The organism is Nostoc sp. FACHB-892 (assembly GCF_014698795.1).
GTDB lineage: Bacteria > Cyanobacteriota > Cyanobacteriia > Cyanobacteriales > Nostocaceae > Nostoc.
The window spans coordinates 1-57,671 of sequence record NZ_JACJTR010000027.1 but is presented as its reverse complement, the minus strand read 5'-3'; the positions used below and the strand labels follow the sequence as shown (position 1 = coordinate 57,671).

The 57,671-nt window shown below is 41.8% G+C and carries 49 protein-coding genes and 1 rRNA gene (1 of these 50 running past the window's edge); 28 read left to right on the top strand and 22 right to left on the bottom strand.

The features are described from left to right. Positions 1-1,631 carry the 5' portion of a DUF3131 domain-containing protein gene (locus H6G96_RS27185; protein ID WP_347242283.1) on the bottom strand. 1,249 nt of this gene lie to the left of the window's left edge, so 1,631 of the gene's 2,880 nt are visible here — the first part of the coding sequence; its start codon is at positions 1,629-1,631; its stop codon lies off the left edge, out of view. Between the two features lie 25 nt (positions 1,632-1,656). Further along, positions 1,657-1,809 carry a hypothetical protein gene (locus H6G96_RS27180; protein ID WP_190915321.1) on the bottom strand — a complete coding sequence of 51 codons (153 nt, stop codon included), beginning with the start codon at positions 1,807-1,809 and terminating at the stop codon, positions 1,657-1,659. A 56-nt stretch (positions 1,810-1,865) separates the two neighbouring features. On the opposite strand from H6G96_RS27180, the gene H6G96_RS27175 reads away from it, so the two are divergent. From H6G96_RS27175 to H6G96_RS27165, 3 genes are all read left to right on the top strand, one after another. Continuing rightward, positions 1,866-2,093, top strand: coding sequence for a hypothetical protein (locus H6G96_RS27175; RefSeq protein WP_190915319.1), 228 nt, complete (start codon positions 1,866-1,868; stop codon positions 2,091-2,093). Next, complete coding sequence (locus H6G96_RS27170) at positions 2,093-2,521, top strand: PIN domain-containing protein (protein WP_190915317.1); 429 nt, start codon at positions 2,093-2,095, stop codon at positions 2,519-2,521. Before H6G96_RS27175 ends, H6G96_RS27170 begins: the two co-directional genes overlap by 1 nt. 107 nt (positions 2,522-2,628) lie before the next feature. Further along, positions 2,629-3,171, top strand: a complete 543-nt coding sequence (locus tag H6G96_RS27165; RefSeq protein ID WP_190915315.1) for a Uma2 family endonuclease — start codon at positions 2,629-2,631, stop codon at positions 3,169-3,171. A 201-nt stretch (positions 3,172-3,372) separates the two neighbouring features. Here H6G96_RS27165 and H6G96_RS27160 read toward each other — a convergent pair whose 3' ends face one another. Continuing rightward, complete coding sequence (locus H6G96_RS27160; RefSeq protein WP_190915313.1) at positions 3,373-4,914, bottom strand: DUF3131 domain-containing protein; 1,542 nt, start codon at positions 4,912-4,914, stop codon at positions 3,373-3,375. A 262-nt stretch (positions 4,915-5,176) separates the two neighbouring features. Between H6G96_RS27160 and H6G96_RS27155 the strand changes: the two genes are divergently transcribed. Further along, positions 5,177-5,752, top strand: a complete 576-nt coding sequence (locus tag H6G96_RS27155) for a TIGR04376 family protein (RefSeq protein WP_190915311.1) — start codon at positions 5,177-5,179, stop codon at positions 5,750-5,752. A 506-nt stretch (positions 5,753-6,258) separates the two neighbouring features. Further along, positions 6,259-6,819 (top strand): nitrate transporter, encoded by a 561-nt coding sequence (locus H6G96_RS27150; protein ID WP_190728528.1) that lies wholly within the window; start codon positions 6,259-6,261, stop codon positions 6,817-6,819. 264 nt (positions 6,820-7,083) lie between these two features. Here H6G96_RS27150 and H6G96_RS27145 read toward each other — a convergent pair whose 3' ends face one another. Continuing rightward, positions 7,084-7,443 (bottom strand): VOC family protein, encoded by a 360-nt coding sequence (locus H6G96_RS27145; protein ID WP_190915309.1) that lies wholly within the window; start codon positions 7,441-7,443, stop codon positions 7,084-7,086. 561 nt (positions 7,444-8,004) lie between these two features. On the opposite strand from H6G96_RS27145, the gene H6G96_RS27135 reads away from it, so the two are divergent. The 3 genes from H6G96_RS27135 to H6G96_RS27125 all read left to right on the top strand — a co-directional run bounded on the left by H6G96_RS27135 (position 8,005) and on the right by H6G96_RS27125 (position 10,364). After that, positions 8,005-8,739, top strand: coding sequence for a pyridoxine 5'-phosphate synthase (locus tag H6G96_RS27135; RefSeq protein WP_190915305.1), 735 nt, complete (start codon positions 8,005-8,007; stop codon positions 8,737-8,739). 346 nt (positions 8,740-9,085) lie between these two features. Next, positions 9,086-9,631 carry a dual specificity protein phosphatase family protein gene (locus H6G96_RS27130; RefSeq protein ID WP_190915303.1) on the top strand — a complete coding sequence of 182 codons (546 nt, stop codon included), beginning with the start codon at positions 9,086-9,088 and terminating at the stop codon, positions 9,629-9,631. A gap of 46 nt (positions 9,632-9,677) precedes the next feature. Then, the gene (locus H6G96_RS27125; protein WP_190915301.1) at positions 9,678-10,364 is read left to right on the top strand and encodes an SAM-dependent methyltransferase; all 687 of its coding nucleotides are present in this window, start codon (positions 9,678-9,680) and stop codon (positions 10,362-10,364) included. A 503-nt stretch (positions 10,365-10,867) separates the two neighbouring features. Here the strand turns inward: H6G96_RS27125 and recN are convergent. Then, positions 10,868-12,616 (bottom strand): DNA repair protein RecN, encoded by a 1,749-nt coding sequence (gene recN / locus H6G96_RS27120; protein ID WP_190915389.1) that lies wholly within the window; start codon positions 12,614-12,616, stop codon positions 10,868-10,870. 266 nt (positions 12,617-12,882) lie between these two features. Between recN and H6G96_RS27115 the strand changes: the two genes are divergently transcribed. From H6G96_RS27115 to H6G96_RS27095, 5 genes are all read left to right on the top strand, one after another. After that, a complete protein-coding gene (locus H6G96_RS27115) occupies positions 12,883-14,874 on the top strand; it encodes an AarF/ABC1/UbiB kinase family protein (RefSeq protein ID WP_190915299.1) in 1,992 nt (663 codons plus the stop codon). Between the two features lie 166 nt (positions 14,875-15,040). Beyond that, complete coding sequence (locus H6G96_RS27110; RefSeq protein WP_190915297.1) at positions 15,041-16,042, top strand: ABC transporter substrate-binding protein; 1,002 nt, start codon at positions 15,041-15,043, stop codon at positions 16,040-16,042. A 204-nt stretch (positions 16,043-16,246) separates the two neighbouring features. Continuing rightward, positions 16,247-17,791 carry a sugar ABC transporter ATP-binding protein gene (locus H6G96_RS27105; RefSeq protein ID WP_190915295.1) on the top strand — a complete coding sequence of 515 codons (1,545 nt, stop codon included), beginning with the start codon at positions 16,247-16,249 and terminating at the stop codon, positions 17,789-17,791. 22 nt (positions 17,792-17,813) lie between these two features. Continuing rightward, on the top strand, positions 17,814-18,761 hold the full coding sequence (locus H6G96_RS27100; protein WP_190915293.1) for an ABC transporter permease: 948 nt from the start codon (positions 17,814-17,816) through the stop codon (positions 18,759-18,761). Between the two features lie 6 nt (positions 18,762-18,767). Continuing rightward, positions 18,768-19,736, top strand: a complete 969-nt coding sequence (locus tag H6G96_RS27095) for an ABC transporter permease (RefSeq protein WP_190915291.1) — start codon at positions 18,768-18,770, stop codon at positions 19,734-19,736. 211 nt (positions 19,737-19,947) lie between these two features. Here the strand turns inward: H6G96_RS27095 and H6G96_RS27090 are convergent, their stop codons facing one another. Further along, the gene (locus H6G96_RS27090) at positions 19,948-20,358 is read right to left on the bottom strand and encodes a universal stress protein (protein WP_190915386.1); all 411 of its coding nucleotides are present in this window, start codon (positions 20,356-20,358) and stop codon (positions 19,948-19,950) included. A gap of 89 nt (positions 20,359-20,447) precedes the next feature. Between H6G96_RS27090 and H6G96_RS27085 the strand changes: the two genes are divergently transcribed. The 5 genes from H6G96_RS27085 (at position 20,448) to H6G96_RS27065 (ending at position 28,129) form a co-directional block, all read left to right on the top strand. Then, entirely contained in the window at positions 20,448-21,650 is a 1,203-nt protein-coding gene (locus H6G96_RS27085) for a phosphoglycerate kinase (RefSeq protein WP_190915289.1), read from the top strand. Between the two features lie 990 nt (positions 21,651-22,640). Continuing rightward, entirely contained in the window at positions 22,641-24,134 is a 1,494-nt protein-coding gene (locus tag H6G96_RS27080; protein WP_242063406.1) for a CHASE3 domain-containing protein, read from the top strand. A gap of 21 nt (positions 24,135-24,155) precedes the next feature. After that, entirely contained in the window at positions 24,156-24,584 is a 429-nt protein-coding gene (locus H6G96_RS27075) for a response regulator (RefSeq protein ID WP_190939881.1), read from the top strand. 12 nt (positions 24,585-24,596) lie between these two features. Then, complete coding sequence (locus H6G96_RS27070; RefSeq protein WP_199339761.1) at positions 24,597-25,634, top strand: histidine kinase dimerization/phosphoacceptor domain -containing protein; 1,038 nt, start codon at positions 24,597-24,599, stop codon at positions 25,632-25,634. Positions 25,635-25,654: 20 nt separating this feature from the next. Then, positions 25,655-28,129, top strand: a complete 2,475-nt coding sequence (locus tag H6G96_RS27065; protein ID WP_190915284.1) for an EAL domain-containing protein — start codon at positions 25,655-25,657, stop codon at positions 28,127-28,129. Positions 28,130-28,246: 117 nt separating this feature from the next. Here the strand turns inward: H6G96_RS27065 and H6G96_RS27060 are convergent, their stop codons facing one another. Beyond that, positions 28,247-28,711, bottom strand: coding sequence for a hypothetical protein (locus H6G96_RS27060; RefSeq protein ID WP_190915283.1), 465 nt, complete (start codon positions 28,709-28,711; stop codon positions 28,247-28,249). Between the two features lie 165 nt (positions 28,712-28,876). On the opposite strand from H6G96_RS27060, the gene H6G96_RS27055 reads away from it, so the two are divergent. From H6G96_RS27055 to H6G96_RS27040, 4 genes are all read left to right on the top strand, one after another. Then, positions 28,877-29,782, top strand: a complete 906-nt coding sequence (locus H6G96_RS27055) for a YihY/virulence factor BrkB family protein (RefSeq protein ID WP_190915281.1) — start codon at positions 28,877-28,879, stop codon at positions 29,780-29,782. Positions 29,783-29,874: 92 nt separating this feature from the next. Continuing rightward, positions 29,875-30,381 (top strand): DUF4112 domain-containing protein, encoded by a 507-nt coding sequence (locus tag H6G96_RS27050; protein ID WP_190915279.1) that lies wholly within the window; start codon positions 29,875-29,877, stop codon positions 30,379-30,381. A 235-nt stretch (positions 30,382-30,616) separates the two neighbouring features. Beyond that, positions 30,617-31,552 carry an alpha/beta hydrolase gene (locus H6G96_RS27045; RefSeq protein WP_190915277.1) on the top strand — a complete coding sequence of 312 codons (936 nt, stop codon included), beginning with the start codon at positions 30,617-30,619 and terminating at the stop codon, positions 31,550-31,552. A gap of 610 nt (positions 31,553-32,162) precedes the next feature. Beyond that, entirely contained in the window at positions 32,163-32,828 is a 666-nt protein-coding gene (locus H6G96_RS27040) for a class I SAM-dependent methyltransferase (protein WP_190915275.1), read from the top strand. A 203-nt stretch (positions 32,829-33,031) separates the two neighbouring features. Here the strand turns inward: H6G96_RS27040 and purU are convergent, their stop codons facing one another. The 5 genes from purU to H6G96_RS27015 form a co-directional block, all read right to left on the bottom strand. Further along, complete coding sequence (gene purU / locus H6G96_RS27035) at positions 33,032-33,886, bottom strand: formyltetrahydrofolate deformylase (protein WP_190915273.1); 855 nt, start codon at positions 33,884-33,886, stop codon at positions 33,032-33,034. A gap of 26 nt (positions 33,887-33,912) precedes the next feature. Then, positions 33,913-34,536, bottom strand: a complete 624-nt coding sequence (locus H6G96_RS27030; protein WP_190915271.1) for a DUF4340 domain-containing protein — start codon at positions 34,534-34,536, stop codon at positions 33,913-33,915. Positions 34,537-34,613: 77 nt separating this feature from the next. Beyond that, positions 34,614-36,224 carry a Gldg family protein gene (locus H6G96_RS27025; protein ID WP_190915269.1) on the bottom strand — a complete coding sequence of 537 codons (1,611 nt, stop codon included), beginning with the start codon at positions 36,222-36,224 and terminating at the stop codon, positions 34,614-34,616. Positions 36,225-36,438: 214 nt separating this feature from the next. Next, positions 36,439-37,251 carry an ABC transporter permease gene (locus H6G96_RS27020; RefSeq protein WP_190915267.1) on the bottom strand — a complete coding sequence of 271 codons (813 nt, stop codon included), beginning with the start codon at positions 37,249-37,251 and terminating at the stop codon, positions 36,439-36,441. Beyond that, positions 37,252-38,256 carry an ABC transporter ATP-binding protein gene (locus H6G96_RS27015; protein WP_190915265.1) on the bottom strand — a complete coding sequence of 335 codons (1,005 nt, stop codon included), beginning with the start codon at positions 38,254-38,256 and terminating at the stop codon, positions 37,252-37,254. It abuts the gene before it with no gap. A gap of 156 nt (positions 38,257-38,412) precedes the next feature. Between H6G96_RS27015 and H6G96_RS27010 the strand changes: the two genes are divergently transcribed. Continuing rightward, positions 38,413-39,324, top strand: coding sequence for a pentapeptide repeat-containing protein (locus H6G96_RS27010; protein WP_190915263.1), 912 nt, complete (start codon positions 38,413-38,415; stop codon positions 39,322-39,324). Positions 39,325-39,739: 415 nt separating this feature from the next. Here the strand turns inward: H6G96_RS27010 and H6G96_RS27005 are convergent, their stop codons facing one another. The 3 genes from H6G96_RS27005 to H6G96_RS26995 all read right to left on the bottom strand — a co-directional run bounded on the left by H6G96_RS27005 (position 39,740) and on the right by H6G96_RS26995 (position 43,940). Then, positions 39,740-41,476, bottom strand: a complete 1,737-nt coding sequence (locus H6G96_RS27005) for a diflavin flavoprotein (protein WP_190915261.1) — start codon at positions 41,474-41,476, stop codon at positions 39,740-39,742. A gap of 85 nt (positions 41,477-41,561) precedes the next feature. Next, positions 41,562-42,074, bottom strand: a complete 513-nt coding sequence (locus tag H6G96_RS27000) for a phosphate-starvation-inducible PsiE family protein (RefSeq protein ID WP_190915259.1) — start codon at positions 42,072-42,074, stop codon at positions 41,562-41,564. Positions 42,075-42,209: 135 nt separating this feature from the next. After that, positions 42,210-43,940 carry a diflavin flavoprotein gene (locus H6G96_RS26995; RefSeq protein WP_190915256.1) on the bottom strand — a complete coding sequence of 577 codons (1,731 nt, stop codon included), beginning with the start codon at positions 43,938-43,940 and terminating at the stop codon, positions 42,210-42,212. Between the two features lie 216 nt (positions 43,941-44,156). On the opposite strand from H6G96_RS26995, the gene H6G96_RS26990 reads away from it, so the two are divergent. Continuing rightward, positions 44,157-45,119, top strand: a complete 963-nt coding sequence (locus H6G96_RS26990) for a pyridoxal-phosphate dependent enzyme (protein ID WP_190915254.1) — start codon at positions 44,157-44,159, stop codon at positions 45,117-45,119. A 108-nt stretch (positions 45,120-45,227) separates the two neighbouring features. Next, positions 45,228-47,015 carry a DUF262 domain-containing protein gene (locus tag H6G96_RS26985; protein WP_190915252.1) on the top strand — a complete coding sequence of 596 codons (1,788 nt, stop codon included), beginning with the start codon at positions 45,228-45,230 and terminating at the stop codon, positions 47,013-47,015. 99 nt (positions 47,016-47,114) lie between these two features. Here H6G96_RS26985 and H6G96_RS26980 read toward each other — a convergent pair whose 3' ends face one another. Continuing rightward, on the bottom strand, positions 47,115-47,375 hold the full coding sequence (locus tag H6G96_RS26980; RefSeq protein WP_190915251.1) for a hypothetical protein: 261 nt from the start codon (positions 47,373-47,375) through the stop codon (positions 47,115-47,117). A gap of 456 nt (positions 47,376-47,831) precedes the next feature. On the opposite strand from H6G96_RS26980, the gene H6G96_RS26975 reads away from it, so the two are divergent. Beyond that, positions 47,832-49,943 carry a tetratricopeptide repeat protein gene (locus H6G96_RS26975; protein ID WP_190915249.1) on the top strand — a complete coding sequence of 704 codons (2,112 nt, stop codon included), beginning with the start codon at positions 47,832-47,834 and terminating at the stop codon, positions 49,941-49,943. Positions 49,944-49,964: 21 nt separating this feature from the next. Here the strand turns inward: H6G96_RS26975 and H6G96_RS26970 are convergent, their stop codons facing one another. From H6G96_RS26970 to H6G96_RS26955, 4 genes are all read right to left on the bottom strand, one after another. Then, a complete protein-coding gene (locus H6G96_RS26970) occupies positions 49,965-50,771 on the bottom strand; it encodes a hypothetical protein (protein WP_190915247.1) in 807 nt (268 codons plus the stop codon). Positions 50,772-50,900: 129 nt separating this feature from the next. Further along, entirely contained in the window at positions 50,901-52,433 is a 1,533-nt protein-coding gene (locus H6G96_RS26965) for a DUF1565 domain-containing protein (RefSeq protein WP_190915245.1), read from the bottom strand. Positions 52,434-53,027: 594 nt separating this feature from the next. Continuing rightward, on the bottom strand, positions 53,028-53,558 hold the full coding sequence (locus tag H6G96_RS26960) for a pentapeptide repeat-containing protein (RefSeq protein WP_190915243.1): 531 nt from the start codon (positions 53,556-53,558) through the stop codon (positions 53,028-53,030). A 378-nt stretch (positions 53,559-53,936) separates the two neighbouring features. Next, positions 53,937-55,331, bottom strand: a complete 1,395-nt coding sequence (locus H6G96_RS26955) for a TldD/PmbA family protein (protein WP_190915241.1) — start codon at positions 55,329-55,331, stop codon at positions 53,937-53,939. Positions 55,332-55,628: 297 nt separating this feature from the next. Between H6G96_RS26955 and H6G96_RS26950 the strand changes: the two genes are divergently transcribed. Beyond that, positions 55,629-55,943 (top strand): RNA-binding protein, encoded by a 315-nt coding sequence (locus H6G96_RS26950; RefSeq protein WP_190730472.1) that lies wholly within the window; start codon positions 55,629-55,631, stop codon positions 55,941-55,943. Between the two features lie 120 nt (positions 55,944-56,063). Next, complete coding sequence (gene rpsU, locus H6G96_RS26945) at positions 56,064-56,255, top strand: 30S ribosomal protein S21 (protein ID WP_190730471.1); 192 nt, start codon at positions 56,064-56,066, stop codon at positions 56,253-56,255. A 677-nt stretch (positions 56,256-56,932) separates the two neighbouring features. Here rpsU and H6G96_RS26940 read toward each other — a convergent pair. Together H6G96_RS26940 and rrf are read right to left on the bottom strand one after the other, a co-directional pair. Beyond that, a complete protein-coding gene (locus H6G96_RS26940; RefSeq protein WP_190915239.1) occupies positions 56,933-57,097 on the bottom strand; it encodes a CopG family transcriptional regulator in 165 nt (54 codons plus the stop codon). A 447-nt stretch (positions 57,098-57,544) separates the two neighbouring features. Then, positions 57,545-57,662: ribosomal RNA gene (gene rrf / locus H6G96_RS26935) — 5S ribosomal RNA — on the bottom strand. Positions 57,663-57,671 lie beyond the last annotated feature (9 nt).

Genomic DNA, 57,671 nt, shown 5'->3' with positions numbered 1-57,671 from the left:
CCCCAGAAAGTTGCGCCTTTGAAATCACTGCGATCGTTTATCAGCCCATTTTTGGAGTGATAATTCGCTTGGAAGTATCGCCAAGCCGCCTCTGCATAGCGCCGTTCAATTACTGAGAGCGATCGATTTAGTTTGAGGTTAGATGATTTGGGACTATCTACTGGTGGAATAGGTGCAACGGCCACTTCTGTAGGTTTAGAAGTATCCGCAGGGGTTGCGGTAGGAGTCGTAACAGTAGAATCCGGTTGATTTGCAGTAGGAGTCGTAACACTAGAACTTAGTTGATTTGAGGGGGTTGCAGGAGAAGCGTCTTTACTGGGCTTGCCAGTAGACACACTCACAGAACCAGAAGTAATCAAAGGGAGGTTTCCCTTAGCTTTGTAGTATAAAATCTCCAAAATCAGCCCATTAGTATTACCTGTCAAAGCCTTATTGGGTTGTTTTGATTCTTCATAAATACCAGCATAGTAACCACTATCATCAGGACTGCGGAGATCCTTGACAGCATCAAAAACTTTTTGGGCATAGGCATTCTCTGGAAAGAGATAGCGCCAACCAAAAGCAGCTTTTGTGCTGATGCTGCGAAACTGTGGATAAGGTTGATTGGCATCCGTGATTGTTGCCCAGTTTACACCGTTTGCATAAACGGTGTTGTAGAGAAAATAAGGTGCTTGGTCAATATTATCTTCTGTGACCGCAGTTAACTGACCTGTGGTATCATAGCGCCGTTTTTGCACTTCTAAAACTCTGGCGGCAAAATCAGCTAACTCACCTTGCAAACCAAATTCAATCCCATCAAGGATATAAGATTCACTAACAATGTAATTATTAGCGTTAGTATTTTGAAAGTCACGCGTGTCAACGGGAATTTGTACGCCATTAATTTCGACTAGCTTAAATGGCTCAAAAGCAATAGCTTTTGGTGCAGAAAAACCCCAAAGTTCATAGCCTCTTGCGCCATATTCTTCGTAGCCGAGTCGTCCTTCTTGCACCAGTAACGTTTTGTTGTCTGGGAGAACAGTAGCACCAAAAAGTTGTCCATCTTTGAGCGATCGCGCTACTTGCCACTTCGCTACAATTCCTTTAAGCCAATCATTATATTGCGGATGACAGGTGCGGATAACATCAAACGCCGCCAGGATTCGCCCGACATCCAAAGCAGACCAACCAATACCCCGCTCCAGTGGATTATTACCATAATCAACCATCTGTCCAGTAGCGGCGTTATAGACTTTATTGGGCAAGGTATCTTCAAATAACTTCAAGCTGCTGAGAGTTGTCAAAAACTTGTTGAGACGAGCATCAAAGTCTGCTTGGTCAGTGAGATTCAACCAGCGTGCAGCATTCAACGCCATTAGGTAATTACCCATATCCCAGAGTGTACCCGAAGGATAACCCCCAGTAGAATTGGTAAATCCTGTTGCTGGCTGATAATTTTTGACAAAATACTGCCAAGCAGAACGAGCATAAGTTTGCTCTTCAGGTGTGAGTGGGGCTGTAATATTGCTACAGCTATTGGAATTTTGGGATAAGACTGGTGTTGGGATGTAAAACAACAATTGCAGAAATGTCCCAACGAGGAACAATGCAATCCATCTCAACAGCTTTGGTTGACGGAGTTTGTATATCATCATAATGCAAAGAAGGAGTTAGCAGTTAACAGCGTGATAGCGCATCTTTACAGTTATATTCATAAATCGAGAGACATTGCTCCCGCGATCGCTGATGATTTTTGAGATGGGGTGCGATCGCAAAATAAAGATAAGACAAGCACTTTGGAACTGTAGCAGGGTCAAGAAATCTGGTCATAGAAGGCGCGATCGCCCATACTAGATGGTAGACACCTTCGGCTATAGGAGCCGTCTATGTTGCTACAAGAATTGAAGGAGCAAGTCTTAAAGCTACCACCAAGCGATCGCCTTGCACTGGTGAGCGCCATCATTGAGTCCTTGCAAGACACGCCAATTTCTGAGCCTGAGCGCTCTAGCGCGATTAGACGGATGCGAGGCTTGCTAAAAACAGACCAGCCAGCACCGACTGATGAAGAAGTGGCTGCAATGTTAGAAGAGTGGCGAGTGAACAAGTATCTTTAATGAAAGTTTTAATTGATACCAATATTGTTTTAGATTTTCTGTTGCAGCGATTGCCATTTTTCCAAGATGCAGAACTGTTGTTTCAGGAGATTGATTCTGCTCGTGTCGTTGGATATGTCACAGCAACAACACTTACAGATATTTTTTATATTTCCCGAAAACACACGCGCAGCATTGAGCAAGCACGGCAAGCAGTTTCAGAAACGCTGACTGTTATGGAAATTTGTCCCGTTAATCGAGCCGTCTTGAAATCAGCGTTCGGATCTGGTTTGGCTGATTTTGAAGATGCTGTTCAAATCGCTTGTGCTATTGCTCAAGGTTTAGATGCTATTGTGACACGCGATACGCAAGGTTTTTTGAGTTCAACCGTACCCGTTTTGTCAATTCATCAGTTGTTACAGCAGTTAGGGGCGCAAGATAGCGAGTAGTTGGTTGTCAGCCAAAGATGGTGATCGTATTTTCAGATTGTCACAAACGCAATTCAACAACTATAAAATTGAACTAGGTCTATCACAAGAATGTGAGCAGTTCTGCTATGAAGACGTTGGCTAAATGGTCTGTAGACGACTATCATCGCATGGTTGAGGCGGGCATTCTGCGTGGTCGTCATGTGGAATTGCTAGCAGGCGAGATTGTTGAAATGAGTCCAGAAACCCCAATTCACTACACCACAACAAAACGGGGTGCAAAATATTTAGAAGAGTTGCTCTCAGGTAAAGCTGATGTTCGTTTCAATGGGCCCATTACACTATCCGACTCGGAACCCGAACCTGATATTGCAATTGTTCGACTTCCAGAATCATCCTACAGCGATCGCCATCCTGCTCCTAAAGATATTTTCTGGATTGTAGAAGTTGCCAACACAAGCTTAAACAAGGACTTGGAGATTAAGGCTGCGATTTATGCGACGGCTGAAATTCAAGAATATTGGGTTTTAAGTTTATCTGCTAAACAGATGATTGTGTTTAGAAACCCTCAAAATGGTAAGTATGTTGAAAAATATACTATTAACCAAGGAACGGTTACACCGTTAGCATTTGCAGATGTTTCAGTATCCGTTCAAAGACTTTTGCCATAGGGTGGCGTCGCTGAATCGAGTGATGAATAGATTTATACAAGTACATTTCTTCTGATATGCAACGCCAGTTTTGTACTACCTGAGAATCTTAGCTGCAACTTACGGTGTTTTAATAGCTCTCTGGGTTAACTTTTGACTTTTAACAAACTTTAGGGGTTTAAGTCCCCTGCTTCTATCAAGCAGCGCGTTTTGTGCCGGGGTCTAAATCCCCGTCACAAAACGTAATTGCGAATTGCGAATTGCGAATTGCGAATTGCGAATTGGTTTAACTCCTGCCCAAATAGTAAGTGGTTGTCCAACCTTTTTATACAGCAAGCTTTCTAAAATCACGCCATTATTATTGGCGGTGAGAGTTTTATTTGGCTGACGCAGGGATTCATAGAAACCGTTGTACCAGCCATGTTTTGACTTGAGGTTGTCTTGGACAAAATCAAATAACTGGCTAGTGTAAGTAGTATTGTAAAGCACATACCACCCGATCGCAGCTTTGGCACTAAGAAAACGCAAATCGTTGTGTTTTTGTCCGGTATCTGCAATGGTTGCCCAAGGTTCACCGTTGACAAACAAGCTGCTGTAAACAAAGTATGGAGGGCGATCTAAGTTGTCTTCGGTAACAGCAGTTAATTGTTTTGTCGCTTTATAACGCGCTTCTTGAGCAGCTAAAATCCGATCGGCATAGGCTTTAGGCAAAGCTTGAAACCCAGTTTCGATGCCATCTAAAATATAGGGTTCGCTAAGAACGTAGTTATTAGCTCCAGAATTTTTAAAGTCGCGGCGATCATAAGGAATTCCCTGTCCGTAAAGATCAACAAAGGCAGCATGAGATTGATAGTCCAAGGCTTTCTTAACATCCAAGCCCCAAAGCTTTAAACCATAGGCAGCATAATTCTCATAGCCCAAGCGACCTTCTTGGTTGTACTGTTCTTTGCCTTTGATTACGGCAGTACCGTACATTTGTCCATTGTTGGTTAGACGCTTGACTTGCCAATGTTTCCAAATTGCTTCTGTTTCTAGCCGCATTTCTGGATACTTTGTCCCGACAATTTTCAGCCAGATTGCCATCCGACCTAAATCAATTGCTGACCAACCAATTTCTTCGCGTTTCTCTAGTTGACCATAATTAACGGGTACGAGGGTTTTTGCATTGTAGACCTTGTTGGGTAGTTCACCTTTGTATAAAGGCATAGATGCCAGTGTTTTCAACATTTTGCTCATTTTGGCTTCAAATTCAGCCGTAGGCACGATATTGAGTTCTTTAGCACTGACTAAGGCTGCGATCGCTGCTGTCTGATCCCACATACTGACCGAGGCAAAGCCATCAACGGAATTGACTAAGCCAGTTTCATCGTTCCAGTTGCGCTGGAAGTATGACCAAGCTTGACGGGCAGTTGTCGTTTCCTCTGGGGTTAGTTTTCCAACTCCAGGAGCAACATAGGGAATTATCGCTACTGTTAGTTGATTCTTAGGAATGGCTTGACCTGGTAAAACTACAGATTTTGCATCAAGGCTGGCAACTCTTTCAGCTTCTTTAGCCAAAGAGAGGGAGCTTTCGGGTTTCTTTGGTTGTACCGACTGCCGTGAAGGAGTTTCGGATGTTGATATTTTAGGTTTTGCTATAGAAGTTTGTGAAAGTTGCTTAGACCAAACATTAAAAATTGCGATCGCTATGACAGCAGTAACTACTCCTCCGACAGAAGCTAGTATGGACAAACTCTTAGGTGGTGGTTGAAAATCAGAACTCATACTGATTAAAGCCTCATGTTGTAAGTCAGTGTTGCTTGCGTAGTTTCACCAAATCCATTCTTCCCAACTATGCAATCTAACTAACACCTAGAAGTTCACTTAAATTTTCACAGGTTGCAAAAGTGCTACTTCCGAAGGATTGTCAACAAAATTTAATTCTGAATTCTGCCTCCTGAATTCTGTTTTTTAAAATTTAAATTCCGCCCACGATAATAATTACTACAATAAAATAGTCACGCACCCGATCTCTGGAGTTCTAGCAGTGGGCTTATTTGATGATTTGAGTCGGTTTTTAGAAAACCGTTTAGAAGAATTCTTGCGTAATAATCCACATTTGGAGTTAGAGGCGCTGCTAGAACAGCTGCGTGAGCAAGAGGAAGGCACATTAAAGCTGATCGCAGATTTACAAGTACAAGAGAAGCGATCGCAAGAAGAAATTCTATCCACCGCTCAAGAAATTCAGCGTTGGCATATTCGTGTTCAAAAAGCCAAAAATGCTGGTAGGGAAGATTTAGCGGCTGCTGCGGGTGAGCGAGAAGCAGCCCTGTTGCGCGAAGGAAATCAGCGCTGGGGACATATGCAAGGGCTGAAAGAACGCATTAACCAATCTCAGGAACTACTGCGAAAAATTCAGCAACGGCGACAGGAGGTACAAGCTAAAGCTGTCGAAGCACAGACAGCCCGTGCTAAAGCCCAAACTCAGCAGCGTTTTGAAACCAGTGGATGGTCGAATAAAACTACCAGTTATTCTAGTGGGTTTGATGATTTAGAAGAGAAGTTCCGTAACTGGGAAACTCAGGATGAGTTAGAACAAATGAAGCGCAATTTGGGGAAATAATCGCCAAGCTTGAACTTTAAACACGTTGACGGTTGACTGTTGACTGTTAACCGTCAACGGTCTAAAAACGCGTCTCTCATCCCATCTTTAAAAAGAGTGGGTTTTCCCCAGGCATTTTTATAAATTTCATTTTTTACTTCTTGTTTTATTTTTTATCTGTATCGCTAATAACAAATTTCGCTATTTATTAAAATTTTTAAATATTCATACTTAATAAAATCATCAAGTAAGTAAAATCTGGAAATTGTATTTAATTTACTAATCAGGATTTATTTTTCTGATAAAGTTTACTAAAGTCAAGTTTTACCTCTTCTTTGTTTTACTACTAACACATTGTAATAATCCTAAATTTTTTTGATTAATCATCAACAAGGAGAAAATATCAAAAATTTTGTAGTTCTCAAATATTATAATGTGTAATTTAACACATTTTATCTCAGTTATTCAGTATTGTTGCCACAGTATGTTCTAAATTTCTTCAATGATAACTGAGGCAGAAAGAGTATATGTTTTTAGACATTTTAGCTAGCCTGCAACGGTTATTTGTGGGATACATTCCAGCCGCCGTGTTAGGTAGTTTTATTGGATACCTAATAGGCATGAATAGCATGGTTTATCAGCTATTTAGGCTGATATTTCAGATACCACATAGTATCCCTCCTATAGCTTTGCTACCTATTGCCCTAATAGCCTTTCAAGAGAGCGAATCGGCTGCTATTACAGTAGTTTTTGTGGGAACTCTCTGGACGATGATTATTAATACAGCAATAGGTATGCAGCATTTTCAAAGACAGAACAAGAACTTTCGAGTAGCTATATTTCATATATTTCATGCCTTGAAAGTTAGCATTTGGGTAGCATGGTTTATAGTTATTGCTACAGAAATGTTAACAGGCCCAAAAGGACTCGGCTTTACCCTTTGGGAAGCTTATAAAGCTGGCAATGTCGATTACATAATTCAGGTGATCCTCTACATCGGTATCATTGGCTTTTTGCTGGATCAGCTACTAGATTTCGCAGCCTATATTCTCTCGCAAATGGTTTCAGATGGGAAAAAATCTTCCTAAATTTTATCTAGGCTTACAGATTGCGCCCTACTAGCTACTCCAGATCCCCGACTTCTTTGATTGAGAAGTCGGGGATCTTATCTTATTGTTCACGACTGATTAAGCCTCAAGCATTCCTGCCTGAGCCACAACTAAATTCAATTTTTAGATTAGTTGAATTTCCCGCACAACTAGCGCATAAGTTGCCAGCATTTTAAGGCATAACTTTAGTTCGCTAATTTGATTGCAGTCTTCACAGCAGATCCTTTTTAGGCTAAAAATTAATTATCCAAACTCAACATACTCAATAATGGTTCCATCAGGATGCATCGCTCGCATATTGGCTCCAGTAGGAACTTTGTTAGGTTCTGCCAAAATTACTGCACCTTGCTGAATAAGTACTTCTCGAAAATCATTAAGTGAGTCAACGAGAAATGTTGCATGTGTACTCTTGAATGAAGAGAGTGCTTCTGCCGAACCAGCAATTAAAAGAATAGAACCCACACCTGCGAGTTCCAACTCAGCCTCAGAATATTGAAACCACAACCAACATTTTTCTGTAAAAAGATTTTCATAGAAAGCGATCGCCTCATCCAAGTCTATCGGACTAAGATAAACTCTGGTTAGTACTTTAAGAATTTGCATTGCAAACTGTCTATTAGGCCGCTAGTGGATTTTATTTTACTTACTCCGCAACTATAGTTAACTAAGATTAATCAAGAATAGCCTATCTTAAATTTGAAAAAGGTTGTCAACTCTCTGTTCATCTAGCTCTAGATAACGTGGTTCGCTGTCAATCAAAATACATTTCATTTTTACTCCTTTAGCCCCACATTAGTCATCTGTATAGTTATTACCAATATATATACATGAACACGCATCAGTACCTAACTTAAGGAGTGTGTCATAAGAAATAGTCGGATGAGGTTTCCTCATACCATTTTGAATCGATGTCTCCACTATAAAAAATAAATCTGATACTCCCATATAATTTAGGCGATACTCATATCATGTTCGTTTGCTTACTTATTAAACTCGAAGAACTCCACCCCGCCAAAGCTACGCTTTGTCTCTTTTCCCCGCTTGCAACTGCGCTGTAAACACAAGTCTTCCAACATTTCCCCCAAAATCTCAAATTGTGTAAAGATATGGTGTCATCAGATGCATTATTTGGCGGTAAATAACGAACTTTAACATATTTGCAGTATGACCAATCTCAGCGTTAACCTTAACAAAGTCGCTTTACTCAGGAATGCTCGAAATTTTGGTAGATCAAGTGTGATTGAAGCAGCTTCAACCTGTATTAAAGCTGGCGCACAGGGAATTACAGTTCACCCACGCCCAGACCAGCGACATATTAAGCCCGAAGATGTCGATGCACTAGCGCAGATATTGACTGTTGAATTTAATATAGAAGGTAATCCGTCACCTCAATTTTTAGAGATAGTCCGAAAAATAAAGCCCACGCAGTGTACCTTAGTTCCCGATGCACCAGATGCTTTCACATCAGACCACGGATGGGATCTGGCTACAGATGGCTCTTGGCTCAGACCAATTATTCTAGAACTAAAAGACCTCGGAGTTCGAGTCAGCTTGTTTATGGAGACTGACTTAACTCAAATTAAACGTGCTAAAGAGATTGGAGCCGATCGCATTGAGCTATATACAGAACCTTATGCTACAGCTTTTCGTAATGGTAATGTAGAGTCTGTATTTCAAGACTACCAAAAAGCAACACAAAAGGCTCAAGAAATTGGTTTAGGAGTGAACGCCGGGCATGATTTAAATCTACAAAACTTAGAAAAGTTTTGTTCAATTTCTGGCATACTTGAAGTGTCTATCGGTCATGCTCTGATTGCCGATGCTTTAGAGGTGGGGCTATTTACTGCTGTACAAGAGTATTTAAAAATCCTATCTTTGAACTATAGGAATCCGCTTTGATTTCTGTTCGCCCAGCATCGCGTAGCAATACTTATTTGCCTGAGGTGCGTGCGTTTGCGTTGGCAAAGCCTCTCTGCAAAGAGAAGCCTCTCGCAGAGAAGCGCAAGGGCCATAGGCAGTGAATAGGAAATAAGAAATTAACCTTTTCGAGTTGTACAGAGTTTTTTCAAAAATAAAATATGAGTTTTATATATTTAAAAATTTTCACTATAAGGGAGTTTATAAATAATGATATTTAATCCCTAAAAACATTTTATATCAACGCCTCATCGGCAATTAATCAAAAAATAACTATTTTATGGCTGCAAACAGCAACTTGCAATATTCAGAAGTCAGACAGTTAAAGATGTATAAATTTGCCCCAGCTTGGGAAAAAGAGCAAATAGTTTTTGGGTCTGCGCGACCTGGATACACTAACAATAAGGTTCAGGATTGGATAGATTTTATGAAGTACCAAGATATCAAGCGAGTTTGTTGTCTTCTCACTGCTGAACAACTAGCTTATTATTCTAAACTTCTAGATACTTATAAACATGAATTTGGTAATCAACAAGTTTATTGGGCACCAATTGCAGATTTCCATTTATGTGATTTAGAAACCCTCACACAGAAAATACTTCCTTTCTTAATAGAAGCAGATAAACAAAATGAAAAAGTCGTTGTACATTGCTCTGGTGGAATTGGACGTACTGGACATGTGTTAGCTGCATGGCTAGTGAGTGTGCGAGGATTATCAAATCAAGCTGCAATAGCTGCTGTCAAAAGAACAGGTAGAAATCCTTACGAGGCTGCAATAGCTGCTCTGTTAAAAGGCAGAAATCCTTTGAAAGTTGTAAAAGAGCTTGATATGCTTCTAAATGATTGCCGTCTAGCAATGCATAAAGTTGTTTGATTTTGCTATTATCCTGTTTAATCAATCTATTGACGAGGTAAATTCTATGGCAATGGTTCTAGATAAAGTAGTTCCTTTTGGGAGATCAATGGACGAATATATAAAAATATTCAATTTAACAAATGCAGATTTAAATAAAAGAATTATTGGAATTGGGGATGGTCCAGCAAGCTTTAACGCAGAAATGACACATCAGGGTAAAAGTGTAGTTTCTGTTGACCCACTATACCAATTTTCCGGTGATGAAATATTGCAAAGATTTAATGAAGTGGTAGATAACATCATTAACCAAGTCAGAGCTACATCGAATGATTGGGTATGGAGCTATCATAAATCTCCAGATGATTTACGACAGAATCGAGTGAAAGTTATTCAAGAATTTCTGTCTGATTATGAAACTGGCAAAAAGAGCAACAGATACACAGTCGGTGAATTACCTAAATTAACATTTAAAAATCAAGAATTTGATATAGCTCTTTGTTCGCATTTATTATTTTTATATTCAGATCATCTCGATTACCATTTCCACTTAAATTCTATAGGTGAGATGCTGCGGATTGCTAAAGAAGTCCGAATATTTCCTCTCATAACTTTAATGTGGAAACATTCACAACATTTAGATAAACTAGTTAAATATTACACTTCAAATGGTTACAAGATAGATATTGAAAAGGTTGAATACGAATTTCAACCTGGTGGAAATAAAATGTTGAAGATAACTCAATACGCTTGAGTTAAGGCTAAAACTCCGTTACCAAAGCCAATTTTTAACGTAGACGCAAAGCGGTGAAGTTATAGTGGTTCTCGTTTACGTGAGGTACACCCGTAAGGGCACGGCAGTGCCGTGCCCCTACACCTTGCAATATAACACCGCATCTGAATGGGAACCGCTATAGCGCAGCGTAAAGCCCACGCCATAGCTTCTAGAGCGACGTTAGGAGCGTCATCCGAAGGGCTTGCCGCAGGCTACCGCAATCTTTACGAGAGGCTTCCGCTAACGTGCAGCGTCTGTCTACGACACGTTGTTTGCGTTCTTCTCTGACGAGACGCTGCGCGAATGCGTACTTTGCGTCTACGTTCAAAAACTTGACTTTGACCAAGAGTTTTAGCCTTAACTGAACCGTATTGTTTTATAACCTTCTTCTTAGAAACAGAAATGTTTTTTTACATCCATAGGGAATGCGATCGCTTTCCTCGGATGCTTTTGATAAACGCTTATGGAGTTACCTAAACTTGTTAAGTTTGCTCCCTACGACGGTGGTCAGCAGCTTGTAGTAACAGAGATTCTGCAAAAGCGATCGCATCACTTGCAGATTTACCACCAGCTAACTGTGCTAGTTCTTCGCGGCGAGTATTTAAATTATCTAATGTAGTAACTCGCACAACAGTACGCTGTTCAGTGTTACCATTGTTGGCTTTTTTCCCTTTACCTTGGTTGACAGTTTGCTTATCGACGCGGAAATGGCGATCGGCCATTGCTGCAACTAAAGGCTGGTGAGTAACACATAATACTTGGTTACGTTGACTTAGCTGGTGTAATTTTTCCGCGATCGCTTGAGCTACCCTTCCCGAAACCCCGACATCAATTTCATCAAATACCATTGTCCCAGCCGCATCAACCTGAGAAAAACAAGCTTTCAGCGCCAATAAAAAGCGGCTCATTTCCCCGCCAGAGGCAATTTCCGTTAAAGGTTGCAGTGGTTCTCCAGGGTTGGGACTAAACATAAAGGTAATTTTATCTGCTCCCATAGCAGTTGGGAAAGCAGGCACTATCTCAACCTGAAACTTCACTTTTTCCATCGCTAGGGGCTTGAGTTCACCTATCAAACGTGATTCTAAATTAGCAGCCGCTTTACTTCGTAGTTGAGTTAACTGATTAGTTGCTTGGGTGAGTTTCTCAAAATACACCTTTTCTTGCTGTTCTAGGTTTTCGATAGATTGTTCGCTGTCGTTAAGTTGGGCTAATTCCCCTTGGATACGTTGGTAATAAGCGATCGCTTCTGTAAGTGTCGGCCCATATTTGCGGCAAATTTGCTTTAATTCCTGAATCCGTTCTTCCACCTCTTCCAATCGCTGTGGATCGGCTTCTAATCCATCCCCATAAGCATTAATCTGCCTTCCCACTTCCATTACCGCAGCTTGCGCGTCCCTCACTAATTCTAATAGGGGTTGCAGCTGGGTATCATATTCCACCATGTCATTTAATATGGCTTCACTGTCTCCCAATAAATCACCTGCGGCGGGAGTTTCATTATCGTTTTGATACAAAGCCTGATAAACCTTGTAACTCATTTGTTGCAAATCAACAACATGATTTAGGCGTTCCCGTTCTTGTCCCAATTGTTCCAATTCATCAGGTTCGCTAAGATTTGCTGCTCCCAATTCTTGCACTTGATAAGTGAGCAAATCGAGTTGTTGCAATCGCTCCCGTTCTGATGTCCGGCGTTTTTCAAGTGCTAAATGCGCCTGTTGGTAACCACTGAAGCTAGTGGCAACTTTATGACGCTGCTGCATCAGAGAGTCGCCGCCATATAAATCCAACCAATCGCGGACTTGAGCAGATTGTCCCACTTGTACAGTTTGACCTTGGGCGGTGATTTCCACCAAGCGATCGCGCATTCCTCCCATAATCTGCCGATTTACCAACACGCCATTCACCCGCGATCGACTACGGATATTAGTAGCAGTAGCTGTAATTTCTCGGCTAATGACTACGGAATTTTCATCAAGCAAATCTATTTCTTGTTCGGTCAACCAAGCAGCTAGGGGGGCGTTTGAGGTGAAAGTAGCTTCTACCATTGCCCGACTTGTTCCTGTGCGAATGACGCGACTAGAGACTTTACCGCCCAAAGCCGCATCAATAGCATCCAAGATAATCGATTTTCCAGCGCCGGTTTCACCTGTCAACACATTTAGTCCCGCGCCAAATTCTAATTCCAGTTGGTCAATTAGGGCAAAGTTTTCAATTCGCAGGCAAAGCAACATCAAGCCAAATTCTCCATGAGGGCAGATGCCGGATACTTCTAATTTACAGGACAATAGGTATGATATTTTGGCAACTAGCAATACCTAATACTATTGAACTAGTATGCCCGTTTAAGTGTAGCAGAACTCTAGGGACTGGGTAGTGGCGACTGGGGACTGGGAAAAATTAGTTTAACCCTAATTCCTAATCCATAAGTCCATATTCCCAATTCGTAAAGATATTGTTACAATCCTTAATGTGATCGTTCTGACTGGTAGCCTGCTTCATGATTGTTAAGACACTTCCCCCTAATTCCCGACCGATTCAGGAGGACAGTCACAACGGCACAAATAGCCGAGGTGAACTGGACGTTATTAATGTAGTGCCAGAAGATGGTACGTCTAGCTTAGTAGTGCGTTCGCCAAGACTTTTAGCAGCCCAACAGGTGAGGCCAATAGCCGAACCTGAGACGCTTTACGATCCCGTGACTATAGCGGCGCATTATCAAAATAGACCCCTGCAAGTTATCCGGCGGATTTTCGCTGTGTTGGGGCCGACTCTATCCTTTGCTTTTGGGTTGTGGTCGGATAGTAAACGGGGAATTGTCGTCAAAAATGACCGCCGCCGAGCCACTCAGCTACGAGTATTGCTGACAAAATTGGGGCCTGCTTACATCAAAATTGGACAAGCTTTGTCCACCAGACCGGATCTGGTTCCTCCCGTATATTTAGAAGAATTAACTAAGCTACAAGACCAATTACCGCCTTTTCCCAACGAACTTGCTTACCAGTTTATTAGAGAAGAACTAGGTGCGCCTCCAGAAGAAGTTTACGCCGAACTCTCAGCCCACCCAATTGCTGCGGCTTCCTTGGGGCAAGTCTATAAAGGTAAGCTAAAAACAGGTGAAGAAGTCGCCGTTAAAGTCCAACGCCCTGACTTAAGAGAGCGGATCACCATTGACTTGTATATCTTACGTAATCTCGCTGCTTGGGTACAGAAAAAGGTCAAACGGGTAAGAAGTGACTTAGTTGGGATTCTCGATGAATTAGGCGATCGCATTTTTGAAGAGATGGATTACATCCACGAGGGTGAAAATGCCGAGAGATTTTTCCAGTTATACGGTCACATAAAAGACGTATATGTACCGAAAATTTACTGGGAATATACCAATCGCCGTGTCTTAACGATGGAGTGGATTAACGGCACTAAGTTAACTCAGACAGAAGAAATTAGCGCCCAAGGCATAGATGCTCGTTATCTAATTGAAGTCGGTGTGCAGTGTTCCCTACGCCAGCTACTAGAACATGGATTTTTCCATGCAGATCCCCACCCTGGTAATTTGTTAGCAACAACCGATGGTAAATTAGCTTATCTCGACTTTGGAATGATGAGCGAAATTAAGCCACTACAGCGTTATGGTTTAATTGAAGCGATCGTCCACGTCGTCAACCGCGACTTTGAAGGATTAGCAAAAGACTACGTTAATTTAGATTTCTTATCACCAGAAACCGATTTAACGCCAATTATCCCAGCCTTTGCCAGAGTCTTTGCTGATGCCCAAGGAGCCAGCGTTGCCGAACTTAACATTAAAAGCATCACTGATGAACTATCGGCTTTAATGTATGAGTATCCTTTCCGTGTACCGCCCTACTATGCCTTAATTATTCGCTCCCTTGTGACGCTCGAAGGTATTGCAATATATATAGATCCCAACTTTAAAGTTCTCAGCGAAGCTTATCCCTACGTTTCCAAACGCCTGTTAACCGATCCAGCACCGCAATTAAGAGCATCATTGCAAGATTTGCTATTTAAAGATGGCAGATTTCGCTGGAACCGCTTAGAAAACTTATTAAAAAATGCGCGAAATAGTCAAGACTACGACTTTAATTTAGTCCTGAATCAGGGGATAGAATTTCTGGCATCTGAACGCGGTGCTTTTATTCGTGACAAACTAGTAGATGAATCTGTTAACGGACTCGATGCTTTAGGTAAAAATGTTTTGCATAACTTCACCTATTTGCTGCGGGAGCGCGTTGGATTGACAGCAGTTAATGAAACTCCGGCGGCGACAGTTGAGCAACAACAAACCTTGGAGCATATCAAACGTATATTAGGTATTCTTAGAGAAACACGAGGCTTTGACCCAGTGCAACTTGCGCCGCAAATTGCCGAGTTATTGGTAAATTCAGATGTGCAACGTTTGGGTCAACAGATTGCTAACCGCTTCACACAAAAGGCTGTAGCCAGGTTAATTCGGCAATTATTGACAGCCTATTAAGCTCATCTCACACCTAAAAGGGGATGGAATAACACGAAAGACTGTTGACCGTCAACCGTCAACGGTCTAAAAAGGCTTCTCTCATCCCATCTTTAAAATATTGGGTTTTCCCGACACCTTTTTATAAGTATGGCTTGCTACAATCGGGATCTCTTGGAGGTTTTAGATGAAGAATGAAACCTGTTTTAGATACTCAGGTGTCCAAGTCTATATTTCAAGGTTTCTGGTATTTAGCGCCTACGCTGTGATTACTGTTGCGGCTTTCTCGCTGTCTGGCTGTGTACGCGAGAAAACGAAAAAAATTGTCGGATTTTCGCAGACGGAAAACATCGGCCCGTGGCGCATCGCCGAAACGAATAGCATCAAAGAAGAGGCCGCCAAACGTAATGAAACTTACGATTTCTTGATGACGGATGCCCAGGGGCAGACATCGAAGCAATTTTCTGATATCGAAGATTTGATTGCAAGACAAGTCGATGCCATATTTCTTGCGCCACGCGAATATGAGGGTCTTACACCTGCTCTTGAAGCAGCGAGAGCGGCAAAAATACCGGTATTTCTCATCGACCGTGAAGCTGCGGGAAAACCAGGTGAGCATTTCGTCAGCTTTCTTGGATCGGATTTCATCGTCCAAGGTCGCCGCGTTGGCAAATGGCTGGCTCAGGCTACTAATGGCAAAGCATCTATCGTGGAACTCACCGGAACAGCAGGGTCATCGGTCGCAATTGATCGGGCAAAGGGCTTTCGTGATGCGATCGCCAGTTATCCTAACATGAAGATCATCGCCACGCAGACGGCGGATTTTTCGCGGGCTGCGGCTGTGCGTGTAATGGAAAACATCATTCAGGCTAAGGGTTCTGATATTACCGCAGTGTATGCTCACAATGATGAAATGGCATTGGGTGCCATCCAGGCTCTCAAGTCAGCAAGCATGAAGCCTGGTAAGGATGTGATCGTCGTTTCAATCGACGGTCAAAAAGCCGCGCTTGAGGCGATTATCCGCGGCGAACTTGGTGTGAGTGTAGAGTCGAACCCGCGTTTTGGCCCACTTGTTTTCGCTACGATGGAGAAGTATTTTGCCGGCAAAAAGATTCCTCCTAGAATCATTCTTGAGGACAGACTCTTCGATGTCACAAATGCCAAAGATTTTGTGGATGAAGCATACTAGTACCGCAAGGCAGAAGTCAGCCCCTTCCCTACGGGACGCTGCGCGAACGGGGAAGTTAAAAGTCAAAAGTCAAAAGAATAATTGTATTCCGGGGTTTTGCGCCATATAAATAATAAAGAAAAGATAGCCAGGAAATATGTTGAACCTGGACGATGAATAAAAAAGATGACTATGGGGTATCAGGATAAAAACTAGGTAAAGCCGATGACTCAGGCAACTCAAACTGTCTTGTGTATGAGGGGCATAAAGAAAAGTTTTTCTGGCGTGTCGGCGCTCCAGGGCGTCGATTTTGATCTAAAGGCAGGGGAGATCCATGCACTGGTTGGAGAGAACGGTGCTGGCAAATCGACGCTCATTAAGATTATGACGGGAGCATATCGGCGGGACTCCGGTGTTATAGATTATAACGGGAGTCCTGTCGCATTCCAAAACCCGACTGAAGCGCAGGCGGTTGGCATCGTAGCCGTCTACCAGGAGATCCAACTCGTGGGTTTCCGAACTGTTGCTGAGAATATTTTTCTTGGCAGAGAGCCGCATCGCTTTGGGATTATTGACAGACGGCGGATGAATACCGAGGCGTCTGAGATATTGGAGCGTCTGGGGTTGCATATCGACCCGTGTTTGGTAGTTGGTTCGCTGAATATTGCCCATCGGCAAATGGTGGCGATCGCGCGTGCTATATCTTTTGGTGCGCGTGTGCTTATCCTCGATGAACCCACGAGTTCGCTTACCGAAACTGAGGTTTCTGTTCTTTTTGATGTCATGCGGCGGCTAAAGTCGGAAGGGACGTCCATCATTTACGTCAGCCACCGTTTTGAAGAACTCTATACCGTGTGCGATCGCGTGACAGTTCTACGTGATGGACGCAATATTGTAACGCGATCGCTAACCACGCTCACTCGCCTAGAACTCGTCTGTCATATGCTAGGTCGTGAGCCAGAAGAGGTGAGCAAAGGAGTCACGGCATTCGCAGGAGGGTCGCAAAATGCGGTAGATCGGCCAGTGTTGCTGCAAGCGGAAGCTCTCAAATATAAGAAACGGCTCGATGGTGTATCGATTGAAATCCGACATGGCGAAATCGTCGGGCTTGCGGGTTTGCTCGGCTCTGGTCGAAGTGAAACGCTGCGTGCTCTATTCGGGGCTGAACCGCTTGAAGATGGAACCGTAAAATTTGAAGGTAGTCTTTTGTCCCTGCGTGATCCTCATGATGCGATCGACGCTGGGATAGCTTTCCTTTCAGAAGATCGGAAAGCGGACGGCATTATTCCTGAGCTTTCGGTGCGAGAAAACCTCACACTCGCTGCACTACCGAACCTTACACAATGGGGCATCGTTTCCCGAAAACGACAGAACGAGCTAGTTGACCGTTTCATGCAGCGCCTTGGAATTAAGGCGGCCAGCACCGAACAAAAGATCCACGAACTATCGGGCGGCAATCAGCAGAAGGTTCTTCTGGCACGATGGCTGTGCAAGAATACAAAACTTCTTCTCCTTGACGAGCCAACTCGTGGTATAGACGTTGGTGCAAAGGGCGAGATCCAACGGCTGATCGCCGAACTAGCAAAGCAAGGGCTGGGGGTTCTGATGATTTCGTCGGAAGTGGAGGAGCTAGTTGAAGGTTCGCAACGTGTCGTCGTTCTCCGTGACGGGCAGTCAATCGCCCAACTCAGTGGGGAACAGAAGAACATCAAGACAATTCTGCACGTAATGGCCGAAGGTGCAGATCGTCAGGAAGCCGTCGATAGATAGTGTGAAACAGAATAAGACAAAAATGAATAGCAAGAAGTCTGATCGGGGTTGGAGAACTCTGTGGAACCCAAACTTCGGTGCATCTGCGGCGCTCTTAATTCTCTATGTTGCGAACGCCGTCTTCACCCCACGTTTCGCTACAGTTAGCAACACTCTGAATATGTTGCTCCAAGTATCCACGACAATGTTTATTGCCGTTGGGATGACATTTGTGATTGCCTCGCGTGGCATTGATCTCACGGTCGGCTCTACTATGGCATTGGTTTCAGTCATTGTGGCATTGTTTATTAAGTATGGGATAACTGTTGCCATCTCGTTCGCTTTGTGTGTTGCTCTGTTGGTTGGTCTTCTCAATGGCTTTCTGATCTCACGCTTGAAACTTGACGCTCTCATCACTACCTTGGCGGCTCTGATCTTATGGCGTGGGGTCGCTCAGGTAGTCGGAGACGGTAAGCTCGTTCCCTTCGTCCATCCCACCTTTGAAGCGCTCGGAAAGGGCTATCTCGGTTTTATACCAATTCAGGTTGTAATTGCCGGAGTCGTCATTGCAGGAGCCTTCTTCTGTATCCACTCTACGCTTTTTGGGCGTCATATTGTTGCAGTCGGCGGCAACGAACAGGCTGCACGGCTTGCGGGCATCCGTGCGGAACGGGTGAAATACATCGTCTATATAATTAGTGCCCTGCTTGCGGGGCTAGCCGGACTGGTCGAGACAGCGAGGCTCGGTATGGGCGATCCTAGTAAGGTTGGTGTCAACGCCGAATTCGATGCGATCGCAGCTGTTGTTGTTGGCGGCACGCCCTTCTCAGGTGGCCGTGCGAATGTCCTTGGAACTGTTGTCGGAGCCTTGCTTATGCAGGTGATCTCCACCAGTTTCAATATGCTCCTGATTCCCTTCACCTGGTCATTAGTTTTAAAATCCGTAATCATTCTTTTCGCCATTTTTTTACAGCGCCCTAAGGAGGTTTAACGCGTCATGGCTGCTACAAGGTCACTTGCGCTTGCTGGGAAGCGTCTCTCCAAGATCCTCACTTCGCAGGGCTTGCTGCTCATACTCCTTAGTTTGGCTGTTTTCGCATCTTTTCGTTATGAAACCTTCTTAACACCTCTTAATCTCATGAACATCATGCGACAGAACAGTATGCTCGCGATCGTGGCACTGGGCATGACTGTCGTAATTCTGAGTGGAGGAATCGATCTCTCCGTGGGTTCCCTTGTTGCTCTAGGCGGCGTTGTCGTAGCAATGCTCGCCGGGCAAGGAAGTTTCGTGGCAATCGTTGGCGGCATTGCCAGCACCACGTTGCTCGGTCTGGTAAACGGTCTTCTTGTATCGCGTGCGCGTCTCCAGCCGTTCGTTGTTACATTATTTACTGCCAGTGCTGCACGCGGGCTGGCGTTAAGTATCACCGAGGAAAAGTCCATTGCTATATCATCGGCAGCATCGGGACTTGTTTGGCTTGGTAGGGGGTTCATTGCTTCTGTCCCTATCCCCGTGATTATGGTTGCGCTCTTATATTTTGCAGCTTGGTTTATGCTGCACAGGAGCCGATTAGGGTTGCATATATTCGCTGTTGGTGACAACGAGGAGGCTTCCCGGCTCATGGGCGTGAACCCAAACCGAGTTAAGCTTGCGGTCTACACCCTTAGCGGTCTGCTTTCAGGGCTTGCCGGTGTTGTTCTCGCAGGCCGTTTAGGGGCGGGTCAGCCTGTGGCTGCTTTTGGCTGGGAGACGGATGCGATCGCCGCGACCGTCATGGGAGGAACGTTTCTTGCAGGCGGGCAGGGGAGCGTGTTTCCGACGCTGGTCGGTGTCCTTCTCTTAGGAATGATGTACAACCTTCTGAATCTAGAGGGGACTATTACTCCGTGGTGGCAGCTAGTGCTTCGCGGTGGCTTTCTACTTATGGTTGTGATCTTCCAGCAGCGCATCGCGCAAAAGGGCTAATGTTACAAAGCAAACGCATCTTATTTATTGAAGAATTCAGAAGTCAGAATTAATCAATCAGGGATTCAGAACCCGCGACTGAATTGTTGCACCACCAAAGAAACTTTGCGGGGTTTATGGTGAGAAAAACAAGTTCTTTTCTCCCCTGCTCCCCCTACTCCCCCTGCTCCCCCTACCTGCCTTCATCCATCATTTTTGAGTTGGTCGACTACTAGGGCACAATCAGAACTGGGCAAGGGGAAAGATTAATCACGCGAGTGGTAACACTATCATCTGCCCCTTCTTCAGTCAAGCCTAGCCCCCGACATCCCATGATGATTAAATCGGCGCCGATTTCATCAGCGACATCGCAAATAGTAAAAGCTGGTTTACCTTGCCTTTCCAGGATTTCGGATTGAATTCCTTGTCCAGAAAATAAAGATTGGGCATTTTCTAGCAGCTTGGCAACTACCTCTGGTGACCCCATCGGATCATCTGCACTAGGCGCATCTTTTGGCGGTTCTTCCACCACAGACAGCAGCACCAAGCGACTGCTGTATTTTTTGACTACGTTGGTAACTACATCAGCAGCTTCCCGCGTTTCCCGGCTTTGATCAATAGGAAATAGTACTGTCTTAAATATCTCTGTCACTTGGGTACCCCTGACTCCGGTAAAATCTTGATGGTTCTACTTTCAAAACAATAACAAAAAGGCAATCAGGAGAGTTTGGTGTGTCCAAAAAAAGTTTAGCAAGTTTATCTTCGGCTGATATCTCTGGGAAACGTGCTTTAGTGCGGGTTGACTTTAATGTGCCTGTGGATGATCAAGGCAATATTACCGACGATACTCGCATTCGCGCCGCTTTACCAACCATTAAAGATTTGACGCAGAAGGGAGCTAAGGTCATTCTCACCAGCCATTTTGGTCGTCCCAAGGGTGTGGATGATAAATTACGCCTAACTCCCGTTGCCAAGCGTCTATCTGAGTTACTGGGGCAAGAAGTCATTAAAACTGATGACTCTATTGGCGATGAAGTTGCAGCTAAAGTTGGTGCATTGCAAAATGGCCAAGTGCTGTTACTAGAAAATGTCCGTTTTTACAAAGAAGAAGAGAAAAACGACCCAGAATTTGCGAAAAAATTGGCAGCTAATGCTGATTTTTATGTAAATGATGCTTTTGGTACCGCACACCGCGCCCACGCTTCTACTGAAGGCGTGACAAAATTCCTCAGTCCTTCTGTGGCTGGATATTTAGTTGAGAAGGAATTGCAATATCTGCAAAATGCTATTGAAAATCCCCAACGTCCTTTGGCAGCAATTATTGGCGGTTCCAAGGTTTCTAGCAAAATTGGTGTAATTGAAACACTGCTGGAGAAATGCGACAAGCTGATCATCGGTGGTGGAATGATTTTCACCTTCTACAAAGCTCGTGGTTTGAATGTCGGTAAATCGTTGGTAGAAGAAGACAAGCTAGAACTAGCGAAGTCTTTGGAAGCTAAGGCTAAAGAACGAGGCGTTGCTTTATTGCTTCCCACAGATGTGGTATTGGCAGATAACTTTGCCCCTGATGCCAATTCTCAAACCGTTAGCATTGAGAATATCCCAGACGGTTGGATGGGTTTAGATATTGGGCCAGACTCGGTGAAAGTTTTCCAAGAAGCTCTTGCAGATACCAAAACGGTAATTTGGAACGGGCCAATGGGTGTGTTTGAGTTTGATAAATTTGCGGTAGGTACCGAAGCGATCGCTCATACCCTCGCCGAAATTGGTAAAACTGGTACAACCACTATCATTGGCGGCGGCGACTCAGTAGCGGCTGTGGAAAAAGTTGGTTTAGCCGACCAAATGAGCCACATCTCTACCGGCGGCGGCGCTAGCTTGGAGTTGCTTGAAGGCAAGGTATTGCCTGGAATTGCGGCTTTAGATGATGCTTAATAGCCATCTTCAGAATTACAGCAGTTTTTTTGCATGAAGCACAAAGCTACGGGTTTGGAGGCAGAAGGCAGGAGGCAGGGGATAGAAACTCTTTATATCTGAATCTGATCCGTGAGTCCTGCATTTTGTACCTCCTTTATTTGGAATCTGCTGTATGTAGAGACGTTAAATGTATAGCGGTTCTCATTTACGTAAGGTACACCCGTAGGGGCACGGCAGTGCCGTGCCCCTACACCTCGCAATATAATCTTGTACCGCATTTGAATGGGAAGCGCTATAACGTCTCTACATTAAATAGGGAAAAATTATGGAAACTAAATGGCCGGAATGGGCGCAAAAGTAATTTTATGTCTCTATAGTCTACGTATTTGGTATGTCTCTATATAGCCTGCGTATTTAGTATGTCAATTTAATATCAAGCTAATAACTAAAAGTTTTATAGTGCAATTGCTGAGGTTGCATATCACATTGACATAATTTATGCAAGCGCAAATTTCTTGAAGATGGCTGGGGAAATATACTGAATAATTGAACAAAATTTATTATTTGCCTTTTTATGAGTCAGAAAATATACGCTCACAATAATTAACTAATTATAGATATCCTTTATTAGAGCTAATTTGCTCTTGAAGTTAAGAAACTTGGTATCAGTTCTCAAGGCTATGACAAGTAGTACGGTGAAAAACTTTTGGTATTACTGATTTCAAGTATGAATACAAATATAGAGACGCGATATCTCGCGTCTCTATATGGGTTTTGACACTAAACAAAATCATTTTCATACTTCTTATTTAAGAATACCAAAAGTTTTTCATGGGTATTGTTTGGTGGAACGAAGATATAGCCGCTTGGACTAGGGCTGCTAGTCACCCTTTTGCTTGCATACGGGGCGCTGAACAAAGACGCTAACGCTGTTAACCGTCTACAGAGCTGGCTCACCGTTTTTACCACTTTAGTCAGTGGCTACTTTTTCAATTAGGAAGGTAAAAAATGGAATGGGCTATTTACAAAAAGAATACGGGCAGTTTTGTAATAGCAGTCGCAATTATGGCTGGTGTTGGCGCAGTCTCGTATCTTAGTTTGCTTGAGTATAGACAAAACGCTCAATGGGTCACACATACACGCGAGGTGCTTGAAAAGACTAAAGAAGTAATGTCACGGGTCAAAGATGCAGAGACTGGACAACGGGGCTATCTTCTCACGGGCAAAGAAAAGTATCTGAAACCGTATCTCAGTGCAACTGGCGATATTGATCAGAAACTCAAGGCTCTGCGCCAATTGACTGCGGATAACCCCAATCAACAGCGGCGGCTCGATAACCTTGAACCCCTGATTGCCAAAAAACTGGTTTTGATGGAACAGGCGATTAAGGCCAGGAGCAAAGATTTAGAGTCCGCGCTGCAAATAGTTCAGACAGATCAGGGTGAGCAGAGCATGGAAGATATCCGAATGCTCACTACAGCTATGGAGAAGGAAGAGAATGAGTTGTTGAAAAAGCGGTCAATAGAGGCGAATGCCAGCGCTCATCAAACAACTTTGCTGACTATTTTTGGCAGCATTCTAGCTTCTGCGATCGTCGGTTTAGCAGCCATAATCACCAATCAGGAACTTGTTAAACGCAAGCGGATGGAAAATTCTTTGCAAAAGGCTCGTGATGAGTTAGAAATAGAGGTTAACAAACGGACTGCCGAACTTAGAAACGCTAACGAAGAATTACAAACTGAAATTAATGAGCGCAAAAAGGCCGAGTCAGAGATTCTGCGCCTGAACGTCCAGCTTGAGGGGCGAGTCGCAGAACGCACAGCACAACTCGAAGCTACTAACAAGGAGATGGAAGCATTTAGTTATTCTGTGTCTCACGATTTACGGGCCCCCTTACGGAGCATCGACGGCTTTAGCCAAGCGCTACTAGAAGATTATAGTGACAAGCTAGACGCGCTAGGCCAAAACTACCTCCAGAGAGTGCGTGCAGCTACCCAGCGAATGGCACAACTGATCGACGATTTACTGAATCTGTCAAGACTAACGCGCAGTGAGATGCGTTACGAAGAGGTTGATCTGAGCGCATTGGTAGAGGCGATCGCTACAGAGTTGCATAAAACACAACCAGAACGCCAAGTAGAGTTTGCTATTACACCGGGATTAGTTACCAATGGTGATACTCATCTGTTACGGATTGTGCTAGAAAACCTGCTGGGTAATGCGTGGAAGTTTACAGGAAAACATCAAAAAGCACGCATAGAATTTGGGCTTTTGCAGCAAGATAACACCCATGTGTATTTTGTCCGTGATGATGGCACAGGCTTCGATATGGCCTATGTTGAGAAACTCTTCGGTGCTTTCCAGCGCCTGCATGCTATGACTGAGTTTGAAGGCACTGGCATTGGACTAGCTACTGTGCAGCGAATTATTCACCGTCATGGTGGCCGTGTCTGGGCCGAAAGTGCAGTAGAGCAAGGCGCAACATTTTACTTCACCCTCTAACTATAGGAAATGCCATACAACATGATTTTACTTGTAGAAGACAATCCCGACGATGAAGCGCTAACCTTACGCGCACTCAAGAAAAACAATATTCTGAACGACGTGGTGGTGGCACGCGATGGGGTAGAAGCCCTAGATTATCTCTTTGGTAAAGGTATGTACGCCGATCGCGACATGAGCGTTATGCCCCATCTCATCCTCTTAGATTTGAAGTTGCCTAAAATGGATGGTCTGGAAGTTTTGCGACACCTGCGGGCCGACGACAGAACAAAAATCCTTCCAGTAGTCATTCTAACCTCGTCTAAAGAGGAGCAAGACTTAATCAATGGTTACAGCTTGGGTGCCAACAGCTATGTTCGCAAACCAGTGGATTTTTCCCAATTTAGTGAATCAGTGCGACAACTAGGGTTGTACTGGTTTGTTTTAAACGAATCACCGCCGAGAGTATAGTTTTAGATGGGTATGGGTACACCTCTGCGCGTATTACTTGTTGAGGATTCAGAAGATGATGCTTTTTTGGTGCTGCGTGAACTGCAACGTGGTGGATATGAAGTAACCTCTGAACGGATTGATACACCCACAGCTATGAAAGCTGCGATCGCAGGGCAAACATGGGATGTTGTCATCTGCGATTATTCCATGCCCACTTTTAGCGCCCCTGCTGCATTGAAGCAGGTCAAAGACAGCGAACTTGACCTGCCATTTATTATTGTCTCAGGCACTATTGGTGAAGATACCGCAGTCGCTGCGATGAAAGCTGGTGCCCATGACTACATCATTAAAGGCAATCTAGCGCGACTTATTCCTGCTGTTGCCCGCGAGTTGCGTGAGGCGCAGGTGAGACGGGAACGTAAACAAGCAGAGGAGCAGATTAAAGCGTCGCTTCAAGAAAAAGAAGTGCTATTGAAAGAAATCCATCATCGGGTAAAAAATAATTTGCAGATTATTTCTAGTCTGCTCAACCTTCAAGCAGAGTATCTCAAGGACAATCAAGCCCTTGAGGTATTCAAAGATAGCCAGAACCGGATTGAATCAATGGCTTTGATCCACGAGAAACTATATCAATCTCAAGACCTGGCAAGAATAAATTTTGCTGACTATATCCAAGATTTAGTAACTAATTTATTTTATTCATACAACGTTAATTCCAGCGCTATTACCTTGAAAATGAACGTTGAGGAGGTTTTTCTAGCCATTGATGCAGCTATTCCTTGCGGCTTAATTATCAATGAACTTATTTCAAATTCCCTAAAATATGCATTTCCTGAAAAACAACCGGGAGAAATTTATATTGATTTTTCCTCCATAGAAGCAAATTTATTTACACTTACTATCGGTGATAATGGTGTCGGTTTTACCCAAGATTTTGACTTTCAAGGTACAGAATCATTAGGTCTGCGATTAGTAAAAGGTCTAACACATCAGCTACGAGGCAATATCGATTTTAGCATCAATAACGGAGTGAAGTATAAAATTATATTTCCGAATAAAATCGCTTAAAGTTATAATTTAAAAAGCTCATGAACCCAGTAAATATATTAGTTGTTGAAGATGAAATCATCGTAGCAATGGATATACAAAATCGGCTACGAAAATTTGGATACACTGTTCTGGGGATGGCCGATTCTGGAGAAGAAGCAATTAAGAAAGCAGCAAATAATTCTCTAGATTTAGTTTTAATGGATATTCACCTCAAGGGAAAGATGGACGGTGTAGAGGCTGCTCAGATAATTCATAATATTTTTAATATTCCAGTAATATATCTTACTGCTAATGCAGATGAATCAACATTGGAGCGAGCAAAGGGAACAGAGCCGTTTGGCTACATTCTCAAACCTTTCAAAGAAAAAGAATTAAAGTTCACTATTGAAATTACTCTTTCTAAACATCGGACAGAAAAAAAATTAAAACAGAATGAACAATGGCTGACTACTGTACTTAAAAGTATTGGAGATGCTGTAATTACTAGCGACGCATCTGGAACTGTGACTTTTATGAACCCTATTGCAGAGGAACTAACGGGTTGGAATTATTCAGATGCATTTGGTAAAGAAACAGCAGAAGTATTCAATATTACTCATGAAAAAAATCGGACAATAATTGAAAGTCCGATAACACAAGTCCTTGAATCGGGTGTTAGTGTAGGTCTACCAGAAGAAACAATACTTATTACTAGAAACGGTGCAGAAATTCCAATTGATGATAGTATTGCAGCGATTAAAGATGACAACGGTAACATCACAGGTGCAGTTTGCGTTTTTCAGGATATCACTGAGCGTAAGCAGATATTGGAGGCACTAGGGCGTCGCCAGCAAGAATTCAAAGCACTAGTTGAAAACGCACCTGATATTATTTCCAGATTTGACACTAAATTGCGCTACGTTTACGTTAATCCAGCTATTGAAAAGATTACAGGAATATCAGCCGAAATATTTATCGGCAAAACAAACGCAGAGTTAAATTTGCCAGAAGAATTTTGCTGGATATGCGATCGCAAGCTTCAGCAAGTTTTTGAAACTAAGCAAGAAACTGAGTTTGAATGCAGTTTAGCGATCGCTTCCCAAACAAGATATTACCATACCCGTCTTGTGCCTGAATTAGCTAGCGATGGTTCAGTATATTTTGTTTTAAGTATTTCTCGCAATATTACTGCTCTAAAACTTGCAGAGGCGCAATTAATTTATGACGCCTTTCATGATGTACTAACCGGTCTGCCAAATCGCGCTTTATTTATGGAACGGCTAGAACGTGCGCTTATGCTGGCAAAACGACGTCCAGACTATACATTTGCTGTTCTGTTTCTAGACCTAGATCGCTTCAAGGTTATCAACGACAGTCTTGGCCACATGATTGGTGATCAACTGTTAACTGCCCTTGCACGCAGACTAGAGAACTGTCTGCGTGCTGGAGATACAGTTGCCCGTCTAGGGGGAGATGAGTTTACAATTTTGCTTGATGATCTCAACAACATCAATGACGTAACAAACGTAGTGGAGCGAATACACGAAGCTCTAACATCTGCATTCCAACTCAGTGGATATGAGGTATTTACTACCGTTAGTATTGGCATCACCCTAAGCACGGGTAGTTACAGCCTACCAGAGGAACTCCTGCGTGATGCTGACATAGCAATGTATCGTGCTAAAGCATTGGGTAAAGCACGCCATGAGATATTTGACTCAACCATGTACAGCCAACAAACAAAGCTATTAGAGTTAGAGATGGATCTACGGCGGGCAGTTGAACGCCAGGAGTTTCAGGTTTACTACCAGCCAATTGTTTTGTTAGAAACTTACAAAATTATTGGCTTCGAGGCTCTCGTTCGCTGGCAGCACCCACAACTGGGATTAGTTACTCCAGACAACTTTATTCCACTAGCAGAAGAAACTGGGTTGATTATCCCTATTGGTTATTGGGTACTAGGCGAGGCTTGTCGTCAGATGCGTGCTTGGCAAATACAATTTCCTACTGACCCACCCTTGACAATCAGTGTAAATCTTTCCACTAAACAATTTTCACAACCTAAGCTAATTGAACAAATTAACCAAATTATCCAAGAGACTGGTCTAGAAGGCAGTAATTTAAAGCTGGAGATTACCGAAAGTGTACTGATGGAAAATATTGAATCAGTAACTTTTATGCTATTGCAACTGCAAAAGATGAATATTCAATTACATTTAGATGATTTTGGTATAGGCTATTCATCCTTGAGTTACCTGCACCGCTTTCCAAGTAATGCCTTGAAAATTGATCGTTCTTTTGTTACTAAGATTGGTGTTAATGGGGAAAACTTGGAAATTGTCCAAGCGATCATCACCCTAGCACAAAGTCTAAATATAGATGTAATAGCAGAAGGCATAGAAACAGCAGAGCAACTGGCGCAACTTAGAGCAATGAAATGTAAATATGCACAGGGATATTTTTTCTCTCAACCCCTAGATAGTAAGTCGATAGAGACATTAATTGCATCTGGCATTCAGCCGATACAAGGATAGCATCACGTCGCTTTGCTTTGAATTCAAAATTTAAAATTCAAAATTAGTAATCCCCATAAATAAATTTAGTTGCTCTGTATCCTTTTTTTGTCGGTTAAGGAGTTTGCTACAAACTCTTTATTTACTCTCTTTTTCTTTTCTGGCTCGTTCCTGTGTCAAGCTATCAATAGCATCACCCAAGGCAGTAGTAAGGCTATTGCGGGTTTGAGCGTGGTTATCCTGCTCAGTTTTCAAAGCTTGCAAGAGGCGATCGCGTTCTTTGATTACAGCGATGAGTTTAGCTTGCAAGTCCTCCACAGATTTTAGTTGTTCTATTTCTTGTTTGATCGCTGTTGCTGGTGTCTCAGCAGCCAGTGTCTCAACCTCCAGTCCCCGGAGTTTATGCAAGTCTGCCTTGAGGGATGCGATCGCCTGTTGGGACAGTTGGGCATCTGTGCGACGTTGTTCTGCTTCTGTGTTGTAAAGCTGACGCCATTTTTGGGCACTTTCCCAAGCTACATCGCGATCGCTCTGAAGTCCCGCCATCTGCTCTTTGAGTGTTTGAATTTCTGTTAACCACTGTTGTGTTAAATTTTGATTCATAAGTTAATAGTCATTAGTTATTAGTCAATGGTCATTAGTCATTAGTCATTAGTCAAGAGCCATTAGACTCCCCACTTGGTGTTGTTGCGGTAAAAAGATAAATGCGATCGCTACACAAAATTTGGCACATTAGTTAATAAACTAACCAGTTTTAACTCTTGAGTTATGCCAAAGCCTCGTTTTTTCCGTTTCTTTCGCCACCTCAATTGGCGCACACTCAAAAAAACTGTTGCCAGAACAATCGAAAGGCGACTGATGGGACTTGCCTCGGAAATTGCCTACAATGCTATATTATCCCTATTTCCAGCGATTCTTGCTGTACTCACAGCCATTGGCTTATTGGCAGAGTCTTTACAAGCTACCTTTAAACAGCTAGCGGCACAACTCAGTCAAGTTTTGCCTGAAGAAGCCCTGATTCTAATTCGTGATTTTGCTACCACAGAAATTACCAATTCTAGAAACAGTGGTTTGTTTTCTCTGAGCTTTATATTAGCAATTTGGACTGCTTCTGGGGCGGTGAGTACCGCTATGACCGCCTTCGACCAAATCCATCAAATTCCTCCAGAGAAGATACGCCCTTTTTGGAAAGCCAAACTTGTCTCTTTGGGATTAACAGTCGGTACTATGTTGCTTTTAGTTTTGGCTTCTTTTTTAGTGTTTATCAGTGACCTACTTTTGGGAATGGTAGTGCGCGGAAATGGTTCTTTGATCTTCTTGTTGTATCTTTGGCAGTTGTTACGCTGGCCCTTAGCTTTAAGTATTGTTGCTGTCGCCTTTAGCTTTGTCTATCGCTATGGCCCTAGCCAGTGGAACCCAGGCACGCCAATGATGCCTGGAGCAATTTTAGCAGCTGTTTTCTGGGCAATATTATCTGCCCTATTTCGGCTTTATGTGGCGAATTTTGGCAATTATAATAAAGTCTATGGTGCAGTAGGGGCTGTGATAGTTTTAATGCTTTGGCTGTCGATGAGCGCTGCTGTTCTGTTAATTGGCGATCAGTTGAACGTGACTGTCGGCGAAGATATGCGGCAAAAGCACAGTCAAAATCTGATAAAAAATATTAAATTGTAAATATCGTTATAAATCCCTGAAGGAATTTTTGCAAAAGTTCACTAGGGGAGTAAAATGTCTAACGATTCAATACAAAGTTAGCGATCGCTTTGATGCCTGATTCTCCTTCTCGATTTTCGATGATTGAACCTGATGCCAAAGCACCCACCTTGAAGCGTCTGCGTCAGTTAAGTCGGCTGCTGGATAATGTTATCACCATTCCTGGTACGCAGATTGGTTTTGGTCTAGATCCAATTGTCGGGCTTATACCTATTGGTGGTGATTTTTTAGGAATCATGTTTTCTAGCTACATCATTTTAGAAGCAGCACGGCTGGGTGTATCTAAAGCCACTTTAGGCAAAATGGTTCTGAATGTGATTATTGATGGCTTGATAGGCGCTGTCCCAGTTTTAGGAGACTTTTTTGATTTTGCCTGGAAAGCTAACACTAATAATATCAAGCTATTAGAAGACTACTTAAAGTTTCCTAGCCAGCAAAAGAGTGCGAATAAGTGGTTTATCTTTGCCGTTTTAGTTGGATTGTTGCTGATTGCCATTGTTTTAGTAGCATTGCCAGTATTACTAATTAGAATGCTGTGGAATTTTTTAGCAGGTGGTTAAAATGATTTGTAATATCAAATCCTGTAGCATCTGAATGATTAAAAAACCGCAGAGACGCTGAGGGCGCAGAGGGAGGAGAAAGAGGAATAATTCTGATATAAACGGATTTGATATAATTTGTAATTACTAGTTAAGTTTTGCAACTCGGATTTAGACATCGGCACAAAGCTTGCTGCTTGTTAGTTGCTCTTTACTTAAACCCCTAGAATTGGTTCAATTATTTATTGATAACGGAATGAAAGATTGGTGGCAAGCTACTTTCCCTAAAGGGCGGCAAAGTCTAGTTATTACTGATGCTAAAGGATATCCTGTACAAATCGCTTATGGCGAAAAAGGTAAAGGTAAACCGCTAATTTTACTACATGGGATGGGTAGTTGGAGCTATAATTGGCGAAATAGCATAACACCATTATCTAAATATTTTCGGGTAATTTGTTTTGATGCTAAAGGTTTTGGCTTTTCCGAAAAACCATTGTCTCGTAGAGAACACAATGGTCATCAAGTTATTGAGTTTCAAAGAGTTATTGAGGCATTATGTGATGAACCCGCAGTGATTGTGGCTGAATCTCTGGGGGGATTAATTGCCCTTGCCCTTGCTCAAGAAAACCCACAATTAGTCGAGCAGCTTGTAGTAGTAAACGTACCTGTTTTTGCCGAACGCCTACCCCATTGGGCTATGTGGGTACTTGCCCAAACACCTTTGGAAATAATCCATACAATTGACTATCTACGTTTGGCATATTTGTTTGCACCTCTATTGAGAGAAATTATGGCAATAGAAAGGCGTGGGGTATTATTTGATCCGTCAATTTTGACACAGGAAGATGTTTATTGGATAACTTACCCGTTTATTGAATTTCCTGGTACGGTTACGAAAGTCGCCGAAGACTTACAAATAGCAGCGCGAGAAATTGATAATTGGCAAGAAAAGAAGCCAAATATGCTCACCAAAATTCAAAATAACCTGAGTGCAATTAAGTGTCCTACACTAGTTTTGTGGGGTGAGCAAGATAGTTGGTTTCCTGTTAGTCATGGTGAAAAATTACATCAGCATATCCCCAATTCTAGATTACAAATTTTGTCTAACTGCTACCATGATGCCTCAACTGGTGCTTTTGAAGTGTTGAATGCAGCAATTCTTAAGTTTTTACGAGATACTGCGAGATACTGATTGTTAAGCTCCATCCCACCCTTAAAAGAACGAAAGAATGTTGACATTTAACTGTCAACCGCATCGGGGCGTTTCTCATCTATCTTTAAAAAGAGTGGGTTTTTCCGATGCCTTTTTATAAAAAGAGAGTGGGAGGAAGCATATCAGTCAGCTTTCAAACTCCCACTCTGCCATTTGCTACTGAAGTGAACAGGAATGTATACAGACGTTGCCCATTATTTGGGGGCTAATGCGTATTTCAACAACGCCCATACGCATTTAATATTCCTGTCGCAGCAAATGCTAAACCTAATTATTAATATTTATTTGCCTAGAAAAATCCTCTACTAATAATTACTAAAAATAGTTATTTTTGTAAATCACTTAGTATATGGTGTTTTACAAGAGGAATTTTCTTAGATGGTAGCCCCTGATAACAAAACCCTTGAAGTCGTTTATCTTTGTACAATTTAACTTGGTTAATCAGAGTCTGGTTGCCATTTTGGCAGGTTTTTAAATTTCCTTTAAAAAACCCTAAACAGATTATTCCATAATACTTTTGACTTCCGCCTTGCGGTACTAGTATTTGGCGATAGTATAACTGTAGATTCTTCCAAGTCTGTCATCTACCATGCCAAAACAGTCTATAGGTCTTGATAACCAACTCTATAATTACCTTTTGTCCGTTTCGCTACGAGAACCGGAGATTCTTTTGAAATTGCGCCAAGAAACCGCCAGCCATCCCAGTGGCACAATGCAGATTTCACCAGAACAAGGGCAGTTTATGAGACTGCTGGTACAGCTGATTGGAGCCAAGAAAACCTTGGAAGTTGGTGTATTTACTGGTTATAGCTCACTCTCGGTTGCCTTAGCGCTTCCTGATGATGGCAAGATTATCGCTGCTGATGTGAGTGAAGAATTCACTGCGATCGCCCGGCGGTATTGGCAAGAAGCTGGGGTTGCCGATAAAATCGATCTGCGATTGGCACCAGCTTTGGAAACTTTAGATCAACTGTTGGCAACTGGGCAAACAGAGACATTTGATTTTGCTTTTATTGATGCTGATAAAGAAAATTATGATGGATATTATGAGCGATCGCTGAAATTAATTCGTCCAGGTGGATTGATTGCCATTGATAATGTTTTATGGTCAGGACAAGTTGCTGATCCGCAAAATCAAGATGAAAGCACCCAATCAATTCGGGCACTCAACGAGAAGTTACATCATGACGAACGGGTTACTCTCTCTCTTGTCCCCATCGCCGATGGACTAACTTTAGCTATCAAGCGATATTAGTATAGTTTGATTCCTAATTACTTCTAAATTACGGCTTAGGCACTTTACAAATGCATTGTGATGTGAATTAGTGAGCTTGAGGAAGTTTTCAGGCTTTTCTTAATTATCCTGCGATGCCTACGGCGGTAAACTACGTAAATAGACCATGCTGTAGGGGCACGGCAATGCCTGCCCTTACCTACGTATTTTGCGACTTTAGCAGATTACTCAAATACCACTGTCCTATTACCATAGACTAATACACGATTTTGCAAGTGCGATCGCACTGCTCTTGCTAATACAACTCTCTCCAAATCTTTGCCTTTTCTCACCAAATCATCAACTTCATCACGGTGACTAACTCGCACCACATCCTGTTCAATAATTGGGCCTGCATCTAAATCAGCAGTGGCATAATGAGCAGTTGCACCAATAATTTTCACACCACGTTCAAAAGCTCGATGATAGGGATTTGCTCCGATAAAAGCTGGTAAAAATGAATGATGTATATTAATAATTTGCGGAAATTGACTAATAAAATCTGCACTAACAATCTGCATATATTTAGCCAATACAACTAAATCTATTTTGTACTTGCGTAATAATTCTAATTGTTGGGTTTCTTGTTCTGCTTTATTATCTTTATTGATGGAAATATGCTGGAAGTCAATATTAAATTGCTCTGCAACTACCTTTAAATTAGAATGGTTACTAATAATTAAAGGAATTTCAGCAATAAATTCTTTAGCGCGTTGTCGCCAAATTAAGTCAAATAGACAATGGTCTTGCCGACTTACCCAAATAGCAATGCGCGGTACTGTATCAGAAAAACGTATTTCCCACTTAGCGCCTAAAGGTTGGGCGATCGCATTAAATGCAGGAGCAATAAACTCTCGCGGCAAATTGAACCCATCTAACTGCCATTCAATGCGCGTAAGGAATAACCCAGCAGCAAAATCTGTATGCTGATCTGCATGGATAATATTACCACCATTAGAATAGATGAAATTGGCAAATTTCGCTACCAATCCCCGTTGATCGGGGCAAGAAATCAGCAATGTTGCTGTCGGATTTGTCATAATAATATCGCCAGATTTTGAATTAATTATTTGCTGTTTGTCGGAGTCGGTTTAGGAATGGTGAGTGGAGGAAGTTTCTGGCTATTATCTACAGGTTGTTTCCACTCTGATAGTTCCCGATTCACGGCATTTGCAAAATCTGTAGATACCAACAGCACGTTTATATTTCTATCAGGTTTTGTGGCAGGGTCAGCTTGAGCATATAAGAAACGACCATTAAAGTTAGATTTACCTAAAATCAACTGATGGCTTTGTCGGTTTTTTAGGGTGATGTTAATAGTTGCTTGGGGTTGATCTAGAGCAAATTCTCCAAGCTCTTTTACTGGAGTTGATAAGGTTTGATCGCTATTACCCTTGACCAACAAATCCATCAAATAAAAAACAATAGCATCATTGGCTGGGCCTGATATCGGAGATCTGATTACCCACTTAGGGTTACTAGATTCAGGGCTACGTTCCAGATTTAGAGTAAGCTTTTTTGTTTTAACTGTTAAAGACTGCACATCATCTTCTGCAAAAGAGAATATTTGCTGCTTTTGCTCCTTTACTTCTTCTCGTACAGTCGCACCCCGAATTTCATAGAAATAAACAAAACTGCCTAAACCCAGCGTTAGCAGTATCAAAATTAAAGTTGTTCTCGGCAATTTCATTTTTTAGTCATTTGTCATTTGTCATTTGTCATCGGTGAAGAGTTAGTATTTATAACTCCTAACTCCTAACTTACTTCTTACCGTCGTTTCCACCAGATAATAACTGCGATCGCAAACCCAATTAAAGGTAAAAGCAACAGAGATGACAATATTAGAAGATTGCCTTGTGTGGTTGTCAGGGTTATCCGTCGGTTTTTTGGTTCTTTAGGGCGAATGGAAAGGGGTTGCTGATCCTGTTGACTCAGCCAAGTAACTGAGTTGAGGAATACATCTCCATTTAATTGCTGTTGAAACAAACCATCGGTGGCGAAATCGGAATTTCCTAAAACCACTAACCGGGATTCGGTGGCTGTTTGAGATGAGGGAATGGGGGAAGGAGTCGGGGCAGGGGAGGTAGGGGGAGCAGGGGGAGTGGAAGCAGATTTAGCTGCTTGTTTTCTTGTTAAGGCAACGCCCAAGGTTAGAGGCCCTTTGAGGTCTTTACCCTCATTAAACTCCAATTTTTCGCTTTGGAGGTCGCTTTCTGCCCAACTGTTGGGGTAGGGTTTAGTTAGTAGCAAAGGAGTAGCCTCAACACCAGGCACAGAGGTAATTTCCAGTGGTCGCGCAATCGGATAAAAAGAATTACCGTTACCGAAATCTTTGGTAATCGGATGTTCTCCATATTCTGTGACTAAGGGTGCAGCAGGGCCAAGTCCTACCACGCTTTCGCTAGAGATATCGACTGCTAAACGATTATCTAGACGAACACCCCAGTCTTGTAGCAAGCTGTCAACTTTGGGATCGGTATTATGATCAATCATCAGCAGTAAATTACCACCGCGATTAAGATAGTCTTGCAAAGCTTTGACTTCGCCTTCAAACAGCCCTCGCTTGGGGCCAGCCACTATCACTACAGCAGCATCTTGAGGAACTTTAGAAGTTTCTCCTAAATTTAACGGTGACGTTGTGAAATTTTTGTCGCCTAATCCCTGAACCGCTTGTGATATTGCACCTTTACCAGCAGAAAGTTGACGTTCGCCATGACCTTGAATTAAATAAGCTTTGGCTGTGGTTGAACTTGTTAGTTGTTGCAGGCGACTAGTTAATCTGATTTCTGACAAGCGCTCATTTTGATTTACTGTTTGCACTAATTGCCGTTTATCGCCAGATTCTAGGTAAACTTCTCCGTAATCTTTGACACCAAACTTTTCTGCAAGTCCTGGTCTAGCTTGCGGGTCGATGTACTCAAATTGAAATTTTGAGCTTTGTCTCTGATAATTTTCAAGCAGTTCTCGGTCTTGGGGATTTTGGTTAATATCAAACACCCACACTTTAAGTGGCTGTGGCAAAGCCCTCACCAGTTCCCGCGACTGGGGCGCAAGAGTAAACAATTGACTTTCTGTTAAGTCTGCCCGCAAGTGATAACGAGTTCCTAAAAAGTTAATCAATCCTAAAATTGCCAACACTGCGAGAGTTGCCACTAAGGCATTAGTCCCAGCTTGTGTAGAACGACGTTTCCACCAACTAGTCTGGTAGCTTTGCCATATTATCCCCAACCCACAGATCACAATTCCTGTAATCAAAAATGCTAATGTAATTAGTCCCCACTGTTCAGAGACTAACCCAATTGTTAAGCCGACAGCAATAAGGAATGGGCCCAACCAAAACAGATATTTCCACAGTTTATTTTTTGCAACTATCTTCATATTATTAGACTGAAGTGAGGAGTGAGCAGTTAGGAGTTAGGAGTTAGGAATTATAAGTTATAGACTCTCTGAAAGTATTATTCCTTTGTTCTCTTCTCTACAAGACGCTGTGCGGATGCGTCGCTTTCAGTTAGTTTTTTCATTACTTTACTTTGCTTAAGTCCTAATGACTTTTAACTCCTCACTCCTAACTTGTAACTCATAACTCATAAGACTATTGCCTTTGAAAGCGCAGTGCATCAATTGATTGAGCAGTGAGAAAAATGCCCAAAAAAATGTAACTGGCGAATAAAATTAAGGCGCTGGTATCAAAAATCCCTTGAATTAAAGTGTTGTAATGTTTCAGTAACGACAGATGACCTAATGCTTCGCCCACGGGTCCAGGGACAATTTTGGCGATTAAATCAATCAATAACAATAATAAAATTACTGCAAAGGTGAAGACGGCAGACAGAATTGTGCTGTCTGTTAAAGAAGAAATAAACATTCCTACAGATAAAATTGCTGCTGCTAGCAAGATTAATCCAAAATGACCCAACAAGGGAATTGAGAACGCCATTGGTGGATTTGATCCACTGATGGCGATCGCTTCTAACACTAGCATGGGTACAACCATCGTAGTAAAAAATGTTAGCACGCCTAATAACTTACCTACAGCTACCGCCCAATTGGTGATTGGTGAGGTGGCTAATAGTTCCAAAGTGCCCCGCTTACGTTCTTCGGCATAGAGTCCCATCGAGAGAATTGGCAGGATAAATAACAATAGCCAGCCCATGCGATCTAAAAATGCTCGGACAAATTCGTAGGGCACATCTATCGGCGGTGTTGGCACTCCTAGTTGTTGCCCTTGTGCATCTATTGCCGCGACTCCTAGCAAAATGCCATCTGGCCCTAGCAAAATCATCACGAAGAATAACCCAGCGATGAGCCAAAATATGCCTGCGATCGCATAAGCTAAAGGCGATACAAAATAACTCTGCAACTCTCGGCGATAAATGGCAATAATATTACTCAGCACTACACCCATTTATGCTGCTTCTCCTTCTTTGTCTGCTGCTAAGTCTACCTCAGTCTCGAATTTCTTTTCTTCTGTGGTTAGTTGCAAGAATACATCTTCTAAGGTAGCGTTTACTCGCCGCAGTTCATGTAAACCAAAGCCTGCACGCACTAATGTTGCAACAATATCCTTTCCTGGTTCTTTTCCCGGTTGCGATATCACCCGCAAATAAGCGCGGTTTTCCTGGGGTTGATGGCCTCCAGTTGTCGGAATTGATTCTATCAAACTCACACCCGCGACATTTTGCAATACTTGTTTCGCTAGGGCAGCTTCTCCTTCTATTTCCAACTCATACCCGGAGCCACCTGTCAACTGAGTCATCAAGTTTTCTGGTGTATTAGTTGCCACAACTTTACCGCGATTGATGATGGCGACGCGGCTACAAGTCATGCTGACTTCTGGCAAAATGTGCGTGGAAAGAATAATTGTGTGAGTACCAGCGAGGCTTTTGATTAAATTCCGCACCTCAATTATTTGTCGGGGATCGAGTCCAACGGTGGGTTCATCTAAAATGATCGCTGGTGGATCGTGGACGATCGCTTGAGCAATTCCTACCCTTTGGCGATATCCTTTAGAGAGTTTGCGAATAATCACCCGCCGCTTGTCTTCTAAGTTGCAGCGTTCGATAGCGGCTGTTACCTTGTTGGGGCGATCGCCTGCTGATACTCCCTTAATTCGCGCTACAAAATGCAAAAATCCCTCCACCGTCATGTCTGGATATAACGGCGGTGTTTCCGGTAAATAACCAATTCGTTGGCGTACAGCCAGGGAATTTTCATGGACATCATAACCAGCAATCCGGGCATTTCCATTGGTTGCCGGTAAATAACCGGCTAGAATCCGCATGGTTGTAGTTTTACCAGCGCCATTGGGGCCCAGCAACCCTAAAATCTCCCCAGGTTCGACACTAAAAGTGACATCGGTAATTGCTGGGGTAGAGCCGTATATTTTACTTAGATGCTCAACTTCGATCATCGGTATAGTGGCGATCGCAATTTATAGAATACCCAACAATCTTAGATCACGATATTGGGTATGGGGGACTGGCACTAAGATTCGCCGATAATGGGTAAAGTTCCTGAAAAATCTCTTTGTATAAAAATAATTGATAATTCATAATTGAATATCTATATGAAATTAAAAAAACTAATTGCATCAGTTCTATTAATTAGTTTTCTTTCTGGTTGTACAGATTGTGAGGCTAAAAGAAGTGCAAATCTCAATCACATAAACCAGTTGCTGACAACTAAAAAATGTCCTAAGTGTGATTTAGGCGGTGCAGATTTAAAAAATGCTGATTTAGCTGGAGCAGATTTAAGAGAAGCTGAACTGACAGATGCTAAATTAGATGGTGCAAATTTACAAGGTGCTGATCTACGCCAAGCAGAGATGCGATGGACTGTGATATCTGAAGATCATGGAGAATCGGGATTTTCAGAAATCGGTGATATTGATTTTAGTTGTAATGCAAACTATCAAGTTTCGTTAGATAATGTTAACTTACAATTTGCTAACTTATCTAATACGAATCTCTCTGGTTTATTTATTTCTGATAGTAATCTCCGTGCTGCGAATTTAAGTAGTGCTAACTTAAAAAGTATCTACCTTGCAGATGTAGACTTAGCGGAAGCAAATCTAAATAATGCTAATTTATCTTATGTCAGTTTTCATGATGTCAATCTTCAATCAGCAAACTTGCAAAATGCTAATTTAACTTATAGTGAATTAACCTTCTTAGATTTAAGAGATATAAATTTAAGTGGTGTTAGATTAAATGTCGCAAAATTAAATGGAGTAGATTTAAGAGGTGCTAATCTCCGTGATGTTGACTTGACTCAAAGTAATGTAGATAGAGCAGATTTTCGTCATGCTAAAAATCTGACGATCGAGCAGATTAAATCGGCAGAAAATTGGCAAGAAGCAGTATATGACGAAGAATTTCGTGCCAAATTAGGGCTACCTGCTTGCAAGGCTAGGTTAGGAGAATATTTTGAGAGACCTTTTATTTTTAGTAAAATTAAGAAAGGATGTTTTCAAAATTAATCAGCTAAATTTTGGATAATCCATTAAAATAGTCAAGTAATGCAATAGACTCTTAGCCCCCTTTTTTAAGAGGATGTTTGAAAAGTCCTATTGTCGGTATCAAAAGTTTTAGATACCCCTAAATCCCCCTTAAGAAGGGCAGGGCTGTTTCATTCCCTCAAAAGCTCAAAAAAGACTTGTGTTCTGAACGAAAGCCTTCGTGTTCTGAACGAAAGCCTTCGTGTTCTGAACGAAAGCCTTCGTGTTCTGAACGAAAGCCCTCGTGTTCTGAACGAAAGCCTTCGTGTTCTGAACGAAAGCCCTCATGTTCTGAACGAAAGCTCTCGTGTTCTCAACGAAAGCACTTGTGTGTACACCGTAGCCTTTTAGGAGACAGATTTAGAGAGAGGTTTTTCAAAGACCGTAAAAAGTCAGCTTAATAGTAGCTGCCAGATTTCCGATACTCCAAAGCAGTGACACCTTCATTTTCCAACACTTCACCGTGATCGATGACGGCATAAATTAACCATCGATCGCCACATTCAAGCTGATTTTGCACCGTACATTCTAAATAGGCTAATGCCTCATTCAAAATCAAACAACCATTAAGAGCAGTTTTTGTGTCAAGATTCGCAAAGGGGTTATCGCCTAAAGTGCTGTGACGAGAAAAATAGCGTCGGACATTTCTTCCTTCTTTGAGGATATTCAGCACAAATTTATCACCAGGATGATGCATTAAATCCGCATTCTGCTCGTTAGCGATCGCAATCATAATTCCTGGCGGGTTAAAAGTTGCCTGCGATACCCAAGAAGTTAAAACCCCTTTGTGAGTTTCTTCATCACAAGTTGTCACAACACACAGAGAACCAATGATCCGCCCCACAGCTTGTTCGGTACGATCTACATGGGTTTCTGTCACAATCTGGCGGGAAGAACGCAGTTTTTTAGTTTTCTTCAAGTTTTGGGCAAACAAAGCACCTGCTTCTTGACACTGCTGAAGAATCTCAGGAGTAGGACTGAAACGCACCCGAATTGTTTCAAACCCTAGTTGATAATTAGCATCTTTGAGCTTGCTTTCGATTAAATCTATTGCCTCGCCACTCCAACCGTAGGAACCAAACACCCCGGCTAACTTAGTTTTAGCCGCCACCGAGAGGACTATTCCTAAAGCAGTTTGAATTTGAGTAGGTGCATGACCGCCTAAAGTGGGTGAACCGATAATCAAACCATCGCAAGCTTCTACAATGCGGTTAATCTCGGCAGAATCGGCTAGTTCACAGTTGATTGATTCTACATTAACTCCATTTTGGATCAAACCTTGAGCGATCGCATTCGCCATAATTGCTGTATTTCCATAAGCAGAAGCATAAAGCAAGGCAACGCTCAACTCTTGAGATTTTTGTCCTTGGCACCATTGACGGTAATCATAAGTAAAACGGCTGAGGCTGTAACGAACAACAGGCCCGTGTGCTGGGGCAAAACATCTGGCTCCCAAAACTGACAATTTATCTAATGCTGCTTCAACTTGTTTAGCTTGGGGAGCATGGAGACATTCAAAATAATAACGACGTTCCGCATCTAACCCCTTCCAATCTTCATCAAACAAAGTATCTTCGCAAATATGAGCGCCAAAAAGTTTATCTGTGTAGAGAATTTTTGTTGCAGAATCATAGGTACAAAGTCCATCGGCCCAACGGGGAGTTGGTACGGTGACAAATGATAGATGATGTCCTTGTCCTACATCTAAAGTATCCCCAGATCGCACCGCTTGAATACGTGACTCCAATTCGGGAAAGGCGGTTTTGAGAGCATTGGCGGCGGGGCGAGAACAAATTATAGTGGCTTGAGGAACCTGAGAGAGCAATACTTGCAGAGTTGCGCTGCGGTTTGGGTTGACATGACCGAGAACAATGTAATCTAGCGTGGTGAAGTTTAAATGTTGTGCAAGTTGCTGAAGGTAAATTTCGGTAAAAGATTCGCCAGGAGGGTCAATTAAAGCCTTTTTATCAGCTTGAATCAGATAAGAATTCGCTGTAGTTCCCCGTTGCCGGGAATACTCCACCTCAAATTTTAATCTGTCCCAAGTCCGCGATCGTAGAATCAGAGTATTTTTACCAATTTCAGCAACTTGTACATCTCTGCTATGGTTGGGCGTTAATGTGGCAGTTGACATAATAACCTCTGTTAATAATGGGGAATTGGGCATTGGGCATTGGACATGGCAGAAGATTTTACTCCCCATTCCCTACTCCCTATTTTTAATGACCATTGGTTTGTGTTAATTCAGACTTAACTCGGTTTCTATAGCGTTTAGAAACTTCTTGTTCTGGATCGATACCTTCAAAAGTAGGGGGTAGCCAAACTCGGAGAAATAGTAGTACTCCTAGCACTAATAAAAAGGCACAAGTTGCTAATACTTGACTCCAACTTGTTTCTAGAACACCTTTAACAATGACTTCTCGCAAGGCGGAAACGATGGAAACTTCAACAGCTACCCCAATAGATACTCGATGTTCCTGTAGGTAAATAATTAACAATCGGAATAGCTCAACTAAGATAAGTAAAAAGAGAATATCGGCAGTAACAGCATGGAAATCTAGAGGTGGAAGTAAGGAGAGAAACATATCTCTCACCTGAAGCACCATGAAGCTAAATAAACCGATACACAAACAAATCACAATCACATCTTGAATAAATTCCAAGGTTCGCACAACTCGCCCCCGATTGATTTCATACATTGTAATCGGGGTATTCTCAACAGATTTATACATAGTTGTGGGGAGTGGGGGATAGGAGTGAGGAGTGGGAAGTTAGGAGTTAGGAATTGGGAAGATGAGGGAGACAAGGAGAATAACCATGCCCAATGCCCAATGCCCAATGCCCAATGACTAATGACTAATGACTAATTAATAATGATTGCCAATTTTGCGGTGATGGGCGGCGGTAAGTGCATCTAACTTGGCAACTCTTCCAGTTTGGACTGTGCTATAAATTACCCAATGATCTCCACAATCCATGCGGCTAGTAATTTCACATTCCATGTAAGCTAAAGCTTCAGCTAAAACGGGCGATTCATTTTTCGCTGGATATGTTTTCACTCCAGCAAAGCGGTCTGCACCAGGAGCAAAACGTTTCAGGAAATGTTTCATTAATCCTTGATATTTGCCTTCTTCTAAAACGTTTAAAACAAAGCGATCGCCAACGTGCATCAAGGATTCAATTGCCCGATCTTTGGATACTGCGATCGCTACTCCTAAAGGCTCAAGACTGGCTTGTGTCACCCAAGAAGCAAACATTGCACTCTGAACTTCTCCTTTTTTGGCGGTGATAATATACAGTCCTGTGCTAATCCGACCTAAAGCTTTTTCTAGCTCGCTATTGATAGATTTGATTTGTTTTATGGTGCGATCGCGGGTCAACCATTGGCCCATATCTGTCCCCGCTTCATCACAAAGCTGTTCCGTTGCTTGGGTAGGAATTTCTTTAACTAAGATAGGAGAAAAAGCTTCAGTTAATCCTAGTTCTTGAAACTTATTACGTAAAGGATAAACAGGTTCATCTTCTCCCCCTCCCGACTCTAATAAGCCAATTGCCTGTTTCTTGTGAACAGCAGCCAAAATTGTACTTAAAGCAGCTTGAGCCATCACCGAAGATTGGGGTGGCATTGCAATTACTAAACCAGAAGCTTGTGCAACTAATTCTCGAACTTCTTGAGGCTCGGTATTATTGAGGTCTACTAATTCTACTGCCACCTCTGTTTTCGCACATCCATGTGCTATGGAACGGACTAAATGCTCACTATGCCCGTAATCTTCAACATAAAATAGAGCCACTAATGTCTCTGTTTTTGCTTGTTCTAAACTCCAGTATTGATAGCGTCCAAGCCATTCGGAGATATAGTGTTGTAATAAAGGGCCATGTCCCGTGGCAACTATTTTTATATCTAACTTTTCAATCCGCTTTAAAGCTGCCAAGACAGACCGGGCATTGGGCCCCATGAGACAATCATAGTAATAGTGAAAATCTTCCTCTATTGAAGTAATATTTTCATCATAGGTGTGGTCATCACAGTAGTGCATCCCAAACACATCGCAAGTGTAGAGAGTGCAAGTTTTGTGGTCATAAGTCAAGATTGTGTCAGGCCAGTGTAAATTAGGCGCAGAGATAAATTCTAATTCGTGTCCGTTACCTAAATCTAATCGCTCTCCACTTTTCACCTGCATTGATTTAAAAGGCTGGTGAACCATATTTTCTAAAAATTGAATAGCTACCTTTGCACCAACTACAGTAATAGAGGGAGCTAATTGCAAAATATCTTTCACTAAGCCACTGTGGTCTGGTTCTGTGTGGCTGATAATTAAGTAATATATTTTAGCCGGATCAATTAATCCCGCCACTACCTCAAGATATAATTCCTCAAACTTGCGGTGAGAGGTGTCAACTAAAGCAACTTTTTCTCCCTGAATTAAGAAAGAATTATAGGTTGTACCATTCCGTAAACCAAACTCGATATCAAAACGTTCTCTATCCCAGTCGAGACAACGAATAGCTGTCGTTTGAGGAGCAATTTCAACGGTTTGAATTGTCAAACGTCCTGGATTGGGAATAACTTGAGTAAGCTGTGTGAGTGCAACCATTTCTTTTCTCCAAAAAGAATATTATCTGGAGCGAGTGTTATGTTCCTTATATTTACCTGAAATACTCAATTAGTAAAATGCCAATTTCTAAAGCTAATCATCAGAAAGATTTATTCCTCATTTTGATTGACTTACCATTGAACTACTCAATGTTTATCATTACTTTTATCTTCAATAATCAATGTGAGAAAATATAAATACTAAGTTAAAATGTTTATGCATGTCGTTAATATTTTTCCCCCTCCCATACAACAAATCACTAGCGAAATTGCCCGCCACACTGGTGTTGATATGTATGTGCTGCGCCTGGATCTCATGCATCCGTCGGTTAACGGCAACAAGTGGTTCAAGCTGAAATACAATCTTCTGGAGGCCAAGGAGAAAAATTTCACGACGCTGCTTACTTTTGGCGGTGCTTATTCCAATCACATCTATGCAACTGCGGCGGCTGGTAATCTTTTCGGTTTTCGTACCATCGGCGTAATTCGTGGCGAGGAGAGGCTACCGTTGAATCCTACGCTGAGTTTTGCTGTACAACAGGGTATGCAGCTTGTTTACCTGAACCGGGAGATGTATCGACAGCGCAACACAGCAGCGTTAGAGGAATATCTGCAACAACAATTTGGTCAAGTGTTTATCATTCCCGAAGGCGGGAGTAATTTAAATGGTGTGCGCGGCTGCACAGAGATAATTGCTGATGCGATGCCTACGGCTGGCTACGCCTACGCATTTGATCATATATGCGTAGCCTGCGGTACAGCTACCACATTAGCTGGGATTGCGCTTTCGTTGCATGAAGGACAAAGAGCGATTGCTTTTCCCGTTCTAAAAAATGGGGCATTTCTTGCACAAGATATCGAAAGTTTATTGACAAATTACCTCGCCTCTAGTTTGCCCACACCATATAGTTCTCCCGCTTCCTGGGAATTGGTATGTGATTACCACTTCGGCGGCTATGCAAAGGTGAACAACGAGTTGCTATTTTTCAGCCAGCAGTTCAAGGAGGAACATGACGTACCCCTTGATTACGTATATACGGCCAAAATGTTTTACGGAGTGATGGATTTACTAAAACAGGGATTTTTTAGTAAAGGCGATCGCTTGTTGCTATTACACACAGGCGGCTTGCAGGGCAACGTTGGCATGGAAGGAAGGTTGCAGAGATTTTCTAAAATCTGAGTTGCCACTTAATTAAATATCAGTTAGCCTTGTATGGAATTTTACTAAAATCAGTAAAATTCAGACACCAATCTTGATATTTACTAAAACTTAGATAAGGTTAATTCAATGTTTACATCTACTGAACGTATTAAGGCGGATGATCAGAGTATTGCTCTCTATTTGGAAAATCTTTTATCAAACAAGTATCAAATTCCAACTTTCCAAAGAGATGTTGTCTGGGAGAAAGAGAATGTAAAAAAACTTTGGGATAGTATTTATAAGTTTTATCCTTTAGGAAGTATTCTAATTTGGAAAACTAATACAAAGCTAGAAAGTCATAGAGAAATAGGTGGTATAAAATTTGCTGATAACTTTTACTCTAATGAATACCAATACATTTTAGATGGACAACAAAGAACAACTTCTCTATTAACATCAATACATGGGGGTAAGGGTAAAATTGCTAATAACGAAAACTTTGATCCAATACTATATATAGACTTGACTATTAAACTTACTGATGCGACTGATGACACAAGCTATGCAAAAAGGTTTTTGTTTTGGGACGAAATCGATGATAGAGATGGCAAGCTTACAGCAAATACTGGGAGAAAAAACCGTTATCAAGATAAACTAATTGTCAGTTTAATAGATATTATTAAAAATCCTGGGGAAATAGAAAGAAGTCTTCATAAAAATGGATACGGTGACTTTGAAAATCCATATATGCAACAATTTAGAAGGATTAGAGAAGTCTTATATAGTTATAAAATTTCTTTCATTGAGTTGAGAGGTATTGAAGTTGCGGAAGTATGCCAAATTTTTGAGCGGATTAATCAAGCTGGCAAACCCTTGGATATCTTTGATATTGTAGTTGCTAAGACTTTTCGTTCTGAAAATAAGACAAATAATATCTCTAGTTTCTATCTTCGTGAATTATTTGATCAATTTAAAAAAAGTATTTTCAGTAGCCAATACGCCAATATTGATAATTGGACATTGCTCCAGATGCTAGCTGTAGTAGTAAAACTTGAATTTCCCGAAGCTGGGATACAAAATATTACTGATATGTATCTTAATAAGCTAAAAACAGAACATATTGAAGCTGTATGGTCTAATTTTAAAATAGCCGTTGCTAAAACTTTTGATTTCTTTGATAATATTTTGCATATTAAGGGTGGAAGATTAATCCCTTATCGATATTTATACCTGACTATTACAGCATACTTTTATCGGAATGATAAACCAGATTATAGTTTTTTAAATAAATATTTTTGGTATTATAGTTTCCACAATGTAGATTTACTAACAAATACTACTCACCTCTGGGAACATATATACTTTGTTAATCAACAAAAGGCTAATAGTACTTACTCATTCAATAAATTTGATATTGATAAAAATTCGATAAGAAAATCTTTCTACAGTTATAGAGGTCGCTTATCCAGAGCAATACTATCACTTTATGCAAACCATAAGCCGCAAGATTGGGCAAAACCTCATAGAGATATTTTGTCTGATGTTTATTATTTGCTAACAGATAAGCCTAACTTGCATCATATATTTCCGGTTAACTTTATTAAGCAAAGTGGCATTGCTAGCCAAATAGAATGTGACAGCTTGATGAATATTGCCTATCTGTCTCAAATAACTAATCTGAAAATTAGCGATAGAAATCCATTAGATTATCTCAAAGAATATGACGAGCCTGATTTAGAAACAGTGATACGCTCTCATCTTATACCGACGATTATTCTTGAATGGTCAAGAGCCGATGCACTTCCTGAAAACGCCCTAACAATGTTTATTGAAGAAAGGATAAACCTCTTATTAGAGGCTTTGAGGCTAAAGTTAGAAGGAATTGAATTTAATGTTTTTGATATGGGCGATCGCACAGATAATATATATCCCTAAATAAAAGATAACAAAGAGCGTTCCACAATTGGTAACGCTCTTTTTTGATAATTCTGTTACGATAATATGAATTAAAATTGAAATTGCTAGTTCTTAAAATTAGGCATGGAGATTTGCTTGTTCTTGCAACCAAGGATCTACAGGTTGCCCATCTTTGCGGCGTAATTCAATTTCCACTACCATCACTTCTTTGGAACCAGGAGGCGCGGGTTTTTTATGGAAAAGAATGTCATAATCTTCTGGATTGTATTTGCGTTCTTTCAACCATTCCTGTACCTTGGTTGTGGCAAAAAATGATTGCCCTTGCTCAAACATTCGGGTAATCTGCAATTGCAGTGTATAAGGATTTATGCGACCCATTTTTACCGCCTTTGTTAAGTAAATTTTACAACAAGTAATCTGCTTACCCCAGATAATTTAATGTTAGTGCTAAGTAAGCAAACCTGCACTTTGCATACTGTCATCAGTAGGAACAAAGTCCGAACCTAATTTGGTGAATGGTTTAAGAAAGCGTCGATGCTCCTGCCTTCAATCATCTACAGATTGATAAATTTTATTTCTGCCGTTTGGTTTGGGCAGTCTTTGGCAGTAGCTACAACTTATCAATGTTATAATATTACCTCACAAAAAGAATGTTAAAAACTTGACTACACCTACCACTGAAGTTTTACGTACACTAAGAGGCGAGGGAACGCATTAGTTAAGGATTATTAAGCATTTTTCACTGCCTCTACAACATTTAACTACTTAATTCTGTTATAGATTGGAAAGAGGCACGCCGCTTCAAAAACTGACCAACAGACTTAGATGGTTGTTATGAAGAGCAAAAATCAAGCTATTTTCGCTTTAATTGTAAAAAGCACTATTGTCTTTTTCCCTTTAGTGCTACCTGCTACTATTGCCACCGGACAATCTGCACCATTAGCCCCCCCAGCAATAACTCCTACTCCAGTCTTATCGAATCAGGAACGGGAAGAATTGACGCGATTACGAGCCGAAAAGCAAGTTCAATCTGATTTAAGGAGGGCTTTTAACCGTACAACTATTCTAATCAATATCTGGCTAGTTATATTAAGTCTATTTCCAGTCGCAATCATTGCTTTATTTTGGCTTCTGCGACGGGCGGTAATCCGTGAAATTGTTGATAGAGCAATGCAACAAATACTCGGAATGGAAAATTTACAAAATCAGTTAATTACTGTTAAGCAAGAGGCCGAAAATGTTATTCAAGAAGCTAAAAAAATTAATCATGAATTAGAGCAGGAAAAGACTGCTTTACAAGAAAAAATTAAAAATAAACAAGAAGAAAATGTATCCATACTTACTTCTGAGCTAGCTATAGCTAAAGCACAGGTATTAAGTAGATTAGAAACTGAACTCAAAAAATCTCAAGAAAATATAGAAAATTTAGAGTCAAAATTTGCTTCTGGGCTATCTAAGTTAGAGTTTGATGCTCAACAACAGAAAGATATAGCACTAGAAAATTTAGGAAAATTAGCATTTGTGATGGCGGAGGAACTTTCTAAGTTAAGCTTAGGTGTGCAACAACAGCAAGAACTAGCTGTTACTGATTTAGAAGTATCAAAGTCTGAGTTCACATCTCAAATTTCTGAATGGCAGTCTGATGCTCAAAGCCAGAAGGATATAGTTATTGAAAATCTAACAAAATTGCAGTTAGAATTTGCTGAAAAAGTATCTGAATTCCAGAGAGATACTCAAAAAGAAAAAGAGATTGCATTTGAGAACTTTGGAATATTAGATAAAGAATTTAAATCTCAATTATCTAAATTACAGGTAGATGCTCAAGAGCAAAAAAACAAAACTGTTGAAAGTTTAGCCGCATTACAGTCAGATTTTGCTGAACAACTATCGGAATTACAAGTAGATGCTCAAAAACGTAAAGAGTTAATCATTGAGAATTTAGAAAAATCTGGTTCTGAGTTTACTTCGCAATTCTCAGATTTACAATGGAATGTTCAGCACCAAAAGATCCTTATTTTGGAGAAGTTAGAAAGATTAGAAACTGAGTTTGTTTCTCAACTCTCTGAGTTACAATTAGATGCCCAAGAAAGAAAGGACCTCATCCTTCAAGAACTAACTGAAATTACACCTGAATCTATTCTAGAGGCGGTAAATTCTGAAGTTGAACTTGAAATGACAGCTGCATCCATTCCAGAGGTTGTGAAGTCTGAAGTTGAGGAAGAAATACAGCAACAGCCACAACAACCACAATTTACAGCTGATGAGTATGTGAAACAGGGAGATGAGCTATTTTCCCAAAAGCGCTATGAAGATGCGATCGCAGTTTACAACCAAGCGCTTAAAATTAAACCTGATGAACCTGTGGCTTGGTTAAAACGAGGTCTAACTCTCGGAAGGTTAAAACGTTACAAAGATGCGATTGCTTCCTATGATAGAGCTATTGAGATTCAACCAGATTATCATCAAGCTTGGTGCGATCGCGGCGTTGCTTTTGGGAACTTACAACAGCATCAGCAAGCCTTTGCCTCATTTGACAAAGCTACACAAATCAAACCTGATGATGCAATTGCTTGGTTGAATCGCGGTCTTTCTTTAGTAACATTGGAACAGTACGAAGAGGCAATAGCTTCTTTTGATAAAGCCTTGGAATTCCAACCCAACTCTCCCAAAATCTGGGATAAACGCGGTTATACTTTGGTGAGATTGGGACGCGATGATGAAGCGATCGCTAGTTTTAACCAAGCGTTAGAAATTAAGTCAGATTATGCTAGTGCCTATTACAACAAAGCAGCTTGTTACGCACTGCAAAGACAAGTTGAACTATCTCTGCTAACTCTACAACAAGCAATTGAACTTAATCCCAGGTATAAAGAAGACGCAGCAACTGACCTAGATTTTGATGATATTGCCGATGATGAGCGTTTTAAGCAGTTAGTTGCAGAGTAAAAATCTAAAAGGCATTGGGCATTAGTTATTCCACTCTTGCTCCCCCTGCTGCTCTTCTCCCCTTCCCCTCTTCCCCCCACTCCCCCCAACTGGCGTATTCCTTTCGCCAGACATCGCTTTGAGTTTAGATGTAAAAGACTCAGAGCTACCGCTTTTTTCTGGAGTAAACTGCCCGATTGGGGCATGAATAGCAGCAGGTGGGAGCAGTTTTGGCTTTCGTTGATGAGGAATTGGTAATGGTGAAGGCGGTATTTCTTGTGAAGCTTGCCTTTGGCTGACAGCAGACGATAACTGAAGCGTTGCTGAAGAAGAAAATTTTCCAGAAAGGGGAGACTTCAGGACAGTTTTATTGTCCCTAGCTTCCTCCTTACCTTCTTCACCTAAAGATGTTTTTTGTTCGTAACTTTTCAGTTGTAGAGTTGCAGTGTTGTTTTTTTGATAGCCGTTACGAATCTTAGCAGGTGGTAATTCAGGACTCGTAACTTTCTCTACAATAGGGTTTTTCTTGGCTAGCGGTAAGGCTGGAGCAGGTGATGAGGTTAAACTTTGGGGAAACTTGCTACAAATCATCCGTTCAAATTCCATGTTGAAATGATATGTAGCCTGATCCCGGCGCTGCCAAAATACTAAAATTTGCTGCACGGAAACAGCTTTATAGCGACCTTGATATAGTGCCTCAATCACTGCCAGGTGTAGCCAATTAAGCGGGTATTGCGTTTGCCAACGCTCAACTAGCTCATTGGCACTATAGCCACTGAGATCGAAACTATAGTTAATTAATAAGGCGATCGCTAAGTTGGCAGAGGTGTCTGGAAGTGTTGTTAACATGGAACTATTAGCTTTAGGCAATAGGTCTAAGATTTGTCACCCATCGCATATTAGCCTAGCGTGCTTTTAACTACATGGTTTTTTTCCATGAGTTAGTAAGCCAATAGGCAGTGTTTCCTATTTTACTTATCAACTCCTGGAATGCAACCCCACATAGGCTGATTTAATCGCAGATGTTCGCCCAATGGCGACTAATGCCTGATAAACCATTGCTGCAACTTCGGCGCGTGTTGCCGGACGTGAAGGTGCAAGTAGTTGGGGATCTGGATAGTTGGCAACTATTCCTCCTTGTGTGGCAGTGGCAACAGCTTTTCGGGCATAATCGGGAATGGTATGGCGATCGCTATATACTTCTAAAATATCGCTCTCAACAGCTGGTAGTCCCAGCCCGTTTACTAGGGAGACAATCACCTGTAGTCGTTGCACATTTTGGTCAGGGCGAAAAGTACGATCGCTAAATCCGCCAACAAAGCCACCACTAGCCGCGATTTGGATAGCGCTATAAGCCCAAAAATCTTTAGGTACATCGGTAAAATCAGGTGCTGGGATTTTAGGAAATGGGTTAAAAGCGATCGTTACCAGAGTTGCATACTGGGCGCGAGTCATAGGTTTATCTGGCTGGTAGCTACCATCGGCAAAAGTATGAGTTAAATCCATCCTCACTAATGCCTGAATAAATGGTTCTGCCCAATGTCCATCTAGTTGAAGAGACGTAGGGAGTTTTTGCGGTGGGGATTTTGTTAGATCATCACAGGAATTGGTGTTAACCGCTACTTCATTGCTTGGGATCAATTCGACTAAACCTTTGACTAAAGCAGGATTTAATTGATTACCTACGGAAACTAGCTTTTGTGTAGTGGCATTATATAAATCAAATTCATTATTATCACGAAAAATATTATCGGCGGGATCTTCGATATTACCTAAGTCAGGGATCGCATTGCCATTGACTAATAGACCACCTTGGGTATTTTTAGCAATCAGATTTTGACGCAGTACAGGTTGGGCGTTGCGAGAAAGTGCGATCGCGGTACGATTTTCTGATAATTTGTTATTTGCGATCGCAGGGGCGGCAAAGTCACTAATTACTATGCCTAAAGGGTTTCTTTCAAATAGATTCCGCAGTACTTCTCCCTGGCTATGACCTGCCATTACTAACCCACTAGCAGTATTTTGCACAAAGATGTTATCTAAAATTACTGATTTGGCAGTGCCGGCGGTAAATACACCTTCCCGCCCACAGTCCTTCAAAGTATTGTTAGCTAAAGTAGGTGCAGCCGATTCAATCCAGATACCAGTACCTTTGACTGAGTTATTCGTGACAGTTACACCGAAAAGACTGGCATTATTTAGTAAGAGAAGCGTGATATTTTGCATACCAAAGCTGGGGCTTTGATACTCGCCACTCCCGGAAATTACAATCTCTATACCTTTGTTCGCTTCGTTACCCACTACTGTCGCTCTTTCAGGGACGATCAGTGGGAACACCTCACCATTAGCAGCGCTGTAAGTCCCCGATTCAAGATGAATTCTCGTAAGTATTCTGGTTACTTTTAAAGCACGGGTGAGCGTTTTAAACGGACTCAACCGTGAACCAGTATTGGTATCATTCCCTGTCATAGGGTTGACATAGAGTGTGACGACGAGGGTAGAGTTCACCATTGATAGTTGAGAGTCAATTTTTTTTACGTGTCGCGGAAGTCCCCACCTTCAATGTACTCATAAGGTGGGGATTGTGAGCGGGGGGGTGAGGATTGCATCCAGTATTGTTTTTTTGCATCAGCAAAAACAAATACTGAATGTATCATGAAGCGCCAAAATTTTCTAACACTACTTGTAGCAAACTTTTTCAAAGTAGTATCCTTGTCTATAGAAAATATATCCACATTACTTTTTCTTGTAAACGGATAATCTGTACACACAAGTTATATATTTTGATCTCGGCGTTCCAAGCTCTAAGTTTGAAGTTCTAAGTTTTCAGAGCAATCCAAATATCTTTTTCAGGGCGCTGTCTTAGCCACACAGCCCACACATCACGATAGAGATATAAATGCCAGTAAGAATATTTTGGCGACAGGGCAAGCCGTGTCAGTCTGTGGAGCGAACATAAAACCTGAAAGGGAATCACCTCAAGGGCTGTTGCGAAATACCCGTAAGGGGAAAAAACAGAAACCTAAATTGTAAAGTTTAGGAATCCCCGACCGTTTACAGCGGGGAGGATGTCAAAGTCGATACTTCATTTAGCGGCGGGAAATGTTACCCATTCTCATCCAGAATTGTTCCTTCTATATTAGCTCCAGACAAATTTGCTCCGCTCAAATTTGTCTGGTTTAAATCTGCTTGGGTGAGGTTTGCTTGGGATAAGTCGGCTACAGTTAAGTCTGCACCACTCAAATCGGCTCCATCTAGATTCGCTCCTATCAAACTAGCTTCCTGCAAATCTGCTTCAGTCAAGTTAGTTTCAATCAGTTTAGCAACCGTCAAATCAGCCTGACTCAAATTAGCTCCATCCAAGATAGCTCCATCCAAGATAGCTCCATCCAAGATAGCTCCGCTTAAGTTGCTACCACCGAGGTTAGCATTGCTCAAATCTGCTCCATTTAAGTCTGCTTCAATCAAACTGGCTTGGGCTAAATTAGCGTGACTCAGATTAGCTCCATCTAAAATTGCTCTATCTAAAATTACGCCACTGAGATCGGCTTGCCTTAAGTTTACCTCGCTCAAGTTGACACCAGTAAAGTCTCTGACACCTGCGGCATAGTTTTTCAGGAGTTGATCTGCTTTCATATCTGTCGCTGTGTTAAGGAACGTTTAATTGAGGCTATTGAGCTTACTCAGACAGGCAGTAAATCCCCAGCACGCGCCACGGAGGATTGCTGTAGTGAATCAAACCGGAGTGAATATCGAATCACCTTTGTCTAGATTAGCCATCCTTAACTACCAGCGCTACTATCTAGAGTTGTGATTTATTTTCATACTTAGGAGGGATGTTTAGGGATTTAAAAATTTAAGCAATAATGCAATGCGATCGCTATACTCAATTGTGGTGTTCATCTGGCAGAGGTTATGGCAAAACCAATTCGTATTCTTCACTTTCTGGCTGGCAAATTGATTTTTTTGATTAATTGCCGCGATACCCAATATTTTGGGTATCGCGGCGGGTGTTTACGTTTCTCCACCAACCACTACATCTCGAATTCGTAGACTAGGACCACCACAACCTACTGACAAACCATTTTGCCCTCCTTTTCCACAACCGCCTGACTCATCCCAGTAAAAATCATCACCAATTGCCTCAATATCCGCTAATGTTTGGAATACATTTCCCGAAAGCGTTACATCCCTTACAGGTTCAGCAATTTTGCCGTTTCTAATCATCCACGCTTCCCCAGCACTAAAGGTGAACATTTCTCCATTCGTCATCCCACCTAACCAATTGCGGGCATACACTCCTTCTTTAATATCAGTGAATAAATCTTTGACTGGTGTTTTACCCCGTTCAATCCAGGTATTTGTCATCCGCACAATGGGAGTAAAGTGATAGTTGAGGCAGCGAGCGTTACCTGTAGGCGCTTCCTCCAATTTGCCAGCAGTTTCACGAGAATGTAAACGTCCAACTAAAACTCCATCTTTAATTAATTGAGTAGTAGTAGCAGGCGTGCCTTCATCATCGTAAAAATAGCTTCCGCGATGTCCCTCTGGAGCAGCACCATCCAAAATTTGGAGTTCTTCTGGGCCAAACCGCCGCCCAATGGTCATAACTTCTAACAAATCGGGGTTTTCGTAAGCCATATCGGCCTCAGAAAGATGTCCAAAAGCTTCGTGGACAAACAAACCCGTTAGAATTGGATCAATGACTACGGTATAAGTGTTGCCTTTCACCGATGGCAGAGATAAAGCTGCGATCGCTCTTTGAGCTGCACTTTTGACCTGTTCATCTAAATCAGTTAAATCTTCGTAAGCTTTGCGAGAGCCAGTAGTTTCCCGTCCAGTTTGTACGGTTTCGCCATTTTTGGCGGTAGCCGCAAAGCGCATTTCCATATCCACCCAAGATTGCTCGATCAAAGTGCCTTCTGAGGTAGCAATGATCACTTTTTGGGCGCTGTCACCGTAACGCACCGAAGTAGTAGTAATCCGGCGATCAACGCTTTTGAGCAATTCAGTATAGCGATCGCACAATTGTTTTTTCTTCGAGAGTGGGATTTTTCGGGGATCGGTGCCTTTTAGGGGTAGAATGCATACTGCTTGCACCGGGTCAATGGGTGCAAGTAAAGTTTCTTCATCACCAACCATCCGCGCAGCAGCGATCGCTTCTTCTATCCGATCCTTAATTGTCGCTAGTTGGTTAAAGCAGCTCAAACCCCATCCACCTTTATAACAGGCGCGAATATGTCCACCAATGGAGATGCCTTCACTAAGGGTTTCTACCTTGTCACCACGCAACAAGATATCAGTTCCTTCTGCTTCTTCAAGGCGAATCATTAGATAATCTACACGCTTCGAGTAGCGGGCGATCAGGTCAGAAATTAAATTTTGTGCCTCAGCAAGTGTACTCGGCATTTCCAGGTAGTAACAATGACGAACTGCATTTATTTTGCAATTATTTGGGGAATATCTGCTACTCAATATCGCAACTGCCTATGAATTCATCACCTAGAGTATGTTTGAGAAGTCTGTAAGGCGATCACTAACTTTTACGATGGGTTAATAAGTTAATGATGTGCTAAGGTAATTAAGTGAGAATAAAATTCGGTTACAGCGTTTGTTTTTAGTATTGACAGGCTTTTTCCTTTTGGTCTTAACAAGCTTGTCTCCGAAATCTAAATCTCTACACACCTATGATTTTGGAGATAACGCATGTCAATTTATGTAGGTAATCTATCCTACGAGGTCACACAAGAAGACCTCACCTCTGTTTTTGCCGAACATGGTTCTGTAAAACGTGTTCAGTTACCTACTGACCGTGAAACAGGCCGTCCACGCGGTTTTGCTTTCGTAGAGATGGGTACAGAAGCTGAAGAAACAGCTGCCATTGAAGCTCTTGATGGTGCTGAGTGGATGGGACGTGATCTCAAAGTTAACAAGGCTAAACCCAAGGAAGATAGAGGTGGTTCCTTTGGTGGTGACCGTCGCGGCGGCGGTGGTGGTGGATACTCTCGAGGACGCTACTAAGCTTTAAGATTAAAAATTAAGTTCTAACGTCTTAAGGGCAGAATCATTATCTGCCCTTTTTGCTCTCCGGTCTACTGGATGGCTTGAAATTGCCCAGTACCAATTAAATAGGAGATGAAAATGACCCAAGTATTTGTGGGCGAAAATGAAGGGATTGAATCAGCCTTACGTCGCTTTAAAAGGGAAGTTTCTAAAGCAGGTATTTTTCCAGACATGAGAAAGCATCGTCACTTTGAAACACCTTTGGAAAAACACAAGCGCAAAGAAGTCGCAAGGCACAAACAACGTAAAAGAAATTTCCGTCGCGATTGAAAAGAAGTAATATCTACGGTAACCTACGCTTACGCACTCTCTCATTAGATTTTTAGCTATCAAAAAGGCGATCGCTACACTGCTGTATGTAAATCAAAAGGGTAGGTTCTGACAAAGCCATTACTGATCTATGGGATGGACAATGTAAATAATGTTGTGCCCCCCAACTGACATAAAACTTTTTATGGTTACTTCCAGAGTGGCGATCGCTACTTTGGACGGTTAATATTCGACTTGTAACCCTTCTCCTAACGGAGAAGGGTAGAAATTAGCATGGAAAACCCAAATTGGACGGACTGCTGAAATAGAGATTGATTGAGCATACATCCACTCTCAAGAGCGATCGTAGATTATTGAATAATTCGTCGATCTAAAGGAGTTTGGGCAGGAATGCTGTTGCCCCTGCCTCTGAACTCCGTTAGTGATTTTCCTAGAATACGCTGGCACTAAAGACGATAAAAATAGAACAGATTAGCAGATGCTTGTAGGTGAACTACTATTAGCTCAAAGCCATCCATATTGTGGACTAAATGAACAGAATCACATCTGGATTGTGTTTAGTTGCTACCATATAGCACCTGTTTACAGGAAAATCACTGATAACTGTGAAACACTATATTTTACTCAGGAATTGAGATGTGCTTATCATGATTTTGTTTTTTGTTGAGTATGATTTACTAGGTTTGAGACACTTTTTCCTCTTGAGTAGAAAGAGAGCGAATTAACTCCCGAATCACATCCGTTGCTGGTCTCCCCGTCATTGAACAGTATTGTTCAAGCTTTTGTGCCTCACCTGATGTGAGATTGATTGTAAGTCGTTTAGCAGCCCATTTTTTATTCATGTAGTAGACAAACCAGCTATATTTTTAAACTACTTCTCTAATATCAGTCTTTTAAGCTGCTACTACAATGGTATAAGTAATGACATTTAAATTAAGTAATCATGAAGCAATATATTATGTTTTTCTAAGCAATAGTGAAAATATAGGTTATATTCTCAAATATGAAGTTTAGCTACTTTTAGGGCAATAATTAACAATAAAATGTAAAAGAAATATTAAAGTAAATAAACACAATAAGTATTCTCACCAAGTCACTAAAACATATGCCAATAATATATCAACAGCATATTTAATCACATCAAATGACATTCCCTACTTTTCTGCAATATCTAGCAGGGTATGTACAATTTGGCGTTATCTATTACTGCAAATTTTTCACACCTGCCTAGATATCTTTTAAAAACAAAAGCCTTCTCATTTAGGAGAAGGCTTTTATTCTATATATAGACCTGGCATCGAGCTATTTTTGCGTAGGGCTACCCCTAAACTATCGTGGCCGCAGCAGCGTTTCACCTCTGAGTTCGGGAAGGGTTCAGTGTGGTTCCACCGCGCAATAGACACCAGGAAAACTTGT

What these genes read in the sequence shown, in the direction of transcription:
- H6G96_RS26950 (WP_190730472.1), top strand. Translation starts at nt 55,629, where the DNA reads ATGTCAATTTATGTAGGTAATCTATCCTACGAGGTCACACAAGAAGAC.
- H6G96_RS27015 (WP_190915265.1), bottom strand. Translation starts at nt 38,256, where the DNA reads ATGATCGAAGTTGAGCATCTAAGTAAAATATACGGCTCTACCCCAGCA.
- H6G96_RS27060 (WP_190915283.1), bottom strand. Translation starts at nt 28,711, where the DNA reads ATGAATCAAAATTTAACACAACAGTGGTTAACAGAAATTCAAACACTC.
- H6G96_RS27040 (WP_190915275.1), top strand. Translation starts at nt 32,163, where the DNA reads ATGCCAAAACAGTCTATAGGTCTTGATAACCAACTCTATAATTACCTT.
- H6G96_RS27000 (WP_190915259.1), bottom strand. Translation starts at nt 42,074, where the DNA reads ATGTATAAATCTGTTGAGAATACCCCGATTACAATGTATGAAATCAAT.
- H6G96_RS27160 (WP_190915313.1), bottom strand. Translation starts at nt 4,914, where the DNA reads ATGAGTTCTGATTTTCAACCACCACCTAAGAGTTTGTCCATACTAGCT.
- H6G96_RS26975 (WP_190915249.1), top strand. Translation starts at nt 47,832, where the DNA reads ATGAAGAGCAAAAATCAAGCTATTTTCGCTTTAATTGTAAAAAGCACT.
- purU (WP_190915273.1), bottom strand. Translation starts at nt 33,886, where the DNA reads ATGACAAATCCGACAGCAACATTGCTGATTTCTTGCCCCGATCAACGG.
- H6G96_RS27075 (WP_190939881.1), top strand. Translation starts at nt 24,156, where the DNA reads ATGATTTTACTTGTAGAAGACAATCCCGACGATGAAGCGCTAACCTTA.
- H6G96_RS26955 (WP_190915241.1), bottom strand. Translation starts at nt 55,331, where the DNA reads ATGCCGAGTACACTTGCTGAGGCACAAAATTTAATTTCTGACCTGATC.
- H6G96_RS27175 (WP_190915319.1), top strand. Translation starts at nt 1,866, where the DNA reads ATGTTGCTACAAGAATTGAAGGAGCAAGTCTTAAAGCTACCACCAAGC.
- H6G96_RS27135 (WP_190915305.1), top strand. Translation starts at nt 8,005, where the DNA reads ATGACCAATCTCAGCGTTAACCTTAACAAAGTCGCTTTACTCAGGAAT.
- H6G96_RS27055 (WP_190915281.1), top strand. Translation starts at nt 28,877, where the DNA reads ATGCCAAAGCCTCGTTTTTTCCGTTTCTTTCGCCACCTCAATTGGCGC.
- H6G96_RS27105 (WP_190915295.1), top strand. Translation starts at nt 16,247, where the DNA reads ATGACTCAGGCAACTCAAACTGTCTTGTGTATGAGGGGCATAAAGAAA.
- H6G96_RS27165 (WP_190915315.1), top strand. Translation starts at nt 2,629, where the DNA reads ATGAAGACGTTGGCTAAATGGTCTGTAGACGACTATCATCGCATGGTT.
- H6G96_RS27100 (WP_190915293.1), top strand. Translation starts at nt 17,814, where the DNA reads ATGAATAGCAAGAAGTCTGATCGGGGTTGGAGAACTCTGTGGAACCCA.
- H6G96_RS26995 (WP_190915256.1), bottom strand. Translation starts at nt 43,940, where the DNA reads ATGGTTGCACTCACACAGCTTACTCAAGTTATTCCCAATCCAGGACGT.
- recN (WP_190915389.1), bottom strand. Translation starts at nt 12,616, where the DNA reads ATGTTGCTTTGCCTGCGAATTGAAAACTTTGCCCTAATTGACCAACTG.
- H6G96_RS27010 (WP_190915263.1), top strand. Translation starts at nt 38,413, where the DNA reads ATGAAATTAAAAAAACTAATTGCATCAGTTCTATTAATTAGTTTTCTT.
- H6G96_RS26990 (WP_190915254.1), top strand. Translation starts at nt 44,157, where the DNA reads ATGCATGTCGTTAATATTTTTCCCCCTCCCATACAACAAATCACTAGC.
- H6G96_RS27020 (WP_190915267.1), bottom strand. Translation starts at nt 37,251, where the DNA reads ATGGGTGTAGTGCTGAGTAATATTATTGCCATTTATCGCCGAGAGTTG.
- H6G96_RS27125 (WP_190915301.1), top strand. Translation starts at nt 9,678, where the DNA reads ATGGCAATGGTTCTAGATAAAGTAGTTCCTTTTGGGAGATCAATGGAC.
- H6G96_RS27130 (WP_190915303.1), top strand. Translation starts at nt 9,086, where the DNA reads ATGTATAAATTTGCCCCAGCTTGGGAAAAAGAGCAAATAGTTTTTGGG.
- H6G96_RS27110 (WP_190915297.1), top strand. Translation starts at nt 15,041, where the DNA reads ATGAAGAATGAAACCTGTTTTAGATACTCAGGTGTCCAAGTCTATATT.
- H6G96_RS27005 (WP_190915261.1), bottom strand. Translation starts at nt 41,476, where the DNA reads ATGTCAACTGCCACATTAACGCCCAACCATAGCAGAGATGTACAAGTT.
- H6G96_RS26970 (WP_190915247.1), bottom strand. Translation starts at nt 50,771, where the DNA reads ATGTTAACAACACTTCCAGACACCTCTGCCAACTTAGCGATCGCCTTA.
- H6G96_RS27025 (WP_190915269.1), bottom strand. Translation starts at nt 36,224, where the DNA reads ATGAAGATAGTTGCAAAAAATAAACTGTGGAAATATCTGTTTTGGTTG.
- H6G96_RS27070 (WP_199339761.1), top strand. Translation starts at nt 24,597, where the DNA reads ATGGGTACACCTCTGCGCGTATTACTTGTTGAGGATTCAGAAGATGAT.
- H6G96_RS27180 (WP_190915321.1), bottom strand. Translation starts at nt 1,809, where the DNA reads ATGACCAGATTTCTTGACCCTGCTACAGTTCCAAAGTGCTTGTCTTAT.
- rpsU (WP_190730471.1), top strand. Translation starts at nt 56,064, where the DNA reads ATGACCCAAGTATTTGTGGGCGAAAATGAAGGGATTGAATCAGCCTTA.
- H6G96_RS27145 (WP_190915309.1), bottom strand. Translation starts at nt 7,443, where the DNA reads ATGCAAATTCTTAAAGTACTAACCAGAGTTTATCTTAGTCCGATAGAC.
- H6G96_RS26940 (WP_190915239.1), bottom strand. Translation starts at nt 57,097, where the DNA reads ATGAATAAAAAATGGGCTGCTAAACGACTTACAATCAATCTCACATCA.
- H6G96_RS27115 (WP_190915299.1), top strand. Translation starts at nt 12,883, where the DNA reads ATGATTGTTAAGACACTTCCCCCTAATTCCCGACCGATTCAGGAGGAC.
- H6G96_RS26985 (WP_190915252.1), top strand. Translation starts at nt 45,228, where the DNA reads ATGTTTACATCTACTGAACGTATTAAGGCGGATGATCAGAGTATTGCT.
- H6G96_RS27050 (WP_190915279.1), top strand. Translation starts at nt 29,875, where the DNA reads ATGCCTGATTCTCCTTCTCGATTTTCGATGATTGAACCTGATGCCAAA.
- H6G96_RS26965 (WP_190915245.1), bottom strand. Translation starts at nt 52,433, where the DNA reads ATGGTGAACTCTACCCTCGTCGTCACACTCTATGTCAACCCTATGACA.
- H6G96_RS27045 (WP_190915277.1), top strand. Translation starts at nt 30,617, where the DNA reads ATGAAAGATTGGTGGCAAGCTACTTTCCCTAAAGGGCGGCAAAGTCTA.
- H6G96_RS27170 (WP_190915317.1), top strand. Translation starts at nt 2,093, where the DNA reads ATGAAAGTTTTAATTGATACCAATATTGTTTTAGATTTTCTGTTGCAG.
- H6G96_RS27065 (WP_190915284.1), top strand. Translation starts at nt 25,655, where the DNA reads ATGAACCCAGTAAATATATTAGTTGTTGAAGATGAAATCATCGTAGCA.
- H6G96_RS27030 (WP_190915271.1), bottom strand. Translation starts at nt 34,536, where the DNA reads ATGAAATTGCCGAGAACAACTTTAATTTTGATACTGCTAACGCTGGGT.
- H6G96_RS27095 (WP_190915291.1), top strand. Translation starts at nt 18,768, where the DNA reads ATGGCTGCTACAAGGTCACTTGCGCTTGCTGGGAAGCGTCTCTCCAAG.
- H6G96_RS27080 (WP_242063406.1), top strand. Translation starts at nt 22,641, where the DNA reads ATGGAATGGGCTATTTACAAAAAGAATACGGGCAGTTTTGTAATAGCA.
- H6G96_RS27150 (WP_190728528.1), top strand. Translation starts at nt 6,259, where the DNA reads ATGTTTTTAGACATTTTAGCTAGCCTGCAACGGTTATTTGTGGGATAC.
- H6G96_RS26960 (WP_190915243.1), bottom strand. Translation starts at nt 53,558, where the DNA reads ATGAAAGCAGATCAACTCCTGAAAAACTATGCCGCAGGTGTCAGAGAC.
- H6G96_RS26980 (WP_190915251.1), bottom strand. Translation starts at nt 47,375, where the DNA reads ATGGGTCGCATAAATCCTTATACACTGCAATTGCAGATTACCCGAATG.